This window comes from Pseudomonas helleri (assembly GCF_009600315.1).
Lineage (GTDB): Bacteria > Pseudomonadota > Gammaproteobacteria > Pseudomonadales > Pseudomonadaceae > Aquipseudomonas > Aquipseudomonas helleri_A.
The window spans coordinates 1-46,601 of sequence record NZ_WIWC01000042.1 but is presented as its reverse complement, the minus strand read 5'-3'; the positions used below and the strand labels follow the sequence as shown (position 1 = coordinate 46,601).

The following is a 46,601-nucleotide window of genomic DNA, read 5'->3' as shown; positions in this document are numbered from 1 at the left end:
TCCAGAAAGAAAATCGGGAGCACAGCATCGGGGGTCAGCTAAGCGCTTTGAATATGGGGTTCATGGAGCGCTTACGAAAAACCTAGAAAGCAGCCAACGACCTATCAACCGATTCAAGCTTGTGTGGGCATTAGGCATCGCACAAATCCTTGCTTGGAGTTCGACCTATTACCTGCCAGCAGTTCTTGCAACACCAATCACCAAAGAAACAGGATGGTCAGTTACGAGCGTAGTGATTGGATTATCTTGGGGACTGCTGGTCGCAGGAGCTTGCTCGCCCATGGTGGGACGATGGATCGATCAAAGTGGGGGACGCCCCGTGTTGGCAGCTAGCTCGTTATTTTTGGCGATGGGTATGCTGTTGATGGGCTTAGCCAGTCACTTGGCCGTTTATTACCTAGCATGGACGCTGATCGGCGCGGGCATGGCTGCTGGCCTTTATGACGCAGCGTTTTCGACTCTCGGACGACTACTTGGCGACCACGCACGTGCCTCGATGACTGGTCTAACCTTGCTAGGTGGGTTTGCCAGCACCTTAGGCTGGCCACTGATCGCAGGCCTAGAGCACCAGATCGGGTGGAGGTACAGTTGCTTTTCCTTAGCCGCAATGCACCTGGTAGTTGGACTACCAATCCATCTTCTGACAATTCCCAGCGAGAAAGACCCCCCAGCCGAATCTGCACCTCTTACAAGTCCCTCGTCCATTCCTAGGCTTTGTACGAAAAGTATTGCCGCATGCAACGTAGGCTGCAGGCCAAGGTGACCATGGCTGCAAAGCTCTTGGCCAGCTTGTCATAGCGAGTGCCGATCCTGCGATTTTCTTTCAGCCAGCCAAACATCCGCTCAATGATGTTCCGTTGCCGGTATTTGGGCCGGTCAAACAGTCGGGGCAAGCCAGGTCGAGGTTTGCGCGGCATAGCGCGCAATGGGATTACCGGCTGCATTCGGTAACGGTCGCAGTACTGGCGCAGGTGCTCGGCATCGTATCCCTTGTCAGCCAGCAACCACCGGCTACGTTTACGCGGTCGTCCTGGCTTGCCAGCAATTCTTACAGCATCCAGCAGCGGCTGAGCGTGGGAGACATCACTGGCTTGTCCTGGTGAAAGCCTGAAATGCAATGGCACGCCATTGGCATCGCACACCATGTGAATCTTGGTGGTCAGACCGCCTCGACTGCGCCCGAAGGCATGGTCTAACGGTTCTTCAGGCCCCCCTTTTTCCCGGCGCCTGAAGAGGCTCGGGTTGCTCGTACTGCGGTGGAGTCGATCATCCAGGTGTCCAAGTCGATCAGTCCTTCCCGGTTCAGCCGAATATGCAGACGCTCCAGTACTCGCTCGAATGTGCCGTCGTCGCGCCAGTCACGAAAACGCTGATACACCGTTGACCAAGGCCCAAAGCGTTCAGGCAGGTCGCGCCAGGGAGCGCCCGAGCACAGGATCCACAGAATTCCGTGGAGAACCTGACGATCATCGTTGCGAGGACGGCCCATTTTCTGTTCTGGAGAAACCAAATCCTTGATCAGCTCCCATGACGCATCAGAAAGCTCGTAACGCCTTGCCATACGGGCCTCCAACCGGTCATGGCGGCAATTTTAGCCACAACGACTTTTCGTACAAAACCTAATTCGCCCAGTCTAGGGGGCTATAGATCGCCAGTCATCAGTAGCTCTCTCAGTATGCTGAGATTTTTCCTGATTTCAGCTTCTACCTTTCCAGAATAATCAAGTGCCTCAAGCGTATTCTTTGTTTGGTTCATTGCCTCTGCTATTATATCAATGGCAGTTTTTCTTGATGCTGCCATATTTTCTAGAGTCTGCTCCCCTGCATCTAGCATTGTTACGATATCTTGTTTGCTTAACTTATCATAATTCACGTTACGGAGTTGCTCTAGTATTAACTCTTGATCCGACATATATGATCCTCTTTATTATTATCGATTTGTTGTTTGTGATAATATTAATTATTTCATTGTTCCAGAAAAAAACAGCTGGGATAGTGTATCATAAAAAATATATTTCGAGCGAATGGGGAAAGTCGGTCGAGCCATGCGCATAACCAATCCATGGCATTGGACGCACAGTATATCGTTACCGGTGGATAAATGAATTAACCGCTCAATCCACTAGGTTGCGACGACGCAATCAGTTCGTGGACGGTGCGGTTTATCTATTACCCCTCTAGATAAATGAGCAGGGACAAACTTCGCCACCCAAGATGGCACTTTTTCTACCGGCATGGGTTTCGCAATACCATAGCCTTGCGCTACATCACAACCTAGGTTCATCAGCAACACTCCGTGCTCAACCGTTTCCACCCCTTCAGCAATAACCTCGCGGTTAAACGATTTCGCTAGGCCGATGATCGCCTTAGTCAGCCCCAAGCTGTCTTTATCGATGAGTATGTCGCGTATAAAAGATTTGTCTATCTTGATTGACTGCGTGGGCAGTTGTTTAAGGTAGCTCAGCGATGAATACCCGGTTCCAAAGTCGTCCAACGAAAATGTCACACCCAGATCCTGGCAAGCAATGAGGCACTGAGTGACATGTGGTAAGTGTTCTATCACCACTGATTCGGTAATCTCAATATCCAACATCTGCGGCAAAATATTAGGGTGGCTGTCCAGCAAAAACTTTAGGGACTTTACAAAGTTTTCTTTTTTCAAATGTAATGCTGCAATGTTTACACTCACAGACCACGAATGACCCAAGTCCGCCCATTGTTCTATTTGACTGAGCGCCTGATCTATGACCCACTCGCCGATCTCCACGATCAGATCGCTCTGCTCAATCAACGGTATAAAATACTGCGGTAATATAAGTCCATCTCGCGGATGCTGCCAACGCAATAGTGCTTCAAAACCAATCACTGCCCCACTGCTCAAACTTATTTTTGGTTGATAATGCAAGCATAACTCACCATCATGTAACGCTTGGCGAACCCGTATTACGGTATCAAAAGCTGATTTATCCATCTTATCTTTTGATACATCAAACAAATGGAAACAGTTACGGCCACTTTGTTTGGCCTTATACATAGCCTGATCGGCATGACGTAGCAGTGTATCGGCATTCTCATTATCGTTTGGATAGAGCGTCACACCGATACTGGCGGAAATATTAATGCCTATGCCATCGATGATGTAGACGGCGGAAAGGGCAGCTAAAAGCCTCTGCAGGGCGCTTTCCAACACCTTGGGATCCCGCACACCCAAAATCAGCACGAACTCATCGCCTCCCAAACGGGCTACGGTATCTTCGATACGCATACTATGTTTCAGGCGATCAGCCACCGCCACTAACAGACGATCACCTATCTCGTGGCCATAGCGGTCGTTAATCTGCTTAAACCCATCGAGATCAAGCACGCCCACGGCAAGCGTGCTGGGCTGGCTCTTTGCTTTGACAATAGCCTGATCAAGCGCTTTGGACAGCAAAAAACGATTTGGAAGACCCGTCAGCTCGTCGTGCTCAGCCTGCCATTGCAAGGTTTCCAGAAACTTCCGCTTTTCGGTCACATCGAAACGAATGGAAACGTATTTCTGCACCCGCTGGCTGGCATCATCGTACATGGGTACAATGGTGCTCTCTACCCAATACAGGCTGCCATCCTTTTTACGGTTGCAAATTTCACCTTTCCATACCTGCCCACGTGAAACTTTTTTCCACATATCAATAAAGAACTCAGGGGGATGCTGCCCTGAGTTTAGTATGCGGTGGTTTTGCCCAATCAACTCCTGTGCGCTATAGCCAGAAATATCACAGAACTGTTCATTGACATAGGTGATTATTCCGGATTTATCGGTTTCCGAGAAAATAGCTGCCGCATCCACCGCTGCACGGTATCTTGCACTCATATATAAACCTAATTCACCAAAATAGTCATAAGGTCACTACCTGTTGAACCGTTCAACCAACGAGTTTAAACCACGGGATGTACTTTCAAGTTCGCGGCCACGAATCACGGCGGAGTTAGCATTCTTCGCTGTTCTCTCAACCGTTCCCGCTACGTTATTAATCTGCCGAGCAATATCTTCAGCGACACTAGCCTGCTCTTCTGAAGCGGCTGCCATTTGCTGGCTCATACCACTGATCCGTTCAACAGCATCGCGAATGCCTTGGAGAGCACACTGCGCCTCTATAACTTGCTGTACACCGTGGTCGGCCTCGCGAATACCGAGTTTGGCAATGCTCACAGCCTCATCTGCGCCTTTTTTAAGGGTTTCAATGACGTTTTGAATTTGTTGAGTCGATACGCGGGTTTTAGCGGCCAAGGCCCGGACTTCATCAGCTACTACCGCAAAACCACGACCCTGCTCACCAGCCCTAGCCGCTTCAATTGCAGCGTTGAGAGCGAGTAGGTTGGTTTGATCAGCAATGGCTTGAATCACCCCCGCAGCAGCCATAATTTGCTGGGTTTCATTGGCAAGGTAATCCACAGCAGTGCTGATATTCGTGACGGTACTGGCCAGCAACTGAATGGCCTCACGGGAAGTACCGGCGACTTTATCACCTTGTTCAGCCAGTTCATTTGCTGCTTGCGCTTCCATGGCGGTTTTTTGAACATGCCCTGCCACTTCGTTGATTGAGGCCGCCATCTCCGTCATGGCGGCTGCCGTCATGTCCGTTTCCGCTCGCTGCTCCAGCAAGGCATTTTCAGTTTGGTTCGAGAGTAAGGAGGAATGCGCAGCGGCTTCAGCCACTTGGCTGGCCAGATCGCTTAGCCGAGTCAGTGCGGTTTTAAGGCGTGCATCCTCACTAATCAATATCATTTCCAACTGCGCTGAAGGGCCATACGTATCGCTGTAAGTGATGGCGCTAATCGGATCTGAAAAAGCGTCAGGGGCGCATTTCATGATATGACTCAACTGATGTTCCAGCCGCGTATAGGACCACCATCCTGTAACGAGAAAGAGCACGGCAGTTACCGCTTGTGCTGCCAGGCTTGGCAGCACGCTAGCCGCACCTATTGCCAACGCAGCCGCAGTTGCAGGTAAGACCATCCTCCTCATGAATGCCGCATAATGACGATTTTGGGGAATGGAATTTTTACCTGCACGCAACCGGTCATACAGCTTTTGTGCGCGATCAATTTGCTCCCGAGTCGGCTTGACTCTAACGGACTCGTAGCCTGTTAAGCGGCCATCTTCGAGAATAGGTGTCACATACGCACTGACCCAATAGAAGTCACCATTCTTGCAGCGATTCTTGATGATACCCATCCAGCTTTTGCCAGCCTTCAGATAGCCCCACATCAGCCCGAAAACAGCTGGAGGCATGTCGGGATGACGAACCAAATTGTGCGGACTGCCCAACAACTCTTCACGAGAATAGCCACTTATTCTCATAAACTCGTCATTCACATAGGAAATATTCCCATTCGTATCCGTAGCAGAGATCAATCGCTGCTGGACTGGAAATATTTGTTCAACGGTTGTGACAGGCAGGTTCGAGCGCAAGATGAGTCTCCATGAGCAATAATGGCATTATGCCATAAGGCGTGACTAACGGGTCATGCGAAATAAAGGGAAATCACAGAGCACTGAGATGTTTGTACGCTAAGCCATGGTTCTCAGCTGCAACCATTATCTGACACTGGTGACTTCGGTTGAAGTCCCCCTGCCAGTGCGAATTAGGTTTTGTACGAAAAGTCGTTGTGGCTAAAATTGCCGCCATGACCGGTTGGAGGCCCGTATGGCAAGGCGTTACGAACTTTCTGATGCGTCATGGGAGCTGATCAAGGATTTGGTTTCTCCAGAACAGAAAATGGGCCGTCCTCGCAACGATGATCGTCAGGTTCTCCACGGAATTCTGTGGATCCTGTGCTCGGGCGCTCCCTGGCACGACCTGCCTGAACGCTTTGGGCCTTGGTCAACGGTGTATCAGCGTTTTCGTGACTGGCGCGACGACGGCACATTCGAGCGAGTACTGGAGCGTCTGCATATTCGGCTGAACCGGGAAGGACTGATCGACTTGGACACCTGGATGATCGACTCCACCGCAGTACGAGCAACCCGAGCCTCTTCAGGCGCCGGGAAAAAGGGGGGCCTGAAGAACCGTTAGACCATGCCTTGGGGCGCAGTCGAAGCGGTCTGACCACCAAGATTCACATGGTGTGCGATGCCAATGGCGTGCCATTGCATTTCAGGCTTTCACCAGGACAAGCCAGTGATGTCTCCCACGCTCAGCCGCTGCTGGATGCTGTAAGAATTGCTGGCAAGCCAGGACGACCGCGTAAACGTAGCCGGTGGTTGCTGGCTGACAAGGGATACGATGCCGAGCACCTGCGCCAGTACTGCGACCGTTACCGAATGCAGCCGGTAATCCCATTGCGCGCTATGCCGCGCAAACCTCGACCTGGCTTGCCCCGACTGTTTGACCGGCCCAAATACCGGCAACGGAACATCATTGAGCGGATGTTTGGCTGGCTGAAAGAAAATCGCAGGATCGGCACTCGCTATGACAAGCTGGCCAAGAGCTTTGCAGCCATGGTCACCTTGGCCTGCAGCCTACGTTGCATGCGGCAATACTTTTCGTACAAAGCCTAGTTCCAGCAAACTAACCAATCGCATATTCATCCTGCTGGCAGCGCTGCTGACATTCCAGTCGCTGGTTATTTCTTCCGTCTCAGTCCACCTACTTGATGTGCTAAAACTGCTTGGCATCGCAACTTCAACAGCACTGGCCATAGGAATGATGATTGGGCCATCTCAAGTCATGGCACGCCTTGCAGAGTTTTCGATTGGGCGAAACCTACACCCTACCTGGTCGGCTCGTATCGCCATCCTGCTATGCGGGGTGGGTATTGCGCTGCTGTTACCGGCCATCCCGTGGCTGGCCTTCGTAGCCTTGGCGCTTTACGGAGCAGGTAATGGAATTCTGACCATTGCTCGCGGAACATTACCCTTGGCTCTATTCGGCGCGGATGGCTACGGAGCACGTATGGGGCTGCTGGCTCGCCCGATGCTGATTGCCCAGGCTGTAGGCCCCATAGCAGCAGCACTTGCTCTAGAAAGATTTGGATCAATTCCGCTGTTAGTTGGAATGTGCATTCTAGTAGCAATAAGCTTTATTACGAGCCTTGCTCTCCCTGCCAAATGACTGGCTAAATGGGATTAGGCACGTATGCCGTGATCAAGCCGCATAATCTCGTCATGGATAATTGTGAATCCCATAGGTGTGCACAGCACCCTGCAGGGTGTCTGACGGCCTACACCTGCTACAGATCTTACAAGCCATCGCTGCGCCTTCTTTCGGCTTCCAAACACTTCAAGTGCGATTGAGAAGACCTGCTCGTAACGCGTCTGAAAACAGCGATGCCTAGCACTCCAGCAGCCAATCGGGGAGCGAACACATCGCCCGACAATCCTAAGCTCATTCATGCTTCACCCTCTGGTGATACTGGTCTGGTCGCCCCTCGTACTCTGTGCAGGGGGCATCCCGGCAGGGCCACCTCGTGGCGCGGCCCTTTAGCTCAGACGCAACGCTTACCATCGAATTGAAGATCTGCTCGCAGCTACCTATCACTCAGCACTGATCGTGCAAAGTGGGAAAGATTGGAAGCCCCGTCTCCATTCCTGCGCAACAGGTAACCCTTGATACCAACCTGGCCAGGCCCATCCCGATCACACCTTTCTGAGTCGCCAATCATGACGATCCGCCTCTGACCACTGAGCTCATTTTCTGGCCGGACATTAAGCAGATCGCAGGTGTGCTGATAGATGCCGGCTTGCGGTTTCATAACACCAATGCGATAGCTGAAACCATAGGCCCCAAGGTGCGGGAAAATCCTTTCCACTACGGGGCCGTAGGCCATTGCCAGGTTTGAACATACGGCCAGTCTCACCCCTGCAGCTTGCAGTAGCCCAACGGCCTCAACCGCGTCTGGATAAGGCTGAATGCTTGCCAGCTCTTCCTCCAAGCATTGATCAAGAAATGCGAGTTGGGAGGGCGAGATCTTGATACCAAAGGCCAGCGCAGCCTCGCTTAGAGAAAGGCAATGGGTCATGATCGTTCGGATGTCATCAGCGCGAGGCAAGCGGCCTTGGCGTCGCCCCTCTCGAAGCAACTGTCGAAACGGATGTGTCGGCTGCTGTATCTCTACCAGCGTTCCGAAGGCGTCAAAGATTACGGCACTGGTCTTCATCTGAGTTTCCTTCGCTGGTCACCGCCCGCAAGACAGCCAGCCACTCTAACGAGAATCAAGCTCAACAACCAAATAACCAATCTACCGAAGAGTAACGCCAAATTTTGAAAAATCATCCACCAGCGTTTTTCGACCCAGCATTTTCGGAAGCTTGAAGACGTTCCTGTACCCATACCACAAAAACATAGGAATAATGACAAGCCCAACTCCAAAGGTGGCCGTTGCAGCAATAATCCCAGCTGGAACCGCTGCTAGCGAAATAACCACACCCTTTACCAAAGTCGACCTTGCAATAATTCGCAGATCATCCAAGTCGCACTCAACTTTCCCACCAGCCTTCTCAAAAGCGACAACAATTATCGATTTCTTTGAGGCATGTTTATAGTACCAAGTTCGCGGAACATCAGTCGCCAAAGCACCATGCTTCGCAAGATACTTCAGCATCACAACCTCCTTGAAATAGAGCGTAGCGCCGTGTTCATCTTCATATCTAACACGTCGATAGAGAGCGTCTAGATCACCGCTCGCTTGAGCATCATAGTTCTTAACAGTCAATGTCAATTTCTTTAACTCGGACATGCTTCTTCCCTTAAACACACATTAACTATTAATGGATTAGATGACGGTGGGGCCTACTGAAGCAGGCTGAGACAGCGGCCTCGACGACGCGGGGGCACTCAAGCGGCGGCAGGCAATCGGCTGACCATGACGTAATGATCGTTGCCTGACACTGTCCGCAATAACGCCATGCCTTCGACCTCCGCTATCACCTCACTAGGGGGTGTGACAATTGTCATCCCATCAACCAGTTGCCCTGAAAGATCGCCATACACATACGCAACGAAACGATCGCCAACTTCAGCTGCATCTACCAGATACGCGTCCACTAGTGCACCCCAATCATGGGCCTGCGCAATCGCCAACTTAGCTGACACCAGACTGGGCAGTCGTATTCCGCCCTCAGCCGTCCAGTCCTGGGAATTCAGACAACTCATGGATTCTCCATCACGTTCGAATTTGAAACCTACTCACTTACTGAAAAAAGCTAAACGCCGGCAGCCCTGTCAGGCTTCATACACTGACAACTAGGTCTGGCCGAAAGCCAGTTTCTTCGGTGGGATAACCACGAGGATTACTCACAAACCGGACGCCATTAACAACCTCATCCACAGCTTCGTGGGTATGGCCAAAGATCCATAGATCGATCTTGAAATCCATCAGGCCATCCCAATTGTTTCCATAGGCTGCTCGCAAGTGAGGATCGGCTCCTTGGTCACTCACGAACTTCATAAGAGGCGGATGGTGAGTCACAACTACACGTTTACCGTTGAATGGCAGAGACAGCTGAGCCTCTAACCACTCCTTCGTCTCTCGATTTCTCGCGATCAGGTCGTCAGGGCGCAAACGCCGATACTGTTCACCGACACGGATAGCGCGAAAGTCATTCAGTGAGTCACGAGCACACCAAGAAGCAGCTACTGGGTCTCCGGTCGCGGCCAGGCTTGTCCAAGCCGTAGCACAGAAAAACTGCACATCACCGTACTCTAAAACCTGATTTTCCAAGACGTGGACGTGCGCCTCAGCAGCGTCAAGCAGCTTGCTGTGAGTTCGATCTATATTCCCGCTGTAGTGCTCATGATTGCCCATGGCGTAGACGACAGGCGTGCTGAAGGCCAGGCTGGCCCATCTGGCCCCCCTGGACTTCACGTGGATGTCGCCGGCTAATACGACCACGTCACAGTCCACCACAGGGGGGACGAAATCGGCGAACTCACAATGTAAATCAGACAGTATGTGAAGCTTCATCCCTAGCCTGCTGACGTCGACTTTCTAATAAATTGATCACTCCCTGGCCGGTCGCCCGGACGCGGCGAGGCTGTCATCTGTAGGCCCACGATAAACGATGGGCGCCATTATTGCCAGCTTTCGATATTTATCGACGCATGACGCTGTGGCCCTATTCTTCGTTTTGAGCGCTCAGCATGCAGAACGAGATAGCAGCAATAGTCCGAGCTCTGCGCGACCTTAGAGGATCGGCCCAGGAGGAGCTCGCCGAGATCAGTTCCCAAGCCAATCTGTCGCGATTGGAGCAAGGGAAAACGCAGGTCTCTTTGGTCAAGCTGAGCAAGATCGCGCGCACCCTAGATTTCGACCTCGTGGCTCTCGTCGCGCTATGCCAGGCTCTCCAGAATGGGTCATCACCTATCGATGTCATGGCGAAGGCTTCGCAGGATTTGGAGGGCTTCATAGCCCTGGGAGGCTTGCAGGGCCTGAAGAAGCACTGGGACGCAGGTGAAGGGCTGGTAAAGCGCACGCGAGGCAAACCCAGCAGCCCAGATCGAATCCGAGCTGTGCTAGAGCTCAAGGCCAGTGGCATGTCGAAGGCGGAGGTGAGTCGAGCGCTGGGTTTGCCTGAAGCGACTGTCAGGCGTTACTGGCTCAAAGAACTGCCTGGTTAGAAAGGGAGTCGTGGGGCACGAGCAAAGAAGCTCTCCACTTGTCCGATTCGATTTAGCGCGGCGGCAGATCCTTGAAGCGCAGCCTGGGATAGATCCGCCTTTCCTCAGCGCATTTGGAAATCTGGAAGAACGCTGACAGCAGTGCATCTTCCGAAGGGCAGTGGCGGGTCATCACCTCGAACTCGTTGTAATCGAAGGCTAGGACGCGGACACCAACCTCATCCATGAACTTCAAAATCATGGTGCTGTATTCATCGTAGTTGTCGATAAAAAACTCTCTGACCACGACAACTCCCACCAGGGGTCGTGCAGCAAGATCAATGTCCAAGGGCGTGCCGCCCACAAGCGCCAAGGCTGGATTGCCTTCTCGCTTGATCGTTGAAATAGCGCCACGTAGTTGCTGAAGACCGTTCTTCAACTGACTTGTAGCCTTCTTTCGCTTTCTCTCAAGCGTTGTGTTCAACGTCGCTGGGGTATTGGGACTGTCCTTCGCCTGCAGCAGTAAAGTCACTTCATCGCCCATTACCACTACGTCAGCCAGCTCCTCGCCATCGGAGACCTTCAAGGGGCCATGGATGATCCGCTCGGAGGTATATGCCCGCTGGAGCAGATAGATGATATCCAGTTCCTGAAACGTACCCGGCTCAGTGCGCTCCAACTGTGTATTGGAAAAGCCTTTGGAGCCTCGAAAGTCCTGGCGGGTCAGGTCGGTGATCAAATAGTCCGAGGGGAACAAATCCTCCCCTAGTAACACCGTTGCGGCACGAGCGTCGTCCTCATAGGTCGTGAGGCTGAACCACCTGTCCGCCTGCTCATACATCTTGGGCCAGTGATCTGCTCCAATTGGGCTGAGTGTACCGAGCTCCTTGCGGAGCTGACCAAGCTTCGCCTGGGCCTTACAACTGAACAGCTCACGGTTGTGCTCGTCGAAAAAGCACACACTGAACTCGTCAGGGAAGCTCTGCAGTGCCTCGGTGAGAGGGTCACCTGGGATGAGTGGGGTTTTGATCAATAGCGGGCTTTGTGGGTCATCAAAGCAGGCAGTGAGAAGCGTAAATCCCGTCGTTTCGTCTACCTTGTATGGCGCCAGGTAAAGCTTCAATTCGCGCCTTTGCTGAGCGGCCAGGATCAGCTCTTTCCCTGCCTTGATTACCAGCACGGAGCCCTCAGGGCCTTCAACGATCCATAATCCACGGGCTAATACAGCGATTTGCTGAAGCGATTGTGGCTTCATGATCGTGAGGTACATGTGAACTCCTTGGTGCCTGATTGCGTCCTGCATAACCTGAAGCCTACGCTGGAGGTCGCCCGAGAGATAGCCGCTCACTGGTATATCAAGATCGAAGTATTCACCTGGAGCAGGCCTGCCCGGCTATGCCTACCTGAAGGATGTGTTGACGCGCCTGCCTACGCAGCGAGCTAGTGAGATTGCCGAGCTGTTACCACACAGGTGGGTGACCGTTTAATCACGCAGGGTGTCTTGGACTTGTGCTTACCAAGCTTCTACATTTTGCGCCAGACCAAAGCAGGAATTGCTCGGATGTAAATTAGCTCGCTGACCAACTCAATCAGCGTTTGAGTGATAACTGCTGCCGCAGCGAGCCCTCTGATTTCTTCGGGCAAAGCCAGTGCCAGGGGCAGAACCACCAATGAATTTCGTGTCGAGCTACTGAACGCCACTGATCTTGCAGTGATGGCCGGCAATTTAAATGCCCGCGCAACCAGCGCACCGACCAGTGGTGCCAAGAGCATGAAACCGAGGTAGACGGGAATAACGGGCAGTAGCTTGTCCATGTCCCTGACCACTGCTGAGATCTGAGAGCCGACCACTACGACCAACACAGCCGCCATAGCTGGCACAGGCATCCAAGCCCATGCATTGTTCCAGCCCTCAACGACGCGTGACCTCTTTGCCCCGGCAGCTGTTGCTACTGCCAAGACCAAGGGTAAAGCGATCAGCACTACGAAGGCCTCAACAAATGGGCCGACCGATATAACCACCGCCGAGTCATTACCCACCATGAAGGCTAGATAGAGGGGCAGTAGCACAAGCTGAAGCAAGAGTAGTAATGGCGTTGCCGCCAGAGTCAGTTTGGAGTCGCCCTTACCGATATGGGTAAACACCACCACATAATCGATACAAGGCGTCAGCAAGACCAATAGTGCGCCCACCAAAATCGCCGGGTGGTCGGCTAGGCCCATCGTCAACGCCCAAACCAACAGGGGGATGGCGACGAAATTGGCGGTCAGCAGCGCGGTCATGAAACGCTTGTTTGCAAGCCCTTCGCGGAGATCCAGGAATGGGATCTGTAGAAACATGGCGTACATCAGCACAGCGATAGCTGGTGTCACCAACGCACCTAACGCTTGAGAGGCATCAGGTGCGAGCAGGCCTCCGATAGCCGCGACAATGACCGCGACGAAGTAAACGGGAATCTGGTTCTTCTCTAGCTGTTCTCTGTCCACGGAATGCCCTTAAAACGCGTGAAATCATTTTTCGATTGAGCAGGTTAATATCTGTAGCTACTACAGGTTCAAGAAAATGCTTGGGGAGTTTGGATGTCAGGAATCGGAGCGCTGTCGAAATCAACGGGTTGCCACATTGAAACGATTCGCTACTACGAGAAAATAGGCCTTCTCCCTCCGGCCCTACGGTCGACAGGGGGGCATCGAATCTATACCGAAAAGCATCGGTCACGACTCATCTTCATCCGGCAGAATCGTGAACTGGGCTTTCCACTCGACGATATCCGCGAACTCATTGCGCTCGCGGCAGATGCTGATCGTCCGTGTGCTGATGCGTTGTCGGTGGTCAAGAAGCACTTGGCAGAAGTGGAATCTAAGGTAGCTAAGCTCCAGCAGATCCGGATAGAGCTGCTCTCAATGGCAGGCACGTGTGAGTCAACATGCCTAGGCTCGAACACTCCAGACTGTACGATTGTTGAGTCACTGTTCGAACCCGCTGCTGGGGCTCGCTCTGGTTGCTGCTCCTAGACGAGTCAAGAGCATAGGGGGAGCAAGCTGCCATCGAAACCGAATAGCGCGATAGTCTCGACAGGGTGTTTCGAGCGTCCGTCTACACCAAGCGGGCTGGTGCAAGATGTGTTGGGCAGACGCTTGCAGGAGAGACGTCTAAAACGATGAGGCTAGGCCTAGACTTGCCATTCGACACCCGCATCCTGGCCAACCAAGATTGGCTAGCCAGGCATCGACTCAGTTAGATCGATACAGGAGCGGGGATATGAGGATGTGGGTCATAGCCCACAACCTCAAAGTCTTCAAATTTGTAGTCGTAGATGCTCTCTGGCTTACGCTTGAACACCAATTTTGGAAGAGGGCGCGGATCACGAGTCAGTTGCAGCTTAACTTGCTCAATATGGTTCAAGTAAATATGCGCATCACCCATGGTAACTACAACTTCGCCAACTCCCAAATCGCACTGCTGTGCGAGCATATGAGTTAGAAAACTAACTCCAGCCAAATTGTAGGGATTGCCAAGCAATAGGTCACTAGACCGAATATATAAGTGCGCGGACAACTTATTATTTGCCACATAGAATTGATAGAGCAGATGGCACGGTGGCAAAGCCATCTTCCCGTTCCGGGCATTCTCCTGAGGGCTCACAGACTCATCGGGAAGGTACTCGACGTTCCATCCGTGGAAGAGGATGCGACGGCTGTTCGGGTTCGTCTTGAGCGTGTTGATGACGTAGTCAATCTGATTGATGGTCTTGCCGTCCTGGGTAGGCCAGGCCGTCCACTGCTTGCCGTAGATCGGGCCGAGGTCACCGTCTTCAGTTGCCCACTCATCCCAGATGCTGACACCATGCTCCTTCAGCCATTTGGTATTCGTGTCACCATTCAGGAACCAGATCATCTCGTTGATGATGCTCTTGAAATGCAGCTTCTTGGTGGTGAGGAGCGGGAAGCCATCCTCCAGGTTGTGGCGGAATTGGCGACCAAAGACACTCAGCGTGCCGGTGCCGGTGCGATCGCCTTTCTCGACGCCATTCTCTAGCACGTCGGCCAGCAAATCGTGGTACATCTTCATTTCGGTTCCTCAAGGTTCGCGCTGACCAAATCCAGCGCGTCACGTAATTTCAGAATTTCGGCATCTTGCTCTTTGATCTTCCGGCGCAGCTCATCTGCGACCTGATTGAAATAGTCCCTAGACTCGCGGACAGTGTCCAATCTCTTCTTGAACGTGGCACAAGAGTTCTCAGATTCCTGATACCTATTGAACCAATAAAGCACTTCCAATCGACTCTTTTCAAGGCGTTGCATCAGAATCGTCTTAGGATCCTGCTTCTTCTCAGCCTTGACCCTCTGAGCAAGCACTGCAATGCGACGGTTGTCCTTGATCGCCTCAAGCCGCTGCGCCGGGAAGTCACGTTGCCGGATAGTGTTGCGATGAATGCCTGTGATGCGGCTCAGCTCCGCCATCGTCGGCTTCAGTTTCGGATCAGAGGCAATCTGCATAAGCCCCTGAGCCAGCAGCTCAGTGTTCCGGTCGTAGTCGAGCTTATTCTTGGCATCAAAGGCCTGGACTGTCATACCTCAACCTCCTCACCCAGATGTTCCAACACACCCTTGGCTTCCTCCATCGCCGCTCGCAATTCCTCCTCCGCGCCTGCTGAGTTCGGAGAGCTCAAGGCCAAGCTGTTCTGCACATAGATCTCCCGCCATTTAGGGGCATGAGCCTTTGTGACAACGGCGTTTTTGCACCGATTCGGATTGCAACGCAGCGATCCGATGCAGGGAAGAGACTCGTCAAATAGCTCGCGCTGACCGCCATAGCAGAAGCCTTGTCCCACATTGATGATCGCCATGCGCTTCTTGGCCATCTGGGCGATGATTTGCTCTTTGGTGTAGCCAGCCGCCATGTACCCGCTGAACACCTTCTTCATCCGCGCCTTGTGGCTCTCTGCATTGGGGCCGGCGTAGTTACCGTCAGGATCGCAGTAGCTCAGGATGTACTCCTCCTCCGCCATTTGTGTCGGCGCCTTACTAGAAGAACGCCCACCCTTGGACAAGATCTCAGCGATTGCTCCGTACCCAAGCGTCACCGCACTGAACGCCTTGTTCTGGCCAGCACTACCGATGAGGTCACCGAAATGCTTCAGCTGGTGAGAGATAAACGGAAGACCAAGCTCTGCCCTGGCCATCTGATAGGCCAGGGTGTGCCGCAACGTGTAAGGTGAGAACTCCAGGCTCTCGAACTCCTCGTCCGTCAGAATCTCCTCAAAAAACGTGCTGAACTGGCGAGTGATGCCGACGGAGGACATCGAGTTCGGTTCAGCCTCCTGATCGACGGTGTCCACACTGGAGAACAGGTAAGGGTTTTGCTTCACCTTAGCGATGAAGCAAGCAGCACGAATCGCGTCACGCACGATCGGAATCGCGATCCATTTGTCGTCGAACAGCTTGGCCAAGCCTTGGCGATGTTTGATCACGTTGCTGATCAGCAACCAGTAATCGCTCTCCTCCTCCATGCACGACTCAACCAGGATCTCTGAAAGCTCTGAAGGCCGCATGCCGGTGTACTGCGCCACAAGATAGCAGGCACTGTACGAGACGAAATTGATGTACCGACGAAACTCATCGTCCAATCTCGCACTGGTGAGCTTGACCAGGGTTTCAGGTGCCTTGAAATCATGCTGACCGATTTGCGACAGGTACTCAGGTCGAACCTCATCCAATGCTTCAGCCATCGCGTCGGACTCGTAGCCTTTCCTGCGGAGCCGCAGAGCCACGTAGAGATCGAAGTTATACCGCGACAGCTCCTGGGCCCTTGCCAACGAATAGCCACTGGCATTTTGGCGGGGCAGGGCAACCAGATCATCTACAGGCTCCCCTAGAGTGCTTAGGAAATCGACGACTGCGAACGACGCCTCGCGGGAAGCCTTCTCGAACACATCGTTCGGCAGAATACGGTATGTGCGCTCGGAATCAGGGACGTGCTTGAGTACCTTGGCCCAGGCCAGCGACTCCAGCTGAACGTACGGCAGTGGCTCTTCGAAAATCTGCTCCTCGAAAAATGGCGACCTGACCAAGGTAAAGAACTTCTTGAGATCAGGGCCAAAGGCGTAGGGATGAATGAGCGCTGCCTCCCGGTACATACCCGTGTCAAAGTACGTCAGACCATGGTGTGCAACCTCGAAGAACTCATCCGTCATCAGCTGACGCGCCTGCCCCGACATCGTATCCAGGAAGCTCAATCCAGCCTTCATGCATGAAATGGCGGTGTTGGCCTTGATGTTCCTTGGCGAGGCAAACGATCGGGTTGCCGCCGGCATCTTCAGCCAGCAATACAGGGCCACCTTGACCTCCAAGACCGCCGACTGATTGAGCAATGGATACGATTCAAAATTGAGCCGTAGCTTGGCTCCTTGGACGTTCCTGGCTGCGTTCGGATGATCGTCATTGAAGTCCCATACGGCGTCGCCCAAGACGGACGTCTTACTGACAGGCAACGCCATAAGCGCCTGGTACCAAGAGAGTGCTTCCAGCGACACAGGAGTCGGATCGGCGATGTTTCTGCGCAACTCAAGCAGCAGGGTGTGAGCAGCTGTACGCCACTGTTTGTACGCAGCGAGTTCAGGGATCAGAGCATGGTTCACAGCGTTACCCCCTCGGTCAAAATACTGACCTGCAGGTTTTCAGAGAGGCGCTCAGCCTTGGTCAACTCTTCTACGGAAAAGTCCGATGTCTCAGGATCTAGAAGGTTGTTCAGCACATCAAGGTTGTCCAGGATGACGGCTCCGTAAGGCGTATCGAGCACCCGGTTGACCTCAATCATTCTTTGGTAGTCGCGCCGCATGGCGAAGAGCTCCGGCAGGTGCGATACCGTGATGATGCTGTTGCTGCATGAAAGGCACTTGTTAAACAGCGTGCAGGGCTTGCTGGGGTCGTAGCTTGCCAAAGCCTTGATGAATGCTGGTGGATCAAAGACGTTCATGCAGGTCGCCAGGCCAGAACGCAGCGGCATAGCTTCAGGCGCGGACTCGATAGTCGTGGTCGGGATGAGCTTCGGGGCCTCCTCCAGCGTGTCTTGCTGCATTTCATGGAGAACCTTGTTCAGCATCCGGCGCGCCATGGGGTTGAAATCCATCTGATCCAGATAGGCCATGGTGGTGCTGAGGCTCTTATGTCCCAGGAGCACCTGAATCTCACGCGGAGAGACGCCGCGCTCGATCAGCTCGCTCACGAAACTTGGTCGGAAACGTGACGGTGATAGTTTGAGAGGATTGCCATCTTCGTCAAGCAGCCCGTGATCCTGAGAGAACTTATCCAGGGTCTTATTGAGCTGGTTGCCACCAGAGTTCTCAAAGGAATCTACAACACCGTATTTCCTGGGAGAGCTTGAACGGTAGATGAAGAGCTTGTTCTGAGCCTCGACAGGCGCATTCAAGCGGATCTCACGGGTCAGATGCTTCACATCGTCAAAGATTTTCTTGACCACACGGCCTTGAGACGTCGTCAGCCAAGAAATTTCCGCATGGAAAATATCGAGATGAAGCATCTTCGCGCCTTCAGAACGCTCTTTCCAATACAGCAAGCAAGGCCGATCGGTTAAGTCATGGCGTTCAATGAAATCATCCAGCTCCAGTCCAAGCAAAGAGTCAGCGTTCATGCCGGTGACCTGGGCAAGCCGAGCGATGTATGGCGCAATGACTCGACCATCGATCTGATACTGCACGCCCCAGCTTTTATAAACCTCGAAGATAGAAATTGACGAAGTCGAAATAATCGACATAAACGCCCGTTGATAGGGGTCGTTTTTATCTACGGATTCGAAGCTCAGGGGCTTGCAGTCGAGTTTGTTCTCAAAAATCCACCGCGCATTATCGAGAGTGTTAAAGCCTCGGCGTACTTTTCCGTCAGGGTTCAGCGGATTTTCCCCTACCTGGCTTGGAACGTAAGGCTGGGCCAAGCGATTGGTTTCCTCAATCTCTTGCTCAATGACTTTCGAGATTCGGTTTCGCACAGCCTGGGGATAAGGCTTGTACTGGTCAGTCTCACGTTCAGTATCAAACCCTGCAGCACCGACGAAACTGGTCAGCCCCAGGCCCTCAATCTGGATAGCGCGTGCCATCATTTTCCGAGCAGAGCTCATAAGGGTACTGCTGTGGCTGGTCGACAGTGAACGCTCAAGGATCTTGTCCTGGAGATATCCCCTGAGCTTAGGAAGGGAGTACGGCGTTACCAGCTCCCGGATATCCTCCTGGCCTGTGTAGTTGGCCTCCATGAGATAGGCTCGGAAGTATTTAAAAGCCTCGATGAAGTTGTTTTGACCAGACGTACTACTGCTCTTCATTGATGAAGCGCTGAATAGGTGCAGCAAGTGCTGGAAGGGATGCTCCGCTTCCGGGCTTGCGAGGTCAGACAGGCGATGGATGTGGACTGAGCGCAAAGCGCTGAAGACGTCTCGCAAAGATTTAGTGGGTTTGCTCTCTGTTTTCGAGGCAACCCGTTGCTCAACAGTTTGGTAGCTGGAATCAAGTACGCCGAGCTTTCGGAGGTCATCGACGATCTCCTCGAATGTCATCCTCACGAGTTCATATCTCGTCCTCGCGCCATTGAAGCCTGATAACTCAGGAATCTCGCTCAAGAAGCCTCGATCCTTGATGCTATTGCCAAACACCGGGATGGCCAACTTCTCCTCCATAGGCATGCCTTCATACCAAGCAAGCAACCTACGGCGCCAATCGCAAGCGTTCGACGAGTGACCTGGGACAATGATGCCTTCGGAGCGCATCGCATCGAAGATCGGCTCAAAGTATGAAGTGCGCTTAGAGATCGCCATTGGGCTGAGGTTGGTCTGTTCAATGACGTAGTTAGGGGCTACGGCCAAGTCCTCCCCCCTACTGAGGCATACCCTAAGCAACGATTCACGATCATCAGTGACGCGGGCCACAAACGATTCAATGACAGCATCTACCTGAGCGCTAGTCAGCCGACTCATTTCATATCTCCCGCATCAATTTTCAGGCGCGTCTGTTGGGAAAGCTTGGCCATCTCGCCTGCTTTCGTCTTGGTTTCAGTTCCGGGGCGTACGAGCTTCTGGTAGAGGTCGTATGGGATCTGGGTATAGGTTTCCGACGTGCTGAGGCGCGAGTGACCCAGCGTCTTTTGCACGGTCACTAGCCGGTCAAGGTAATCACTACCAATGTCTGGCGTCCTCAACAGGGCATAGGCGTTCCCGTGCCTCAACTTGTGGGGAGAGATCATCCTGTCGATTTTCAGCAGGTTCAGCGCTCGCTCGGATGTGCGCTCCAAGAGCTTGGAGATCGAGCGAGGGGTGTACTCACCCCCCTCCGCATTCAGGAAAGCAGGGGTGTTCTCAGCCCCCTTGAATTGACGCTTAGTCATTTTGTACAGCGGCGAAGCATGGTACTTCTTGATGCGCAGCAGCGTGGCGCGGCTGACCAACGTCTGACGGGGTTTGAAGGAGTCCGCAGGGCCTTTGCTTCCATCAATATGCAGCGGGCAGTAGTCCGCGTTCACCGGTTCTGAGACACCAGGCGAGATGAACAACGTGTCCTGGAATTGAAGGGCATCATCGATGGCTTTGAGGGTCACTCGCGGGACTTCTGAGCGGCGCACGCCTGCGTCGTACATGAACTGGAGCAAGCAACGCTCACGCTCACTCTGCGTGGCCAGGATGAGCTCTCTGAGATTATTCAGGGAACAGGCTACCACCAAGTTCTTGTTAGGACGGGGAGATAGGTACCCGGCAGTGTAAGGGTTAGGCGCGGTACGAGGCGCGGGTACGTCGTCCACTCCCCGGCATAGAGAATCGTTGAAAAACGCCATCAAAGACGAATCCCGGTTGCGCACCGTCGTCTTGGAAAGACCTTCTGCCTCGCGTAGGTGAGCGAAGTACTCCTCGATCACGTGGGTACGGATTTCCAAGAACGCTGAGTCACGCTCGCAATCACGGAACTCACGGCGGTTCATCAGGTACTCGCAGGTGTACCCGAGGTTGCGACCATAGGTGATGGCCGTCTGCTGGGATATATCGGCTTCCCGGAGCGCGTGGGATAGGTAGCCCGAAATCAAAGGCATTAGGCGCTCATCATCATCAAAGACGGCTGTCCCTATGACGTTCACGGCTTCCTGAATTGGGGATTCTTCAGATGGGTCGTCCCGCCTGGTTGGGGACTCTCTGAAATCTAGGGGGGTGCCCCTAACTGCGATGACCTTCACTGCTTCCGTTCTCCTCAAAGCGGCCCGTACTATACACAATGTGCATTTCGTACCGGGGCACAATAAATGAGCTTGGAAGTAAAGCCTTACTACGCAGCCATTGCGTACTGTGCAGGTTCTTCGAGGGGGTATAATAAAAACACATCCGAGCTGCGAATGTACAGCTGCATCGAAAGGTGCCCATCGTGAACGAAGGCCTGGTAGAGGACGTGACACGGAGGGAGTGCCTGGAGCCCGTTCCGAGCGTTCTCCTGCGGGCTCTTACGCTCGTCGGGAAGGTATTCGACGTTCCAGCCGTGAAAGAGGATACGACGGCTGTTCGGATTCGTCTTCAACGTCTCAACCATGTAATCAATCTGGTTGATGGTGCGACCGTCCTTTGTGGGCCAAGCAGTCCATTGCTGACCGTAAACCGGGCCTAGATCGCCCTCCTCGGTGGCCCACTCATCCCAGATGCGCACACCATTTTCGTTAAGCCACTTTATGTTCGTATCGCCGTTGAGCATCCAGATAAGCTCATTGGCAATGCTCTTAAAATGAAGCTTCTTTGTCGTCAGCAGCGGGAAGCCATCTGCGAGGTTGTGCCGAAACTGACGTGCGAACACTGCTTTGGTGCCCGTACCCGTCCGATCACCTTTGACCAATCCGTTGGTGATTACATCGGTCAGGAGATCTAGGTACGCTTTCATGATTGCCTCTGGTCTGCCGAGCGTCGGACGCGCGACTTATGAAAAAAAATGATGATACCGAAAAAAAAAGGGACGGTCTGTTTTAGGCCAGCAGTGAAAATGACACTAGACTTTGGTTGTCCACAAAATGGCACGGCGGCAGGGCCATCTCGTCAAGCTGGGCGCAGTTCCAGCCGTGGAACAGGATTCGGCGGCTGCCCGGATCATTGATGATGGTGTCGACACACTGACGCACCTGATCGATGGCCTTGTACAGCACCACGTAGGCCTGACCGTCTTCCTCACCTTCAGCAATCTGACGATAGCCCTGGCTCAGGCACAGCTCGATAGCGGCCACGTTGCTGCGGTCGACTTGCTTGTACGCAGGCCATTTGCGCCATTGCACGCCATAGATTTCGCCCAGATCGTCTTCGCCCTGACGAAACGGATTGGCCAGCCACTGAGCGTTTTCATTGGCGTTTTGGTCCCATACCTTACAACCCAGCGCACGAAAGTCCGCCGCGCTGTTGACGGGGCGCAAGAAACCGCACATCTCGCCAATGGCTGATTTGAAAGCCATACGGCGGGTGGTGATGGCCGGGAAGCCTTCCTTGAGGTCATAGCGCAACATAGCGCCGGGCAGACTGATGGTCTTCACACCGGTGCGGTTGGCTTGCAAGGTGCCATTTTTAATAACGTTGGCAACGAGGTCGAGATATTGCTTCATGGTTTTCCTACCGTTTGAATGCAGGGTTTTATAAACCCTGCCATTCGAATGTATTACGCCGCTTTTTGAGCCGCGGGGTCACGCTGGTAAGCCCACCAGATCAGGAACAGGCCACCCAAAATCATTGGTATGCAGAGAATTTGCCCCATCGTCACCCACCCAAACGCCAGATAGCCCAGCTGGGCATCGGGTACACGGACGAATTCGACGATAAAGCGGAAGATGCCGTAAAACAGCGCGAACATCCCGGAAACTGCCATGGTTGGACGCGGTTTGCGCGAATACAACCAAAGAATCAGGAACAACGCCACACCTTCCAGCGCGAACTGATAAAGCTGCGACGGGTGGCGCGCCAATTGTTGAGGGTCGGTCGGGAAAATCATCGCCCAGGGCACATCACTGGCTTTGCCCCATAACTCGGCGTTGATGAAGTTGCCGATACGCCCTGCGCCCAGACCGATGGGCACCACAGGAGCAATAAAGTCCATGATCTGGAAGAACGACTTGTTATTTCGTTTGCCAAACCACCAGGTGGCCAGCATCACGCCAATCAGGCCGCCGTGGAACGCCATACCGCCTTTCCACACTTCAAAAATAAGCAGCGGGTTGGCGATGTAAGCACTCAGGTCGTAGAACAGCACATACCCTAAACGACCGCCGACAATCACACCCATCGCCACCCAGAACACCAGGTCCGAGAGCTTTTCCTTGGTCCACGTGGGATCAAAACGATTAAGGCGGCGTGACAGGATCAGCCAGGCGGCGCCAATACCGATCAGGTACATCAAACCGTACCAATGGATTTTCAGCGGGCCGATGGCCAATGCCACCGGATCAATCTGCGGGTAAGGCAGCATTACGACTCCTCGTTAGATCAGGAAACTCAAACCGACACAGAACAACAGTGCGGCAAACAGCCGTTTCAGCAGGCGCGGCGACAGCGTGTGGGCCAAACGCGCACCAAAACGGGCAAAAAACATACTGGTCAGGGCAATCCCGAGCAGCGCCGGCAGGTAGACAAAACCCAGACTATGCGCGGGCAAGTCAGGATTGTGCCAGCCAATGATCATGAAACTTAATGCACCCACCAGCGCGATGGGTAAACCGCAGGCTGCCGAGGTGCCCACGGCTTGCTGCATCGGCACACTGCGCCAGCTCAGGAACGGCACGGTCAGCGAACCGCCACCTACCCCGAAAATAGCCGAGGCCCAGCCAATCACAGTGCCGGCGACCGTCAGTCCGATTTTACCAGGCACAGTGCCGCTGGCTTTGGGTTGCAGCCCCAGGGCCATTTGAAGGGCAATGAGGACGGCAAATACGCCAATTATTTTCTGCAAATAAGGGCCGGAAATGGCTTCTGCTGTTATCGCTCCGATGCCTGCGCCCATCAAAATACCGACTGTCAGCCAGATAAACAGCGGCCAGCGCACAGCGCCTTTGCGGTTGTGCTCACGAATCGAGTTGATCGACGTAAAAATGATCGTCGCCAATGACGTACCGACGGCCAGGTGGGTTAACACTTCACTGTTAAAGCCTTGCAAGGTGAAGCTGAACACCAGCACCGGCACAATGATGATCCCGCCACCGACCCCGAACAATCCGGCCAGTACGCCCGCAAAGCTTCCAAGCACCAGATAGAGCAGAAATTCCATGACGCCCCCCCAAATTTGACCCGCATGGTAACGGAGCAAAGGCCAAGGCTCCACTCAATGGCGCGACACGGCAGAGCAATCTATAAGTAGTGGGGTTAAAAAAACATTAAGGAGTGCCCTGCCTATGTGCCTGATTGTCTTCGCTTGGCGCCCCGGCCACGCACAGCCTCTGGTCGTTGCGGCCAACCGTGATGAATTTTACGCGCGCCCCAGCAAACCGCTGGCCCACTGGACCGAGGCGCCGCAGGTGTATGCCGGTCGTGATCTTGAAGCCGGTGGCACGTGGCTGGGGATTGGCGCCAACGGCCGATTTGCTGCGCTGACCAACATTCGTGAACCGCACAAGCCACCGGCCCGACGATCACGAGGTGAACTGGTGTCGGATTTTTTGAGCGGTGACAGTTCGATCGGCGAGTATTTCAACGAAGTGGGTCGACGATCGGTGGATTACGCCGGCTTTAATCTATTGTTGGGCACCACTGATCAACTGTGGCATTTCAATTCCCGCGAGCTGGCAGCCCAGCCCGTGGAGCCGGGGCTTCACGGCATCTCGAATGCCGGTCTGGATACCCCCTGGCCCAAGCTGCTGAAAGCCAGGGCGGCGCTGAATGAAGTGCTTGGCGATCCACAGCATGAAGCGCTGATGGCGCTGCTCAAGGATGCGCAGACTGCGCCCTTTAGTGAGCTGCCGGATACCGGCGTCGGGTTGGCGACCGAGAGTTTGCTATCGAGTGTATTTATAGCCAGCCCCACCTATGGAACACGCGCCAGCACGACGCTGATCGTCAATGCAGACGGCTCAAGAGGGATGGTGGAACGCAGTTTTGGACCATCGGGGGCGCGTTTGGGGGAAGTGAAGTTGGCGGTGTAACGGCTACCCTCACCCCAACCCTCTCCCAGAGGGAGAGGGAGCATTTTAGTCCCATCTCCCTCCGGGAGAGGGTTAGGGTGAGGGTGCTTTAGATTTTTCAGCGTGCCTTGCGCACACCTTCAGCCAGTGCCGCACACAAGCTCAACACACCATCTACCGCTTGCTCAGGCGTTGCCGCATTTTCGATCTTGTCGATCAACGCCGACCCCACCACCACACCGTCAGCCAGACGGGCAATCGCCGCCGCCTGCTCCGGGGTGCGAATCCCGAAACCAACGCTGATCGGCAAATCGGTATGACGACGCAGACGCTCAATCGCTGAGCTCACCTGCTCAGTCGTCGCAGAACCCGCACCGGTCACACCCGCTACCGACACGTAATACACGAAGCCCGAGCTGCCAGCCAAAACCGTCGGCAGACGTACATCGTCAGTGGTCGGCGTGGTCAGACGAATAAAGTCCAAACCCGCTGCCTGCGCCGGGTCGCACAACTCACCGTTGTGCTCAGGCGGCATGTCGACAACGATCAAGCCATCCACACCCGAGTCTTTGGCCTCTGCAATAAAACGCGCCACACCGTAGTGGTGAATAGGGTTGAAATACCCCATCAGCACCAGCGGCGTATCCGTGTTGCCTTCACGGAATTCGCGAACCATTTGCAGGGTTTTCGCCAGATTCTGTTTGGCGCCCAAGGCCCGGATATTGGCCAGCTGAATGGCCGGGCCATCCGCCATAGGGTCAGTGAAGGGCATGCCCAGCTCAATCACATCCGCGCCAGCCGCAGGCAGTCCCTTGAGGATGGCCAGAGAGGTGGCGTAATCCGGGTCTCCCGCGGTGACAAACGTCACCAGCGCAGCGCGGTTTTGTTCTTTAAGGTCGGCAAAACGTGTTTGCAGGCGGCTCATCAGTGTTTCTCCTGCTGGGACTGTTCCATGTGGTGCATCACGGTTTGCATGTCTTTGTCGCCTCGGCCCGACAGGTTGACCACCATCAGGTGATCGGCCGGCAGGGTCGGCGCACGCTTGAACACTTCGGCCAGCGCATGGGCGCTTTCCAGTGCCGGGATAATGCCTTCAAGACGGCAGCATTTATGAAATGCGTCCAGAGCTTCATCGTCGGTCACCGAGGTGTACTCAACGCGACCAATGTCGTGCAACCAGGCGTGCTCCGGGCCGATGCCGGGATAGTCCAGGCCTGCAGAAATGGAGTGCGCGTCGATGATCTGCCCATCGTCATCCTGGAGCAGAAAGGTGCGATTGCCGTGCAGCACGCCCGGCTCGCCACCATTGAGGCTGGCCGCATGCTTGCCGGTTTCAATCCCGTAACCCGCTGCTTCAACGCCGATAATTTCAACGCTGGTGTCATCCAGAAACGGGTGAAACAGGCCCATGGCATTGGAGCCACCGCCAATGCAGGCCACCAGACTGTCTGGTAGGCGGCCTTCCTGAGCTTGCATCTGATCGCGGGTCTCTTTGCCGATCACGGCCTGGAAATCACGCACCATCGCAGGATAAGGATGTGGCCCGGCCACGGTGCCGATCAGGTAGAACGTGTCATCAACATTCGTCACCCAGTCGCGCAGGGCTTCGTTCATCGCATCTTTGAGGGTGCCTGTGCCCGCCACCACCGGGATCACTTCGGCGCCCAGCAACTTCATGCGAAAAACGTTGGCCTGTTGACGCTCGATGTCAGTAGTGCCCATGTAAATCACGCATTGCAGGCCAAAACGCGCGGCCACAGTGGCCGTTGCCACGCCGTGCATGCCGGCACCTGTCTCGGCGATGATGCGTTTTTTACCCATGCGCCGGGCCAGTAGAATCTGGCCGATGCAGTTGTTGATCTTGTGCGCGCCGGTGTGATTCAACTCTTCGCGCTTGAGGTAAATTTTGGCGCCGCCGCAGAACTCAGTCAGACGCTCGGCGTAGTAAAGCGGGCTTGGACGACCCACGTAATCACGCTGGAAATAGGCCAGTTCTTTAATGAACTCAGGATCCGTCTTGGCCAGCTCGTACTCACGATCCAGATCAAGGATCAGCGGCATGAGGGTTTCGGCCACGTAGCGGCCGCCGAATGCGCCAAACAGGCCATTGGCATCAGGGCCGGTACGCAAAGTTGATTGGGTCATGTGACACTCCAGCTGAAAAGGTACGAAGGTCGATGGGCCTGACTTTAACCGCGACAGCGCTGGATGAAAACCGATAAGATCGCCACAACCTGTCAGGAAAACTCACAGATACCATGAGCCGCGATCTTCCCCCCCTCAATGCCCTTCGTGCGTTTGAAGCCACTGCCCGCTTGGGCAGTGTCAGCCTTGCTGCGGACCATTTAAATGTCACCCACGGCGCCGTTAGTCGGCAATTAAAAGTGCTCGAAGAGCATTTGGCGGTCAGCCTGTTCGTGAAGGAAGGCCGCGGCCTGAAGCTGACTGACGCGGGTATCCGGCTACGCGATGCCAGCAGTGAAGCCTTTGAACGCCTGCGCAATGTATGCGCCGAAATCACACAAAGCCACGATAATGCGCCTTTCGTTCTCGGCTGTTCAGGCAGTTTGCTGGCGCGCTGGTTCATCCCTCGGCTGGGTCGTTTAAATGCCGACTTGCCTGATTTGCGCCTGCACCTGTCAGCTGGGGAAGGCGATCTGGACCCACGCCGACCCGGCCTCGATGCATTGCTGGTGTTTGCCGAGCCACCATGGCCAGCGGACATGCAGGTGTATGAATTGGCCAGTGAACGCATCGGGCCGGTGATCAGCCCTCGTTTCGCCCGCTATGAGCAACTGCGCATGGCACCTGCCAGTGCGCTGCTTGAAGAACCGTTGTTGCACACCACGTCGCGGCCACAGGCATGGCCAAGCTGGGCACAACAAAACGCGTTAGAGCCGGGCGATTTGAAGTACGGGCAAGGGTTTGAGCATTTGTATTATTTGCTGGAGGCAGCGGTGGCGGGACTGGGTGTAGCGATTGCCCCCGAGCCGTTAGTGGCTGAGGATTTGAAGGCGGGACGCCTGGCTGCGCCTTGGGGCTTCAGAGAAACCCCGGCACAGCTGGCGTTGTGGCTGCCCAAGCGCGCCGCAGATGGACGCGCCCGGCAACTGGCGCAATGGCTCAAGGCTGAGCTTGCACGCAGCGCGGCAAATTAGTTACCGCGCTTGCACATCAGGAAGGCGGCCAGCAGGCCCAGCGCGCCAATTGCAACGCCCGCCGTGGCATACGGATGCTCCTGCGCGTATTCGCGAGTAGCCACTGCTGTTTCGCGGGTTTTATCTTTCACTTCTTCGTAGGCATCGCTGATCAGATGACGAGAATGCTTCAGGGCGCTTTCTGCATTGCTTTTGAGCACTTTCAGGGTCTTCTGGGACTCCTCGGAAGCGTCGTGCTTGAGGCCTTCCAGAGACTTGAGCAGGCTCTCGATCTCTGCTTCCATACTTTGCAATGATGCTTTACGTAGAGAATTGCTAGCCATTAGGGCTCTCCTGCATTGATGAGTGAGGTGCTTGTTAAGTCCGACTACAGGGGTTTGAGAAAGTGCAGTTGAACTGAACTTTTCCTTTCAAATCGTCCACAAAGTATTTAGCACAATCGCTGCTAGGCTTTGATCTACGACAAAGGAGAACGTTATGTCTGACCACCACACCTACAAAAAAATCGAACTGGTAGGCTCGTCCCCGAGCAGCATAGAAGACGCCATCAGTAATGCACTGGCCGAAGCCAACAAAAGCATCAAACACCTGGAGTGGTTTGAAGTGATCGACACACGTGGGCACATCAAGGACGGTAAGGTGGCGCATTATCAAGTCACGCTTAAAGTCGGTTTCCGGATTGCCAATAACTGATCTCAAGCAAGCCTTTGGACCTGCGGACTGGCCGATTGCCATAAAGTCCGCTAAACCATCAGGGTGCAACGTGGCACATGCGCGTTGCACCCTTTTGTTTTGACTGGGGAATGTGACCGATGAAAAAGATTTTATTGGCGGTAGGCTTGCTCAGCCTCGCCGGAACCGCGTTCGCAGCGGGCAAGCCGTGCGAAGAACTGAAAAGTGAAATCGCCGCAAAGATTGATGCCAAGGGTGCTGTTGGCTATTCGCTGGAAGTCGTTGATAAAGGCACCAGCGCGGATGGCAAAGTGGTGGGTTCTTGCGAAGCAGGCACCAAAGAAATCGTCTACAAGCGCGGTTGAGTATGAAAAAGCCGACATACGTGTCGGCTTTTTTTTTGTGGCTCGCAAACGTGAAGGGCTACGCCTCTTTTAACACCTGCGCCAGCAACTCATACGAATGAATGCGATCGGCGTGCTCATACAAATCACAGGTGAAAATAAGTTCGTCTGCCTGCGTTTGATCAACCAGCACTTCGAGTTTGGCGCGAATTTTCTCTGGGCTGCCGACCATGGCCAGGCCCAAAAAGCTCATCACTGCCTCTTTCTCGTGGGGTAGCCACAGGCCATCCATGGTCTTCACAGGCGCACGCTGAACCAGACTTTGGCCGCGCATCAGCGCCAGAATTCGCTGGTACACGGAGGTTGCCAGGTACTCGGCGTGCTCATCCGTATCGGCAGCGACCAAGGGCACCCCGAGCATCACGTAGGGTTTGTCGAGAACGGCTGAAGGCTTGAAGTGATTGCGGTACACACGAATCGCTTCATGCATTAAACGCGGTGCGAAATGTGACGCGAAGGCGTACGGCAAACCGCGCTCACCGGCCAATTGTGCGCTAAACAGACTTGAGCCCAGCAACCAGATCGGCACATTGGTGCCAGTCCCCGGCATGGCAATCACCCGTTGATCAGGCGTGCGTGGGCCTAAGTAACGGGCCAGTTCAGCCACATCTTCAGGAAAGTCATCTGAACTGCCGGAGCGCTCGCGACGTAGAGCGCGGGCGGTCATTTGGTCAGACCCCGGCGCGCGGCCAAGGCCCAGGTCAATACGGCCCGGGTACAGGCTTTCAAGGGTGCCAAACTGCTCGGCAATCACCAGCGGCGCATGATTGGGCAGCATGACACCGCCCGAGCCCACGCGAATAGTCGACGTGCCGCCCGCCAGATAACCGATTAACACTGAGGTCGCAGAACTAGCGATGCCGTCCATGTTGTGGTGTTCAGCCACCCAAAAACGGTTGTAGCCGAACTTTTCCACATGCTGTGCCAAGTCCAGCGAATTGCGCAGCGACTCAGCGGCACTGCCATTTTCACGCACAGGCACCAGGTCGAGAGTCGAGTATTTGATATCACACAAACGTGTCATGGCCGGCTTCTCCTAAGTGGACGCAGGCCATGACGCTCGCCAGAACCTGCCAGTGATACTTCAATATGGGCATATACCCGAGTTTCAATAGCCGCCTAAGAATGGACCTACAAAAAAAGACGATTGGTCTGGCAATGTGAACTTTGTGATGAGGTCTACCCTCACACCTTCAGTCAAGGCGTGAAACCTTCACGCCGCTCTTCAGGAGGCACGTATGAGTATCAAAAAGAAAGCATCGGCTCATTGGGAAGGCGACCTTAAAACCGGCATCGGCTCCATCTCCACAGAAACCGGCGTGCTGCGTGAAGCTCCGTATGGCTTCAAGGCGCGCTTTGAGGGCGGTAAAGGCACCAACCCCGAAGAACTGATCGGCGCGGCCCATGCGGGTTGTTTCTCCATGGCGCTTTCGATGATTCTCGGTGATGCCGGGCTTAAAGCCGACAGCATCGATACCACGGCTGAAGTAACCCTGGATCAAGTCGATGGCGGATTTGCGATCACCGCAGTGCACTTGATCCTCAAGGCTAAAGTGCCAGGAGCGACTCAGGAGAAGTTCACCGAGCTGACCACCAAGGCCAAAGAAGGCTGCCCGGTGTCCAAGGTACTGAACGCTAAAATCACCCTCGACGCGACACTACTGAGCTAAACCGGCGCTGGCTGCTCCGTTGTGCGAGAGCGCAACGCGGGTAGCCATATGGCCCTGGGTTGCGGCAGATCAGATGCATAGGGCGGTAAATGTGATTGGATGATCACCCATCGCGTCAGACCATGACTTAGCGTTGTGCCATAAGGGAGTTTCCACCATGAAACGTTCCCTTTAGCTGTCATCTGCTGCGCCATGACCACCTCGATACTCGCCGCGCCAAAGCCGTGCGATGAACTGAAGGCTGAAATCGAAGCCAAAATTCAGGCCAAAGGCGTCGCGGCTTACACATTGGAAATCGTGACCAACGACGAAGTACACGACCAGAACATGGTGGTGGGCACGTGTGAAAACGGCACCAAAAAAATCATTTATCAGAAGAATGACGCCTGATAGTCAAGGCAAGCAGTTAACCAATCGCTCTTCGGTCAACACCTTACCCTGTGCGTTGTACAGCCGGGCGTAAGCGTTGAATCCCAGCGAGCGCGCTTGCAGCCGGTAACGTTGTCCCGGCTGGAAGTTGCCGTAATCGAGGGTGATGTAACACAGGCGCTCCTGAGGGTCGTTGAACAGACTCCTGCCACCGACCATCACCTCGTAATCAAAACGCACCATCAACTCATGCGCTCCGGGCGTGACTTGAAAGTAGCGGCCGTCTGCCACACGCTGACCATCCAGACGTTCGGCCATCACCAACTTCCCGGTCATTGTCTGCAAGTCAATCCACGCCATGCTCGGGTCAACCGGGGGCAGCGGTGTGCTGGAACAGGCACTGAGCAGGCAGCCAACGAGCAACAGCAGAAAAGTTCGCATGGCGTAATCCAAAGAGTAATGAAAGACAAGCATAGCGTTCCACGCACGCAGGTGCTGCAAGGCTGTTCTCTTGCGTGTCCTGCCAGTAATCTTGCGTCACTCCCCCACTGGAAAGCCTTATGACGCTGCGGATTCGCTGCCTGTTGGCCATCGCCGTGCTGTTGCTGATCAGTGGATGTTCCAGTGCGCGCTATTACTCACAACTGGCCAGTGGCCAATGGCAGTTGCTGAACTCACGCGAGCCGGTTGACGCACTGATTGCAGACCCGCAACAGCCAAACGCATTGCGCCAGCAGCTGACCCAAGCACAGGCGGCGCGCACCTTCGCCACTCAACGGTTGCACTTGCCCGACAACCAGAGCTATCGCCTGTATGCCAACCTTCAGCGGCCCTATGTGGTGTGGAACGTCTTCGCCACGCCTGAATTTTCGCTCACGCCCATCACCCATTGCTTCCCGATTGCCGGGTGCGTGGCCTACCGCGGCTACTACAGCCAGGGCGGTGCACGAGGCGAAGCAGCTCTTGCGCGCCAGCAAGGCAGGGATGTGATTATCAGCGGCGTTGAGGCCTATTCCACGTTGGGTTGGTTCGACGACCCGATCCTCAGCACCATGCTCAACTGGGGCGATGAGCGCCTGGCGACGCTGATTTTTCATGAACTGGCGCATCAGCGGATTTACGTCAAAGACGACACGGCGTTCAACGAATCTTTCGCCACTTTTGTCGAGCAGGAGGGCACGCGCCAATGGCGAACTCATCAAGGCCTACCTCCCCTCAGCACACAAGGCACGCAACAACGCGATGAGTTTGTTGCGCTGGTGCTGGGCACCCGTCAGCGCCTGCAAGCACTCTATGGGCAACCCTTGGCAGCACCCGTCATGCGCCAGCGTAAAGCGGAATTATTTGAGCAAATGCGCAGCCAATACCGCCTCCTTCGTGACAATCAATGGGGCGGTAACCGCCGATATGAGGCATGGATCAATTCACCGATGAACAACGCGAAGCTTCTACCGTTTGGCCTCTATGACCAATGGGTGCCCGCCTTTGCCGCCCTGTTCAAACAATCGGGAAATGATTGGCCAGTGTTCTATGCCGAAGTTGCGCAGGTGGGCCAATTGCCGCCTTTGCAGCGTAGCGCCGCTTTACGCCAGTGGGCCGCCGCAAATTAACTGGGCTTCAACCAGCCCATCAAAGCACAGGACGCAAACGGGCTGGTGCTGCAGGCACCGCTGCTCAAGGCTGCGCGTAGTCGTGTAATATCGGCTTTCATCATGTAACTCGCCCCATCCCTGAAGTGCGAATTATCGCCATAACCGCCTTGAGTCATTTCCTCCAGGGCGTCTTCTTTGCTCCAGTCCTGCACAACCACGCGGTACATGGCGGCCATCAAGCCGGTGCGATCCACGCCGTGTTTGCAGTGCATCAACACCGGACCTTGCGCTTGTGCGGTCTGAATGGCGCGCAAAGCAGCCACAACATCGGCGTCATCGACATGATTAGTGCGATACGGCAACTGGACTTGTTTGATGGCAGAGGTTTTCAACCAGCTGTCATCGGACTCTGGCAAGAAGTTGATGACGGTGCCGATGTGCAGCTCGCCCAACAGAGATTTGGCGGCTTCGTCCGGCAAGGCGCTGCGGTACAAGGTCGGCGACATTTTATACAGGTTGTACTGCTCATTGATGGGTTGTGCCCACTGACCGAGCCTTGGCATGGCTCGCTCATAGGCGTGAGTCAGGGGCATCGCACACGCCGTTAAAAGTGTCAGGCACAGCGCAATCAAAAAATGGGGCTTGGGCATTTCCATTCGACCACTTCATCTAAAAATTATTGTAAGAGGTGATCAGGTTGAGCGAACCGCGATCAAAATCCTGTGAGCGGTTTGTTAAAAAATCATGACGGGGCTGATTTCAGGTGCGGCAAAATTACGCATGAAACGATTCTTCTAATGGCCGGGCCTGTTAGTATTTGTAACTAATAGTTGCTTGCGTGTGCTGTTTGCCGATCGATTTCGGTTCGTGCTGCTACCAAAACGACAAACTGCCATTGAGCAGTTGTAACCCGTGATTGCCCGATGAGAGGCCCCCTCGAATGTCTGATCAAGACAACCCGCGGCGTGAGTTTTTGCGCAAAACCCTGACCCTGATTCCCGTGGTCACTATTGCCAGCGCCGGTCTGGGTGGCACGGCGATGATGGCAACGCCTGCTATCGCGGCGCCTGAACCTGAACGACGTCCTGCAACCCCTGCCAAAGCCTACGAACCCACCTGGTTCACTGCCGAAGAGTGGGCATTTATAAATGCGGCCGTTGCACGCTTGATTCCGGCTGACGAGCAAGGCCCCGGCGCGCTGGAAGCGGGCGTCCCGGAATATATCGATCGGCAAATGAACACCCCGTACGCCACCGGCGCACTTTGGTTTATGCAAGGCCCTTTCAATGCGGATGCAGCACCCGAGATGGGCTGGCAGAGCAAATTGGTGCCCCAGCAGATTTATCGCTTGGGCATTGCTGCCACGGAGGCACTGTGCAAAAAGGCTTATAACTCAACATTTGCTAGCCTAGACAGCGCTACCCGAGACGAAGTGCTCAAGCAATTGGAGGCTGGCAAGCCAACATTCGAGAGCGTACCGGCCAAGATGTTTTTCAGCTTTTTGCTGCAAAACACCAAGGAAGGCTTCTTTTGCGACCCCATCCACGGTGGCAACAAAGGCATGGTCGGTTGGACCATGATTGGCTTCCCCGGCGCTCGCGCTGACTTTATGGACTGGGTGGAACGCAACGAGCAGTACCCCTTCCCGGCAGTATCCATTCGCGGCGAGAGGGCTTGAGCATGTCGACCGTTATGAAAAAAGTTGATGCAGTGATTGTCGGTTTCGGCTGGACCGGCGCGATCATGGCCAAAGAGCTGACAGAAGCAGGTTTGAATGTTGTGGCCCTTGAACGCGGCCCGATGCAGGACACCTACCCGGACGGTAATTACCCGCAAGTCATCGACGAACTCACTTACAGCGTGCGCAAGAAGCTGTTTCAGGACGTCTCGAAAGAAACCGTGACCATTCGCCATAGCGTCAATGACGTGGCCCTGCCTAACCGTCAGTTGGGTGCATTTCTGCCCGGCAACGGTGTGGGTGGCGCGGGCTTGCACTGGTCGGGCGTGCATTTTCGGGTCGATCCGATAGAGCTGCGCATGCGCAGCCATTACGAAGAGCGCTACGGCAAAAAATTCATTCCTGAAGACATGACCATCCAGGATTTCGGCGTCAGCTATGAAGAGCTGGAACCGTTTTTTGACTATGCCGAAAAAGTCTTCGGCACCTCGGGTCAGGCCTGGACCGTCAACGGTCAATTGGTGGGTCAAGGCAAAGGCGGCAATCCTTACGCGCCGGATCGCTCCCATCATTTCCCGCTCGAATCACAGAAAAATACTGTCTCTGCGCAGCTGTTTCAAAAAGCCGCCAATGAAGTCGGTTACAAGCCTTACAACTTGCCGTCTGCCAACACCTCGGGCCCTTACACCAACCCTTATGGTGCGCAAATGGGGCCGTGCAACTTCTGCGGCTTTTGCAGCGGTTATGTCTGCTACATGTATTCCAAAGCGTCGCCCAACGTGAATATTCTGCCCGCGCTCAAGCCGCTGCCAAACTTCGAGCTGCGCCCCAATGCTCATGTGATCCGGGTCAATCTGGACAGCACTAAAACCAAGGCCACGGGTGTGACGTACATCGATGCATCGGGCCGCGAAATCGAACAACAGGCCGACCTGGTGATTCTGGGCGCGTTCCAGTTTCACAATGTGCGGTTGATGCTGCTCTCGGGGATCGGCAAACCGTACGACCCGAAAACCGGCGAAGGTGTGGTGGGTCGTAACTTCGCTTACCAGAACATGGGCACCATCAAGGCCTATTTCGATAAAGACGTGCACACCAATAACTTTATCGGCGCAGGCGGCAACGGCGTCGCGATTGACGACTTCAACGCAGATAACTTCGACCACGGGCCGCACGGCTTTGTCGGTGGCTCGCCGATGTGGGTGAATCAGGCAGGCAGCCGCCCAATTGCGGGCACCTCCAACCCGCCAGGCACCCCGGCGTGGGGCAGCGCCTGGAAAAAAGCCACCGCCGATTACTACACCCACCAAGTGTCGATGGACGCCCACGGAGCGCATCAGTCGTACCGTGGCAACTACCTCGATCTCGATCCGGTGTACCGCGATGCCTATGGCCAGCCGCTGCTGCGCATGACCTTCGACTGGCAAGAAAACGACATCAAGATGAACCGGTTCATGATGGAAAAAATGGGCAAGATCGCCGAAGCGATGAACCCCAAAGCCATCGCGCGCATCGGCAAGCAAGTCGGTGATCACTTCAACACCGCGTCGTACCAGACTACTCACCTCAATGGCGGCGCGATCATGGGCACCGACCCGAAAACCAGCGCGCTCAATCGTTACTTGCAGAGCTGGGATGTGCATAACGTGTTCGTACCGGGCGCCTCGGCCTTCCCGCAAGGTTTGGGCTACAACCCGACAGGCCTGGTGGCAGCTCTTACCTATTGGTCGGCGCGGGCGATTCGCGAGCAGTACCTGAAAAACCCCGGCCCACTGGTTCAGGCATAAGGAGCGATGACCATGAATGCAGTTGTTATCGCGAGCCTGGCCCTATTGAGCAGCCTCTCGGCCATGGCCGCCGAGACCGATCAGCAGGCGCTGGTCAAACAAGGCGAATACCTGGCCAGAGCCGGGGACTGTGTGGCCTGCCACACCGCCAAAGGCGGCAAACCGTTTGCCGGCGGCCTGCCCATGGAAACCCCGATTGGCACTATTTTTTCGACCAACATCACACCGGACCCAAGCGGCATCGGCGCTTACAGCTTCGATGACTTCGACAAGGCAGTACGTCATGGCATTGCCAAAAATGGCAGCACCTTGTACCCGGCCATGCCGTATCCGTCCTACGCGCGGGTCAATCAGGCCGATATGCAGGCGCTTTATGCGTACTTCATGAATGGCGTTGAGCCCGTTGCGCAAGCTAACAAAGACTCGGATATTCCTTGGCCGATGAGCATGCGCTGGCCTCTGGCGATGTGGCGTTGGGCCTTTGCGCCGGCAGTAGCCGACTTCACCCCGGTAGCAGGGCAAGATCCGGTCGTGAGCCGGGGCGCTTATCTGGTGGAAGGCCTTGGGCACTGCGGTGCTTGCCACACGCCACGGGCACTGACCATGCAGGAAAAAGCCCTGAGTGCCAGTGACAGCAGTGCATTTTTGGCGGGCAGTGCGCCGCTGGAAGGCTGGATTGCGAAAAACCTGCGTGGCGACCATAAAGATGGACTCGGCAGTTGGGACGAAGCGCAACTGGTGCAGTTCCTTAAGACCGGGCGCAGCGACCGCAGTGCGGTATTCGGCGGCATGAGCGATGTGATCGAACACAGCATGCAGTACATGTCCGAGGACGACCTGACCGCGATTGCCCGTTATTTAAAATCGCTGCCTGCGGTTAACCCGGCCGACAAGCCACATCAGTATGACCCCGCCGTCGCTGACGCTTTGTGGAACGGTGATGACAGCAAGCGCGGGGCCGCGGTGTATATCGACAACTGCGCTGCGTGTCATCGCACAGACGGTAACGGTTACACGCGAGTGTTCCCGGCGTTGGCGGGTAATCCGGTGTTGCAATCGGATGACCCAACTTCACTGATTCACATTGTGCTTAAAGGCGGAACATTGCCCGCAACCCATACCGCGCCTTCGACCTTCACCATGCCCGCCTTTGACTGGCGTTTGTCGGATCAGGAAGTGGCCGATGTGGTCAATTTCATCCGTACCAGCTGGGGCAATAAAGGTGGGGATGTAACCGAGAAAGACGTTAAAGCGCTACGCGAGTAGTGAACTTTGGCCCGATCCTCTGCTGTCCGAAACAGCAAAGGATCGGGAGCCACGGTTAACCGAAGAACCAGTAGCACACCCCGATGGCTGCCACGACGCCAGCAAACTCTGCCAGCAACGCACACCCCACCGCATGCCTCGCTCGCTGGATGCCCACAGCTCCAAAGTACACGGCCAGCACATAAAAAGTCGTTTCAGTACTGCCCTGCACCGTTGCCGCCACCAAAGCCGGGAAACTGTCCACACCTTGGGTCTGCATGGTTTCGATCAGCAACGCCCGTGCCGCACTGCCTGAAAACGGTTTAACCATCGCCGTCGGCAAGGCGTCGACAAATCGGGTGTCCCAGCCCAACCACTCCACCACGTGACGAATGCCGTCCAGACCAAAGTCCAGCGCGCCCGATGCCCGCAGCACGCCCACGGCACACAGCATCGCGACCAGATACGGCAGCAGGTTTTTGGCGACGTCGAAGCCTTCTTTGGCGCCTTCGACAAAGGCCTCGTACACCTTGACCTTGCGCAGCGCGCCAATGGCCAAAAACAGCATGATCAAACCAAACAGGGTCAGATTGCCGAGCAGTGAAGACAGACTCGCCAGTGCGGCGGCTGACAGGCTCGCCAGCAGCGCCATGAAGCCACCGAGTATCAGCGCACCCGGAATCAGGTACGCGAGCACCACAGGGTCCCAGAGGCGCAGGCGCTGCATCACGGCGACTGAGAGCAGGCCTACCAGTGTCGAGGCACTGGTCGCTAACAGGATAGGCAGAAACACCAGGGTCGGGTCGGGTGCGCCCTGCTGAGCCCGATACATGAAGATGGTGACCGGCAATAAAGTCAGCGATGAGGCGTTGAGCACCAGAAACAGGATTTGTGCATTGCTGGCACTGGTGGGACTGGGGTTCAGCTCTTGCAAGGCGCGCATGGCTTTAAGGCCGATGGGCGTGGCGGCGTTATCCAGACCTAAACCGTTAGCCGCAAAGTTCAAGGTAATAAACCCCAGCGCGGGATGCCCAGGAGGAACTTCCGGCATCAGGCGTTTGAACAGAGGTCCAAGCGCCCTGCCCAGCCAGTCAACGATCCCGGCCTTCTCGGCGATACGCAAAAAGCCCAGCCACAGGGTCAGGGTGCCGAACAACAGGACCATCACTTCAACGGATAGCTTGGCCATGGCGAAGATGCTTTCCACCATCGCCGCGAAAATGCCGGCATTGCCACCCACCAGCCATTGGGCAAAGGCCGACACCGTAGCGACGACAAAAAAACTGAGCCATAGGCCGTTGAGCATTGAATAACTCCTACAAGGTGCGGCGAATGATAGCGGTCAGACCCCAGAAACAACAAACCCCGGACAAGTCCGGGGTTTGGGAGTGAAGCAGCCTTGAGCGATTATTCGCCTTTTGGCAGGGCTTCCTTGCTGCGCCAGTGCGGCAGCGAGTTCCAGTAGCGTTCGCCTTTGGCCTGGTCGTACATGCCTTCCCAGCGGGAAATAACCAGCACGGCCAACGCGTTACCAATCACGTTCAACGCGGTACGGGCCATGTCCATGACACGGTCGACACCGGCGATGAAGGCCAGACCTTCGAGCGGGATACCAACACTGCCCAACGTGGCCAGCAGCACCACAAAGGAAACGCCCGGTACGCCAGCGATGCCTTTAGAGGTCACCATCAGGGTCAGTACCAGCAGCAATTGCTGGCTGATTGACAGGTCAATGCCATACAACTGGGCGATAAAGATCGCCGCAATGCTTTGGTAGAGCGTCGAGCCGTCAAGGTTGAACGAGTAACCGGTCGGCACCACAAAGCTACAGATCGCTTTCGGGCAGCCGTAGGCTTCCATCTTCTCGATCACACGCGGCAGCACGGTTTCAGAGCTGGCGGTGGAGTAAGCCAGTACCAGCTCGTCCTTGAAAATGCGCATCAGCTTGAGCACAGAGAAGCCGAACAGCTTGGCAATCAAGCCCAGTACCGCAAACGCGAAGAACAGAATGGCGGCGTAAACCAGCACCACCAGTTTGGCCAGCGGCACCAGCGAAGCGAAGCCGAAGTTGGCAACGGTGACAGCGATCAGCGCAAACACACCAATGGGTGCGTAGTTCATGATCATGTGAGTCACTTTGAACATCGACTCGGACACGCCCTGGAAGGTTTTCACCAACGGGTCGCGCAACTCGGCGTTCAAGCTGGACAAGCCAAGACCGAACAGCACCGAGAAGAAGATGATCGGCAACATTTCACCGCGAGCCATGGCTGCGAAGATGTTTGAAGGGATCAGGTTGAGGATGGTCTCGATGAACGCATGTTCATGGGTGACCTCGGCAGCAGTGGCTGCGTATTTCGAAATATCGACCGTGCCCAGGGTGCTCATGTCGATCCCGGCACCCGGCTGGAACACATTGGCAAGCACCAGACCGACCAGAATCGCGATGGTGGTCACGATCTCGAAGTAAATGATGGTTTTTAAACCGATACGACCAAGCTTCTTCGCATCCCCCACGCCTGCAATCCCGACAACCAGTGAAGAAATCACGATTGGGATCACGATCATCTTGATCAGACGGATAAAGATATCGCCAGCAGGTTGCAGAACGTTACTGATCCACCAGGCCTTTTCAGCACTGAAATGGTTGAGCAGCGCGCCGATTGCAATCCCGAGGACCAGACCGATGAGGATCTGCCAGGCGAGGCTAAGTTTTGCCTTCTTCATGTCATTACCCTTACTTCAAGTGGACTCGGGCAGAAGCACACGCTAGAGCGCTCAGAAAGCGAAAAAAGCGGATGCTTCCACCCCCGTAGAAGGTCGCCCAAAACGAACCATACTGGCTCTTTGGCAGGCGAAAAAAGGCGCAACTATTCCCATGCAAGCGTAAACCGTCTAATGCCGTAAACGCCTACCCTATGCCGAATCGGCATGAGAATTGTCAGACAAGAGCGTATGGGCCTAGACGTCAGAATGGTAATAGTAGACGACATAAGCGCCGTAGACCGGCTGTTTCAAGGTCTTTTATGTAGCGTTTGGCGGGTAAATTTCAAGCTCAATCGTCAGAAATATCTGACAACACAAATCGGTAAAGCAGAGGAAATGATTTTACGGATAGTCGATATACGGTCGACGCTTCTGACCCCTGCCCAAGCCACATTAAAAATGAAAAAAATCAACGGACTGAAGGGATTAGGAAGAATCAGAAAGGGGGAGATGAATCAAAACGGAGGGCTGCAATGCACGATGTGCGCCACGAAAAAGCGTTGCGATAAACGACCGACCGCTTATCGCAGCGCTTTACTCTGACCACTGTGTGTCACCGATTAATACCAGTTCGGGTCTTTCTTCAGCTGCTCTTTAAGCAAGACCTGGATACCTTCATCAGGCTCACCCAAAAAACGATAATCGGCATGACGTGTCAGCGACTTGTCGGCAGGCAGACCTGCGGGCACTTCTACCAGCATCGCGTAGGCATGCTTTTTATCAAAGCTCACGGCGACAATCAGGCGCTTGTTAAGGCACGTCTGCGCTGTTTCACACAAAGGACCGACCAGATACCTGTCGCCATCTTCGGTGACGGCGGTCATTTGCTCAGCACTGCCTGAAAGGTTGATCACCCACTCAGGCAGGCGCTCTTCCTTTTTCACGACCTGCTGCCAAGCCTGCCGATATTCAGGGTCATTAAGTAGCTGATTTGCATGCGACTGGCCTGCATTATCGGCCAGGGCGATGGCACTGCCGCCCATCAACAGGGCGGCTACCATAGCCTTATAGGAGAGGCTCAACATACTCAGCCTTTACCGCGACGGCCAAAGATGAAGGACACCACGAACATTACCAGGAACACGACAAAGAGAATCTTGGCGATGCCGGTCGCGGTGCCTGCGATACCACCGAAGCCCAAGACAGCAGCGATGATGGCGATAATCAGGAAGGTAATTGCCCAACTCAACATGGTGATTCTCCTTATTACTGTGCGAAAGAGGGTAAAGCCAGTATTGCTTTTTGAAGCCCTACTAAAGGCCTCAAGGTTGTGAACACTTAAAACACCCAACGTTCCTGCGCAGGTTGCGAATTGGCAATTTGCGTGTCTTCAACCGCAGCCAGTTCAAATCGACCTGCGTCATACACCCGGCTAACCAAGGCATTGGACTTGATCGCGGTGAAATGCTTCTGCTGCTTATCGATTACGGAGTAAGAGGCGACCGGCGCCTGTGCTTGCTCCCATCGTGCATATTGCTGACCACCGATCAGCGTCACCATCAACGTCAGGCTGGCGAACAAACCCTGTTGAAGGTGCCGTGAAGAGATACGCATGCTGGCGAAACCTTGACGATTCATGCTCAAACTCCTGCCAATCAGTGGTTAATAAAAGGGGGAGGCTGACAGCGGCAACCCGCTGAACAACTTCGTATCTATGTATTGCAGGGCACATGCCAAGTTTTGATAAAAATAAAAGCCATATAAATCAATGGCTTACGAACACATATCGAGCAGCCTTACGCTCATCCTGCACGATGCCCGAATGAACGGTCGTGCGTTCTGCACGACTCAAACGTTGCAATCGAGGAGGACGTTGAAAAAACGCGATACAGCCTTCAAATGAAAAATCCGGAATACGGACTTAATTCATCAAAATCAGCACCTTATGGAATGCAAGGGCGCCTCTTCCCTGCTAGCCTCCAAACAATCCTGAAAAATCATGCAACTTGCCCGATTATTCCGACACTAACGAAGATCACTTATTGAGGAAGGCCGGAGATGGAATCAGCCAAAGAGAAACAGGGCCGCATTCTGCTGGTCGACGACGAGTCCGCCATCCTGCGCACATTCCGCTACTGCCTCGAAGATGAGGGGTATACCGTCGCCACGGCCAACAGTGCGGCACAAGCCGAAGCACTCTTGCAGCGCCAAGTGTTTGACCTGTGCTTTCTGGACTTGCGCCTAGGCGAAGACAATGGCCTGGATGTTCTGGCTCAGATGCGCATTCAGGCACCGTGGATGCGGGTGGTGATCGTCACCGCTCACTCCGCTGTCGATACCGCTGTCGATGCCATTCAGGCCGGTGCGGCTGATTATCTGGTTAAACCGTGCAGCCCGGACCAGTTGCGCCTGGCCACCGCCAAACAGCTGGAAGTGCGCCAACTGTCGGCCCGCCTCGAAGCCCTTGAGGGCGAGGTACGCAAGCCTAAAGAAAGACTCGATTCTCACAGCCCCGCCATGATGGCGGTGTTGGAAACCGCCCGTCAGGTAGCCGGCACAGATGCCAATATTTTGATTTTGGGCGAGTCCGGCACTGGTAAAGGCGAACTGGCGAAGGCTATTCACAGTTGGAGTAAAAGGGCTAAAAAAGCGTGCACCACGATTAACTGTCCATCATTGACCGCCGAATTGATGGAGAGCGAGCTGTTCGGCCACACCCGCGGTGCGTTCACAGGAGCCAGCGAAAGCACATTGGGCCGAGTGAATCAGGCGGACGGCGGTACGTTATTTCTGGATGAAATCGGCGACTTCCCGCTGACATTACAGCCAAAGCTACTGCGCTTTATTCAGGACAAGGTGTATGAGCGTGTAGGGGACCCTGTGACCCGCAATGCCGATGTACGCATTCTCGCGGCCACCAACCTCAAGCTTGAAGACATGGTGCGAGAGGGGCGTTTCCGGGAAGACTTGCTCTATCGACTGAATGTCATCACCTTGCACCTGCCGCCGTTGCGCGAACGCAGTGAAGACATCTTGACCTTGGCTGACCGCTTTCTGGCCCGCTTCGTTAAGGAATATGCCCGTCCGGCCCGAGGGTTCAGCGAAGCGGCGCGCCTGGCATTGGCCAATTACAGGTGGCCCGGCAATATTCGCGAACTGCGCAACGTGGTGGAGCGCGCCAGCATTATCTGCCCTCAAGAAGTGGTCGAGATCAGTCATTTGGGTATGGCCGAACAGACAGTCCCAAACACTCCTCGCATCGGCGCGGCACTGAGCCTCGACCAGTTGGAAAAAGCCCACATCGGAGCAGTGCTGGCCACCAGTGAGACACTGGATCAAGCTGCCAAAACCTTGGGCATTGATGCTTCAACGCTCTACCGCAAGCGCAAGCAGTACAATTTGTGAGCCCGCTGCGATGAAACTGGCCATCAAATTACGTACACGGCTGTTCCTCAGCATTTCGGCATTAATCACGGTGGCGCTGCTCGGGCTGGGTCTGGGCGTCGTCAGCGTGATGCAAATGGCCAAGACCCAGGAATCACTGATCCGCAACAACACTGTCATTCTGGATCTGGGCCTCAAGCTGCGTCAAACCTTGGGGGATCACCTCATCCTGCTGTTGCGCAATCACGAGGACCCGCAGGCGCTGCAAGCCGCAACGCGGCAGTATCTGGCATTGCTGGACGAGGGCATTGAGCACGAGCGCAACAACCAGCTGCACAGCGGTTTTGCCCAGGCCCGTATCGACTACGAAAACTTTTTAACGGCTCTGGATAACGCTCAGCGCAATACGCTGGACCTCAGCTCTGACAGCGAACTGACCAATCGCTTCAACCATTTGCGCAACGGCTTGATCGCCGAACATCGCCGGGCACTCGACAACATCTATAACGCGCAGGCGGCGGCCCGTGACCGCGCGTTGATCATTGCCATGCTGCTGGGGCTTATCGGGCTTGCAGTGCTGATCATCGGCTTTATTACCGCTCATGGTATTGCCCGGCGCTTTGGCGCACCCATCGAAGCGCTGGCCAAAGCGGCTGACAATATAGGCAAGGGCAATTTTGAAGTGGTACTGCCACTCTCTTCAGCCGCCGAAATGAACCTGCTGACACGGCGTTTCGGGATCATGGCCGAAGCCTTGCGACAGCATCAGGCGACAAATGTCGATGAGTTACTGGCAGGCCAACAACGGCTTCAAGCCGTGCTCGACAGCATTGATGACGGCTTGTTGATGGTTGATCCGCAAGGTCGCCTGGAGTTGTTGAATCCGGTGGCTCAACGCCAATTAGCCTGGACCGAAGAGCGTCAGGGCCAATCACTGGGCGAGGCATTCAACCGTCCGGAGCTGGATCAGCAACTGCGCACTGTTTTGCGTGGCGGTAGCCTTGAGCGCGCGCCTGAAGATTTGAGTGTGGTGATTGAAGGTGAAAACCGACTGCTGACCTACAGCCTCACACCTGTTAGCCAGCCCGATGGCCCCATACTGGGCGCGGTCATGGTGTTGCATGACGTGACCGAGCAGCGCGCGTTTGAGCGTGTACGCAGTGAGTTTGTGCTGCGGGCCTCTCACGAGTTACGTACGCCGGTGACCGGCATGCATATGGCTTTCGGGCTTTTTATGGAGCGCGCGCGCTTTGACCCGCATTCCCGTGAGCTGGACTTGCTCAATACGGTCAGCGAAGAGATGCAGCGACTCATGCAGCTCATTAATGATTTGCTGAATTTCTCGCGTTATCAAAACGGCATGCAAAAGTTGACGGTGGCACCGTGTGACATTGAGCAAATGCTCAAGGAGACACGCGAACGTTTCGCAGAAGATGCCGCCGGCAAGCTGATAGAGATCCAGATCGACCTGCAAGAACCTTTGCCGGCGCTTAACGCCGATCGGGCGCAACTGGATCGAGTGCTGGATAACCTGCTGGAGAACGCCCTGCGGCATACCCCTAGTGGTGGGCAAATTCGGCTTCAAGCCCGCCGTCATGGCGAGCGGGTCATTATCAGCATCGAAGACAATGGCGAAGGCATTGCTTATGGCCAGCAGGGGCGCATATTCGAGCCCTTCGTTCAGGTCGGCCGTAAAAAAGGCGGTGCAGGGCTTGGTCTCGCGCTGTGCAAAGAGATTGTGCAGCTGCATGGCGGGCGCATTGGCGTGTACTCCCGCCCTGGTCACGGCACGCAGTTCTACATGGCCCTGGCGCTGTAGTCCTCGCAGTAGCTCATCGGCTTTTTTGAGTGTTGAGCACTTTCAAAATGGCTGCACTTTCAGCATCCGGTGTGCCATCGAATTTCGAGGGCCGGAAATGCATCTGGAAAGCAGCCAGCACATGACGGGTGGCTACATCCAGCTCACCCGTCTGCGGGGTTTCGTAGCCCAATAACGCTAGCTGTTGCTGAAACCAGGTGATGCTGGGCATCTCGCTGGCAAACCGAGCTTGCTCTCGGGCTACGGCCTGTTCATTCGGCCAAACACCGAAGCCTGCTTGTGCCAATCGCTTCCACGGAAATAACGGGCCGGGATCCTGCTTGCGCAGTGGCGCGATATCACTGTGACCAATGATGTTTTGCGGATCAATCTTGTAGCGCGTCGAAATGTCTTTGAGCAGCGCGATCAGCGCTTGAATCTGCCCTTCGGTGTAGGGATACCAGACCCGCCCGTTTGGCGTGTCCCGAAAGCCTTTATTGACGATTTCGATACCAATGGAACTGGAGTTGAGCCAGGTACGCCCTTTCCACTGGCTTTCACCGGCGTGCCAGGCCCGCTGGTTCTCATCCACCAGTTTGTAAATTGTGGGTGGCGTATCGCCAATCAGGTAATGACTGCTGACCGGGCCTGTCGTCAGCAGCTGCAACGAATGCTCAAGTGAGGTTGAGGTGTAATGAAGCACCACGAACTGCACACGACTGTCCTGATTGGCGGAAGGATGGCTGGTATCCATACGAGGGCCGCTGGCGCAGCCAGCCAGCAGTGCAAGAGACACGAGAAGCGCAGGTAATTTCATGGCAGAGGCAACACAGGAAAATGTTAATGGGCCAGCATACCTTACTGATCCTGTTTGTATCTGAACCGCACGTCTTCTCTGACGTCCCTGCCCGACTTCGAGCAGGGACGTCACGGTTACTTACCGCATACCAGATAGAAACTCATTGATGAGTCTTCAGCAGGTTTGTCATTGCCTAGCATCAGTGCAATGACATTCACTTCTGCTCGACTGGGCTTATTCGATAATTTGGCGACACCATACAAGGTATGTTCGTAACTTGAATTATCGAATGTGGATACATGGCAATATTTAGGTTCTTGCTGAAACGCACCCGGCATGAGTGTCATCTTGTAGCTGGCCGCATAATTTTTATGATTGGCATAGTCAACTGATTTAATCCAATTAGGTTTTTGCGCAACTATTTTTCCATCGCGGCTGATAGTGGCAGAATACGTTTCTGGTTTAGTACCCGCACTTACAGACACCGCGCTGACCATACAGAACAGCAGCGTTAATATAGACATGAACGTTTTCATGGTAGTCCTTTAATTTTATTGATGGGCGGCGGCAAAAACTGAGTGCAACACCTGACCTTTCCGGTACGGTGCTGCCCTATGTCTTATTCCGAACTCA

Annotated in this window: 48 protein-coding genes and 4 pseudogenes; 18 read left to right on the top strand and 34 right to left on the bottom strand. The window is 54.7% G+C overall.

Annotated features, from left to right (window positions below):
• Window positions 1-121: 121 nt before the first annotated feature.
• The gene (locus GHN86_RS19575) at window positions 122-763 is read left to right on the top strand and encodes an MFS transporter (RefSeq protein WP_323369996.1); all 642 of its coding nucleotides are present in this window, start codon (window positions 122-124) and stop codon (window positions 761-763) included.
• Here the strand turns inward: GHN86_RS19575 and GHN86_RS19570 are convergent.
• The 5 genes and pseudogenes from GHN86_RS19570 to GHN86_RS24115 all read right to left on the bottom strand — a co-directional run.
• Window positions 708-1,561 (bottom strand): IS5 family transposase gene (locus tag GHN86_RS19570; protein ID WP_085983057.1). Its coding sequence is split into 2 segments (ribosomal slippage): window positions 708-1,205 and window positions 1,208-1,561, totalling 852 coding nucleotides; the frame shifts between segments, so codons are not numbered across the junction. The two genes, GHN86_RS19575 and GHN86_RS19570, sit on opposite strands and share 56 nt — an antisense overlap.
• Before the next feature lie 80 nt (window positions 1,562-1,641).
• On the bottom strand, window positions 1,642-1,911 hold the full coding sequence (locus GHN86_RS19565) for a hypothetical protein (protein WP_003253606.1): 270 nt from the start codon (window positions 1,909-1,911) through the stop codon (window positions 1,642-1,644).
• A 210-nt stretch (window positions 1,912-2,121) separates the two neighbouring features.
• The gene (locus tag GHN86_RS19560) at window positions 2,122-3,852 is read right to left on the bottom strand and encodes a putative bifunctional diguanylate cyclase/phosphodiesterase (RefSeq protein ID WP_153387161.1); all 1,731 of its coding nucleotides are present in this window, start codon (window positions 3,850-3,852) and stop codon (window positions 2,122-2,124) included.
• 36 nt (window positions 3,853-3,888) lie between these two features.
• Window positions 3,889-4,998, bottom strand: coding sequence for a methyl-accepting chemotaxis protein (locus tag GHN86_RS19555; RefSeq protein WP_371105869.1), 1,110 nt, complete (start codon window positions 4,996-4,998; stop codon window positions 3,889-3,891).
• A 177-nt stretch (window positions 4,999-5,175) separates the two neighbouring features.
• Window positions 5,176-5,343: pseudogene (locus tag GHN86_RS24115) on the bottom strand (PAS domain-containing protein); the annotation flags it as partial.
• Between the two features lie 346 nt (window positions 5,344-5,689).
• Here GHN86_RS24115 and GHN86_RS19550 point away from each other — a divergent pair.
• Both GHN86_RS19550 and GHN86_RS19545 read left to right on the top strand, forming a co-directional pair.
• Window positions 5,690-6,543, top strand: a protein-coding gene (locus tag GHN86_RS19550; protein WP_153387159.1) for an IS5 family transposase whose coding sequence is annotated in 2 segments (ribosomal slippage) — window positions 5,690-6,043 and window positions 6,046-6,543 — 852 coding nt in all. Because the reading frame shifts where the segments join, the coding sequence is not laid out codon by codon here.
• Complete coding sequence (locus GHN86_RS19545; RefSeq protein ID WP_177111994.1) at window positions 6,455-7,096, top strand: hypothetical protein; 642 nt, start codon at window positions 6,455-6,457, stop codon at window positions 7,094-7,096. Before GHN86_RS19550 ends, GHN86_RS19545 begins: the two co-directional genes overlap by 89 nt.
• A 14-nt stretch (window positions 7,097-7,110) precedes the next feature.
• Here the strand turns inward: GHN86_RS19545 and GHN86_RS24110 are convergent, their stop codons facing one another.
• The 5 genes from GHN86_RS24110 to GHN86_RS19520 all read right to left on the bottom strand — a co-directional run bounded on the left by GHN86_RS24110 (window position 7,111) and on the right by GHN86_RS19520 (window position 9,947).
• The gene (locus GHN86_RS24110) at window positions 7,111-7,377 is read right to left on the bottom strand and encodes an antitoxin Xre/MbcA/ParS toxin-binding domain-containing protein (protein WP_076964232.1); all 267 of its coding nucleotides are present in this window, start codon (window positions 7,375-7,377) and stop codon (window positions 7,111-7,113) included.
• 134 nt (window positions 7,378-7,511) lie between these two features.
• Window positions 7,512-8,141 (bottom strand): HAD family hydrolase, encoded by a 630-nt coding sequence (locus tag GHN86_RS19535; RefSeq protein WP_033901918.1) that lies wholly within the window; start codon window positions 8,139-8,141, stop codon window positions 7,512-7,514.
• An 81-nt stretch (window positions 8,142-8,222) separates the two neighbouring features.
• Window positions 8,223-8,720, bottom strand: coding sequence for a hypothetical protein (locus GHN86_RS19530; RefSeq protein WP_033901917.1), 498 nt, complete (start codon window positions 8,718-8,720; stop codon window positions 8,223-8,225).
• Between the two features lie 98 nt (window positions 8,721-8,818).
• Window positions 8,819-9,136 (bottom strand): hypothetical protein, encoded by a 318-nt coding sequence (locus tag GHN86_RS19525; protein WP_033901845.1) that lies wholly within the window; start codon window positions 9,134-9,136, stop codon window positions 8,819-8,821.
• A 76-nt stretch (window positions 9,137-9,212) separates the two neighbouring features.
• Entirely contained in the window at window positions 9,213-9,947 is a 735-nt protein-coding gene (locus GHN86_RS19520; RefSeq protein WP_033901844.1) for a metallophosphoesterase, read from the bottom strand.
• Window positions 9,948-10,123: 176 nt separating this feature from the next.
• On the opposite strand from GHN86_RS19520, the gene GHN86_RS19515 reads away from it, so the two are divergent.
• Window positions 10,124-10,600, top strand: coding sequence for a helix-turn-helix domain-containing protein (locus GHN86_RS19515; protein WP_033901843.1), 477 nt, complete (start codon window positions 10,124-10,126; stop codon window positions 10,598-10,600).
• Window positions 10,601-10,652: 52 nt separating this feature from the next.
• Here the strand turns inward: GHN86_RS19515 and GHN86_RS23735 are convergent, their stop codons facing one another.
• Window positions 10,653-11,849 (bottom strand): hypothetical protein, encoded by a 1,197-nt coding sequence (locus GHN86_RS23735; protein WP_228386024.1) that lies wholly within the window; start codon window positions 11,847-11,849, stop codon window positions 10,653-10,655.
• 124 nt (window positions 11,850-11,973) lie between these two features.
• Between GHN86_RS23735 and GHN86_RS19505 the strand changes: the two are divergent.
• Window positions 11,974-12,066, top strand: a pseudogene (locus tag GHN86_RS19505) (transposase domain-containing protein); the annotation flags it as partial.
• A 37-nt stretch (window positions 12,067-12,103) separates the two neighbouring features.
• Here the strand turns inward: GHN86_RS19505 and GHN86_RS19500 are convergent.
• Window positions 12,104-13,066, bottom strand: coding sequence for an arsenic resistance protein (locus tag GHN86_RS19500; RefSeq protein ID WP_033901842.1), 963 nt, complete (start codon window positions 13,064-13,066; stop codon window positions 12,104-12,106).
• 93 nt (window positions 13,067-13,159) lie between these two features.
• Between GHN86_RS19500 and GHN86_RS23915 the strand changes: the two genes are divergently transcribed.
• Window positions 13,160-13,594 carry a MerR family transcriptional regulator gene (locus tag GHN86_RS23915; protein ID WP_078470575.1) on the top strand — a complete coding sequence of 145 codons (435 nt, stop codon included), beginning with the start codon at window positions 13,160-13,162 and terminating at the stop codon, window positions 13,592-13,594.
• A 223-nt stretch (window positions 13,595-13,817) separates the two neighbouring features.
• On the opposite strand, the gene GHN86_RS19490 is transcribed toward GHN86_RS23915, so the two are convergent.
• From GHN86_RS19490 to GHN86_RS19450, 9 genes and pseudogenes are all read right to left on the bottom strand, one after another.
• Window positions 13,818-14,651 carry a thymidylate synthase gene (locus GHN86_RS19490; RefSeq protein WP_033897590.1) on the bottom strand — a complete coding sequence of 278 codons (834 nt, stop codon included), beginning with the start codon at window positions 14,649-14,651 and terminating at the stop codon, window positions 13,818-13,820.
• Window positions 14,648-15,154 carry a hypothetical protein gene (locus tag GHN86_RS19485; protein WP_033897589.1) on the bottom strand — a complete coding sequence of 169 codons (507 nt, stop codon included), beginning with the start codon at window positions 15,152-15,154 and terminating at the stop codon, window positions 14,648-14,650. The genes GHN86_RS19490 and GHN86_RS19485 overlap by 4 nt, the downstream gene beginning before the upstream one ends.
• The gene (locus GHN86_RS19480; RefSeq protein WP_323369995.1) at window positions 15,151-17,220 is read right to left on the bottom strand and encodes a tyrosine-type recombinase/integrase; all 2,070 of its coding nucleotides are present in this window, start codon (window positions 17,218-17,220) and stop codon (window positions 15,151-15,153) included. Before GHN86_RS19480 ends, GHN86_RS19485 begins: the two co-directional genes overlap by 4 nt.
• Window positions 17,217-19,565 carry a site-specific integrase gene (locus GHN86_RS19475; RefSeq protein ID WP_033897587.1) on the bottom strand — a complete coding sequence of 783 codons (2,349 nt, stop codon included), beginning with the start codon at window positions 19,563-19,565 and terminating at the stop codon, window positions 17,217-17,219. The genes GHN86_RS19480 and GHN86_RS19475 overlap by 4 nt, the downstream gene beginning before the upstream one ends.
• On the bottom strand, window positions 19,562-20,809 hold the full coding sequence (locus tag GHN86_RS19470) for a tyrosine-type recombinase/integrase (RefSeq protein WP_194286558.1): 1,248 nt from the start codon (window positions 20,807-20,809) through the stop codon (window positions 19,562-19,564). The genes GHN86_RS19475 and GHN86_RS19470 overlap by 4 nt, the downstream gene beginning before the upstream one ends.
• A 110-nt stretch (window positions 20,810-20,919) precedes the next feature.
• Window positions 20,920-21,498, bottom strand: a pseudogene (gene thyA, locus GHN86_RS19465) (thymidylate synthase); the annotation flags it as partial.
• 121 nt (window positions 21,499-21,619) lie between these two features.
• Window positions 21,620-22,204: pseudogene (locus GHN86_RS19460) on the bottom strand (thymidylate synthase); the annotation flags it as partial.
• Between the two features lie 53 nt (window positions 22,205-22,257).
• Complete coding sequence (lgt, locus tag GHN86_RS19455; protein WP_153377481.1) at window positions 22,258-23,061, bottom strand: prolipoprotein diacylglyceryl transferase; 804 nt, start codon at window positions 23,059-23,061, stop codon at window positions 22,258-22,260.
• 12 nt (window positions 23,062-23,073) lie between these two features.
• Complete coding sequence (locus GHN86_RS19450) at window positions 23,074-23,856, bottom strand: sulfite exporter TauE/SafE family protein (protein WP_153377482.1); 783 nt, start codon at window positions 23,854-23,856, stop codon at window positions 23,074-23,076.
• 124 nt (window positions 23,857-23,980) lie between these two features.
• Here GHN86_RS19450 and GHN86_RS19445 point away from each other — a divergent pair, with 124 nt between their 5' ends.
• Window positions 23,981-24,727: an NRDE family protein gene (locus GHN86_RS19445; protein ID WP_153377483.1), complete on the top strand. Its 747-nt coding sequence runs from the start codon at window positions 23,981-23,983 to the stop codon at window positions 24,725-24,727.
• A gap of 97 nt (window positions 24,728-24,824) precedes the next feature.
• Here the strand turns inward: GHN86_RS19445 and trpA are convergent, their stop codons facing one another.
• Together trpA and trpB are read right to left on the bottom strand one after the other, a co-directional pair.
• On the bottom strand, window positions 24,825-25,631 hold the full coding sequence (trpA, locus tag GHN86_RS19440; protein ID WP_153377484.1) for a tryptophan synthase subunit alpha: 807 nt from the start codon (window positions 25,629-25,631) through the stop codon (window positions 24,825-24,827).
• Window positions 25,631-26,851 carry a tryptophan synthase subunit beta gene (trpB, locus tag GHN86_RS19435; protein WP_153377485.1) on the bottom strand — a complete coding sequence of 407 codons (1,221 nt, stop codon included), beginning with the start codon at window positions 26,849-26,851 and terminating at the stop codon, window positions 25,631-25,633. The genes trpA and trpB overlap by 1 nt, the downstream gene beginning before the upstream one ends.
• Before the next feature lie 113 nt (window positions 26,852-26,964).
• On the opposite strand from trpB, the gene GHN86_RS19430 reads away from it, so the two are divergent.
• A complete protein-coding gene (locus GHN86_RS19430; RefSeq protein WP_153377486.1) occupies window positions 26,965-27,864 on the top strand; it encodes a LysR family transcriptional regulator in 900 nt (299 codons plus the stop codon).
• Here the strand turns inward: GHN86_RS19430 and GHN86_RS19425 are convergent.
• Window positions 27,861-28,187: a DUF883 family protein gene (locus GHN86_RS19425; protein WP_153377487.1), complete on the bottom strand. Its 327-nt coding sequence runs from the start codon at window positions 28,185-28,187 to the stop codon at window positions 27,861-27,863. The two genes, GHN86_RS19430 and GHN86_RS19425, sit on opposite strands and share 4 nt — an antisense overlap.
• A 154-nt stretch (window positions 28,188-28,341) precedes the next feature.
• Between GHN86_RS19425 and GHN86_RS19420 the strand changes: the two genes are divergently transcribed.
• Both GHN86_RS19420 and GHN86_RS19415 read left to right on the top strand, forming a co-directional pair.
• Window positions 28,342-28,557 (top strand): dodecin, encoded by a 216-nt coding sequence (locus GHN86_RS19420; RefSeq protein WP_153377488.1) that lies wholly within the window; start codon window positions 28,342-28,344, stop codon window positions 28,555-28,557.
• Window positions 28,558-28,676: 119 nt separating this feature from the next.
• Window positions 28,677-28,901 carry a DUF1161 domain-containing protein gene (locus GHN86_RS19415; protein WP_153377489.1) on the top strand — a complete coding sequence of 75 codons (225 nt, stop codon included), beginning with the start codon at window positions 28,677-28,679 and terminating at the stop codon, window positions 28,899-28,901.
• Window positions 28,902-28,959: 58 nt separating this feature from the next.
• On the opposite strand, the gene GHN86_RS19410 is transcribed toward GHN86_RS19415, so the two are convergent.
• Window positions 28,960-29,964, bottom strand: coding sequence for an LLM class flavin-dependent oxidoreductase (locus GHN86_RS19410; RefSeq protein WP_153377490.1), 1,005 nt, complete (start codon window positions 29,962-29,964; stop codon window positions 28,960-28,962).
• Between the two features lie 214 nt (window positions 29,965-30,178).
• On the opposite strand from GHN86_RS19410, the gene GHN86_RS19405 reads away from it, so the two are divergent.
• Together GHN86_RS19405 and GHN86_RS19400 are read left to right on the top strand one after the other, a co-directional pair.
• Window positions 30,179-30,610, top strand: coding sequence for an OsmC family protein (locus tag GHN86_RS19405; protein WP_153377491.1), 432 nt, complete (start codon window positions 30,179-30,181; stop codon window positions 30,608-30,610).
• Between the two features lie 192 nt (window positions 30,611-30,802).
• Window positions 30,803-31,000 carry a DUF1161 domain-containing protein gene (locus tag GHN86_RS19400; protein WP_153387155.1) on the top strand — a complete coding sequence of 66 codons (198 nt, stop codon included), beginning with the start codon at window positions 30,803-30,805 and terminating at the stop codon, window positions 30,998-31,000.
• Window positions 31,001-31,003: 3 nt separating this feature from the next.
• Here GHN86_RS19400 and GHN86_RS19395 read toward each other — a convergent pair whose 3' ends face one another.
• A complete protein-coding gene (locus GHN86_RS19395; RefSeq protein ID WP_153377493.1) occupies window positions 31,004-31,420 on the bottom strand; it encodes a hypothetical protein in 417 nt (138 codons plus the stop codon).
• A 119-nt stretch (window positions 31,421-31,539) separates the two neighbouring features.
• Between GHN86_RS19395 and GHN86_RS19390 the strand changes: the two genes are divergently transcribed.
• Window positions 31,540-32,589: an aminopeptidase gene (locus tag GHN86_RS19390; protein WP_153377494.1), complete on the top strand. Its 1,050-nt coding sequence runs from the start codon at window positions 31,540-31,542 to the stop codon at window positions 32,587-32,589.
• On the opposite strand, the gene GHN86_RS19385 is transcribed toward GHN86_RS19390, so the two are convergent.
• Window positions 32,586-33,221 (bottom strand): dual specificity protein phosphatase family protein, encoded by a 636-nt coding sequence (locus GHN86_RS19385; protein WP_153377671.1) that lies wholly within the window; start codon window positions 33,219-33,221, stop codon window positions 32,586-32,588. The two genes, GHN86_RS19390 and GHN86_RS19385, sit on opposite strands and share 4 nt — an antisense overlap.
• A gap of 290 nt (window positions 33,222-33,511) precedes the next feature.
• On the opposite strand from GHN86_RS19385, the gene GHN86_RS19380 reads away from it, so the two are divergent.
• From GHN86_RS19380 to GHN86_RS19370, 3 genes are all read left to right on the top strand, one after another.
• Window positions 33,512-34,249 (top strand): gluconate 2-dehydrogenase subunit 3 family protein, encoded by a 738-nt coding sequence (locus GHN86_RS19380; RefSeq protein WP_153387153.1) that lies wholly within the window; start codon window positions 33,512-33,514, stop codon window positions 34,247-34,249.
• A 2-nt stretch (window positions 34,250-34,251) separates the two neighbouring features.
• Window positions 34,252-36,036, top strand: a complete 1,785-nt coding sequence (locus tag GHN86_RS19375; protein WP_122786223.1) for a GMC family oxidoreductase — start codon at window positions 34,252-34,254, stop codon at window positions 36,034-36,036.
• A gap of 63 nt (window positions 36,037-36,099) precedes the next feature.
• Window positions 36,100-37,302, top strand: coding sequence for a c-type cytochrome (locus GHN86_RS19370; RefSeq protein WP_397462995.1), 1,203 nt, complete (start codon window positions 36,100-36,102; stop codon window positions 37,300-37,302).
• A 55-nt stretch (window positions 37,303-37,357) separates the two neighbouring features.
• On the opposite strand, the gene GHN86_RS19365 is transcribed toward GHN86_RS19370, so the two are convergent.
• From GHN86_RS19365 to GHN86_RS19345, 5 genes are all read right to left on the bottom strand, one after another.
• Window positions 37,358-38,587 carry a nucleoside recognition domain-containing protein gene (locus GHN86_RS19365; RefSeq protein ID WP_153377498.1) on the bottom strand — a complete coding sequence of 410 codons (1,230 nt, stop codon included), beginning with the start codon at window positions 38,585-38,587 and terminating at the stop codon, window positions 37,358-37,360.
• A 101-nt stretch (window positions 38,588-38,688) separates the two neighbouring features.
• Window positions 38,689-40,008: a glutamate/aspartate:proton symporter GltP gene (gene gltP, locus GHN86_RS19360; RefSeq protein WP_153377499.1), complete on the bottom strand. Its 1,320-nt coding sequence runs from the start codon at window positions 40,006-40,008 to the stop codon at window positions 38,689-38,691.
• Window positions 40,009-40,607: 599 nt separating this feature from the next.
• A complete protein-coding gene (locus GHN86_RS19355) occupies window positions 40,608-41,072 on the bottom strand; it encodes an inhibitor of vertebrate lysozyme family protein (RefSeq protein ID WP_153377501.1) in 465 nt (154 codons plus the stop codon).
• 2 nt (window positions 41,073-41,074) lie between these two features.
• A complete protein-coding gene (locus tag GHN86_RS19350; protein WP_122786217.1) occupies window positions 41,075-41,239 on the bottom strand; it encodes a DUF1328 domain-containing protein in 165 nt (54 codons plus the stop codon).
• Window positions 41,240-41,325: 86 nt separating this feature from the next.
• A complete protein-coding gene (locus GHN86_RS19345) occupies window positions 41,326-41,625 on the bottom strand; it encodes a hypothetical protein (protein ID WP_153377502.1) in 300 nt (99 codons plus the stop codon).
• Window positions 41,626-42,045: 420 nt separating this feature from the next.
• Here GHN86_RS19345 and algB point away from each other — a divergent pair, with 420 nt between their 5' ends.
• Both algB and GHN86_RS19335 read left to right on the top strand, forming a co-directional pair.
• A complete protein-coding gene (gene algB, locus GHN86_RS19340; protein ID WP_153387151.1) occupies window positions 42,046-43,392 on the top strand; it encodes a sigma-54-dependent response regulator transcription factor AlgB in 1,347 nt (448 codons plus the stop codon).
• Window positions 43,393-43,402: 10 nt separating this feature from the next.
• A complete protein-coding gene (locus GHN86_RS19335) occupies window positions 43,403-45,190 on the top strand; it encodes an ATP-binding protein (RefSeq protein ID WP_153387148.1) in 1,788 nt (595 codons plus the stop codon).
• A gap of 13 nt (window positions 45,191-45,203) precedes the next feature.
• Here the strand turns inward: GHN86_RS19335 and GHN86_RS19330 are convergent, their stop codons facing one another.
• Window positions 45,204-45,986, bottom strand: coding sequence for an N-acetylmuramoyl-L-alanine amidase (locus GHN86_RS19330; protein ID WP_153377505.1), 783 nt, complete (start codon window positions 45,984-45,986; stop codon window positions 45,204-45,206).
• A gap of 116 nt (window positions 45,987-46,102) precedes the next feature.
• A complete protein-coding gene (locus GHN86_RS19325) occupies window positions 46,103-46,504 on the bottom strand; it encodes a hypothetical protein (RefSeq protein WP_153377506.1) in 402 nt (133 codons plus the stop codon).
• Between the last annotated feature and the right edge of the window lie 97 nt (window positions 46,505-46,601).

Bases quoted from the DNA above. Each gene is read 5' to 3' on its own strand.
- GHN86_RS19565 (WP_003253606.1), bottom strand. From the start codon at position 1,911: ATGTCGGATCAAGAGTTAATACTAGAGCAACTCCGTAACGTGAATTAT.
- GHN86_RS19560 (WP_153387161.1), bottom strand. From the start codon at position 3,852: ATGAGTGCAAGATACCGTGCAGCGGTGGATGCGGCAGCTATTTTCTCG.
- GHN86_RS19555 (WP_371105869.1), bottom strand. From the start codon at position 4,998: ATGGTCTTACCTGCAACTGCGGCTGCGTTGGCAATAGGTGCGGCTAGC.
- GHN86_RS19545 (WP_177111994.1), top strand. From the start codon at position 6,455: ATGACAAGCTGGCCAAGAGCTTTGCAGCCATGGTCACCTTGGCCTGCA.
- GHN86_RS24110 (WP_076964232.1), bottom strand. From the start codon at position 7,377: ATGAATGAGCTTAGGATTGTCGGGCGATGTGTTCGCTCCCCGATTGGC.
- GHN86_RS19535 (WP_033901918.1), bottom strand. From the start codon at position 8,141: ATGAAGACCAGTGCCGTAATCTTTGACGCCTTCGGAACGCTGGTAGAG.
- GHN86_RS19530 (WP_033901917.1), bottom strand. From the start codon at position 8,720: ATGTCCGAGTTAAAGAAATTGACATTGACTGTTAAGAACTATGATGCT.
- GHN86_RS19525 (WP_033901845.1), bottom strand. From the start codon at position 9,136: ATGAGTTGTCTGAATTCCCAGGACTGGACGGCTGAGGGCGGAATACGA.
- GHN86_RS19520 (WP_033901844.1), bottom strand. From the start codon at position 9,947: ATGAAGCTTCACATACTGTCTGATTTACATTGTGAGTTCGCCGATTTC.
- GHN86_RS19515 (WP_033901843.1), top strand. From the start codon at position 10,124: ATGCAGAACGAGATAGCAGCAATAGTCCGAGCTCTGCGCGACCTTAGA.
- GHN86_RS23735 (WP_228386024.1), bottom strand. From the start codon at position 11,849: ATGTACCTCACGATCATGAAGCCACAATCGCTTCAGCAAATCGCTGTA.
- GHN86_RS23915 (WP_078470575.1), top strand. From the start codon at position 13,160: ATGTCAGGAATCGGAGCGCTGTCGAAATCAACGGGTTGCCACATTGAA.
- GHN86_RS19490 (WP_033897590.1), bottom strand. From the start codon at position 14,651: ATGAAGATGTACCACGATTTGCTGGCCGACGTGCTAGAGAATGGCGTC.
- GHN86_RS19485 (WP_033897589.1), bottom strand. From the start codon at position 15,154: ATGACAGTCCAGGCCTTTGATGCCAAGAATAAGCTCGACTACGACCGG.
- GHN86_RS19475 (WP_033897587.1), bottom strand. From the start codon at position 19,565: ATGAGTCGGCTGACTAGCGCTCAGGTAGATGCTGTCATTGAATCGTTT.
- lgt (WP_153377481.1), bottom strand. From the start codon at position 23,061: ATGCTGCCTTACCCGCAGATTGATCCGGTGGCATTGGCCATCGGCCCG.
- GHN86_RS19450 (WP_153377482.1), bottom strand. From the start codon at position 23,856: ATGGAATTTCTGCTCTATCTGGTGCTTGGAAGCTTTGCGGGCGTACTG.
- GHN86_RS19445 (WP_153377483.1), top strand. From the start codon at position 23,981: ATGTGCCTGATTGTCTTCGCTTGGCGCCCCGGCCACGCACAGCCTCTG.
- trpA (WP_153377484.1), bottom strand. From the start codon at position 25,631: ATGAGCCGCCTGCAAACACGTTTTGCCGACCTTAAAGAACAAAACCGC.
- trpB (WP_153377485.1), bottom strand. From the start codon at position 26,851: ATGACCCAATCAACTTTGCGTACCGGCCCTGATGCCAATGGCCTGTTT.
- GHN86_RS19430 (WP_153377486.1), top strand. From the start codon at position 26,965: ATGAGCCGCGATCTTCCCCCCCTCAATGCCCTTCGTGCGTTTGAAGCC.
- GHN86_RS19425 (WP_153377487.1), bottom strand. From the start codon at position 28,187: ATGGCTAGCAATTCTCTACGTAAAGCATCATTGCAAAGTATGGAAGCA.
- GHN86_RS19420 (WP_153377488.1), top strand. From the start codon at position 28,342: ATGTCTGACCACCACACCTACAAAAAAATCGAACTGGTAGGCTCGTCC.
- GHN86_RS19415 (WP_153377489.1), top strand. From the start codon at position 28,677: ATGAAAAAGATTTTATTGGCGGTAGGCTTGCTCAGCCTCGCCGGAACC.
- GHN86_RS19410 (WP_153377490.1), bottom strand. From the start codon at position 29,964: ATGACACGTTTGTGTGATATCAAATACTCGACTCTCGACCTGGTGCCT.
- GHN86_RS19405 (WP_153377491.1), top strand. From the start codon at position 30,179: ATGAGTATCAAAAAGAAAGCATCGGCTCATTGGGAAGGCGACCTTAAA.
- GHN86_RS19400 (WP_153387155.1), top strand. From the start codon at position 30,803: ATGACCACCTCGATACTCGCCGCGCCAAAGCCGTGCGATGAACTGAAG.
- GHN86_RS19395 (WP_153377493.1), bottom strand. From the start codon at position 31,420: ATGCGAACTTTTCTGCTGTTGCTCGTTGGCTGCCTGCTCAGTGCCTGT.
- GHN86_RS19390 (WP_153377494.1), top strand. From the start codon at position 31,540: ATGACGCTGCGGATTCGCTGCCTGTTGGCCATCGCCGTGCTGTTGCTG.
- GHN86_RS19385 (WP_153377671.1), bottom strand. From the start codon at position 33,221: ATGCCCAAGCCCCATTTTTTGATTGCGCTGTGCCTGACACTTTTAACG.
- GHN86_RS19380 (WP_153387153.1), top strand. From the start codon at position 33,512: ATGTCTGATCAAGACAACCCGCGGCGTGAGTTTTTGCGCAAAACCCTG.
- GHN86_RS19375 (WP_122786223.1), top strand. From the start codon at position 34,252: ATGTCGACCGTTATGAAAAAAGTTGATGCAGTGATTGTCGGTTTCGGC.
- GHN86_RS19370 (WP_397462995.1), top strand. From the start codon at position 36,100: ATGGCCGCCGAGACCGATCAGCAGGCGCTGGTCAAACAAGGCGAATAC.
- GHN86_RS19365 (WP_153377498.1), bottom strand. From the start codon at position 38,587: ATGCTCAACGGCCTATGGCTCAGTTTTTTTGTCGTCGCTACGGTGTCG.
- gltP (WP_153377499.1), bottom strand. From the start codon at position 40,008: ATGAAGAAGGCAAAACTTAGCCTCGCCTGGCAGATCCTCATCGGTCTG.
- GHN86_RS19355 (WP_153377501.1), bottom strand. From the start codon at position 41,072: ATGTTGAGCCTCTCCTATAAGGCTATGGTAGCCGCCCTGTTGATGGGC.
- GHN86_RS19350 (WP_122786217.1), bottom strand. From the start codon at position 41,239: ATGTTGAGTTGGGCAATTACCTTCCTGATTATCGCCATCATCGCTGCT.
- GHN86_RS19345 (WP_153377502.1), bottom strand. From the start codon at position 41,625: ATGAATCGTCAAGGTTTCGCCAGCATGCGTATCTCTTCACGGCACCTT.
- algB (WP_153387151.1), top strand. From the start codon at position 42,046: ATGGAATCAGCCAAAGAGAAACAGGGCCGCATTCTGCTGGTCGACGAC.
- GHN86_RS19335 (WP_153387148.1), top strand. From the start codon at position 43,403: ATGAAACTGGCCATCAAATTACGTACACGGCTGTTCCTCAGCATTTCG.
- GHN86_RS19330 (WP_153377505.1), bottom strand. From the start codon at position 45,986: ATGAAATTACCTGCGCTTCTCGTGTCTCTTGCACTGCTGGCTGGCTGC.
- GHN86_RS19325 (WP_153377506.1), bottom strand. From the start codon at position 46,504: ATGAAAACGTTCATGTCTATATTAACGCTGCTGTTCTGTATGGTCAGC.